General features: G+C 46.0%; 59 protein-coding genes (3 of these 59 running past the window's edge). 40 read left to right on the plus strand and 19 right to left on the minus strand.

Annotated elements, in window-relative coordinates:
- Positions 1-18, minus strand: the 5' portion of a protein-coding gene (locus ACINLD_RS11560; RefSeq protein WP_026589193.1) for a CidB/LrgB family autolysis modulator. 666 nt of this gene lie to the left of the window's left edge; the window shows 18 of its 684 coding nt (coding positions 1-18); its start codon is at positions 16-18; its stop codon lies beyond the left edge, outside the window.
- Positions 1-386 carry the 5' portion of a CidA/LrgA family holin-like protein gene (locus tag ACINLD_RS11565; protein ID WP_026589192.1) on the minus strand. Its footprint begins 1 nt before the window's first position, so only the first 386 of its 387 coding nucleotides appear in the window; its start codon is at positions 384-386; only part of the stop codon is in view: it crosses the left edge, with 2 bases visible at positions 1-2. The genes ACINLD_RS11560 and ACINLD_RS11565 overlap by 19 nt, the downstream gene beginning before the upstream one ends.
- A gap of 468 nt (positions 387-854) precedes the next feature.
- On the opposite strand from ACINLD_RS11565, the gene ACINLD_RS11570 reads away from it, so the two are divergent.
- The 5 genes from ACINLD_RS11570 to thiE all read left to right on the plus strand — a co-directional run bounded on the left by ACINLD_RS11570 (position 855) and on the right by thiE (position 4,084).
- Entirely contained in the window at positions 855-1,283 is a 429-nt protein-coding gene (locus tag ACINLD_RS11570) for a DUF5082 family protein (protein WP_026589191.1), read from the plus strand.
- Positions 1,280-1,549 carry a YwqI/YxiC family protein gene (locus ACINLD_RS11575; protein WP_410206997.1) on the plus strand — a complete coding sequence of 90 codons (270 nt, stop codon included), beginning with the start codon at positions 1,280-1,282 and terminating at the stop codon, positions 1,547-1,549. The genes ACINLD_RS11570 and ACINLD_RS11575 overlap by 4 nt, the downstream gene beginning before the upstream one ends.
- Positions 1,550-1,686: 137 nt before the next feature.
- A complete protein-coding gene (cidR, locus tag ACINLD_RS11580; protein ID WP_409444377.1) occupies positions 1,687-2,601 on the plus strand; it encodes a cidABC operon transcriptional activator CidR in 915 nt (304 codons plus the stop codon).
- On the plus strand, positions 2,598-3,410 hold the full coding sequence (gene thiM / locus ACINLD_RS11585; RefSeq protein ID WP_409444376.1) for a hydroxyethylthiazole kinase: 813 nt from the start codon (positions 2,598-2,600) through the stop codon (positions 3,408-3,410). The genes cidR and thiM overlap by 4 nt, the downstream gene beginning before the upstream one ends.
- Positions 3,410-4,084: a thiamine phosphate synthase gene (gene thiE, locus ACINLD_RS11590; protein WP_410206998.1), complete on the plus strand. Its 675-nt coding sequence runs from the start codon at positions 3,410-3,412 to the stop codon at positions 4,082-4,084. Before thiM ends, thiE begins: the two co-directional genes overlap by 1 nt.
- Before the next feature lie 43 nt (positions 4,085-4,127).
- On the opposite strand, the gene ACINLD_RS11595 is transcribed toward thiE, so the two are convergent.
- Positions 4,128-5,282 carry an ROK family transcriptional regulator gene (locus ACINLD_RS11595; RefSeq protein ID WP_026589186.1) on the minus strand — a complete coding sequence of 385 codons (1,155 nt, stop codon included), beginning with the start codon at positions 5,280-5,282 and terminating at the stop codon, positions 4,128-4,130.
- Between the two features lie 183 nt (positions 5,283-5,465).
- On the opposite strand from ACINLD_RS11595, the gene xylA reads away from it, so the two are divergent.
- Positions 5,466-6,812, plus strand: coding sequence for a xylose isomerase (gene xylA / locus ACINLD_RS11600; RefSeq protein ID WP_026589185.1), 1,347 nt, complete (start codon positions 5,466-5,468; stop codon positions 6,810-6,812).
- On the plus strand, positions 6,812-8,311 hold the full coding sequence (xylB, locus tag ACINLD_RS11605; protein WP_409444375.1) for a xylulokinase: 1,500 nt from the start codon (positions 6,812-6,814) through the stop codon (positions 8,309-8,311). Before xylA ends, xylB begins: the two co-directional genes overlap by 1 nt.
- 31 nt (positions 8,312-8,342) lie before the next feature.
- On the opposite strand, the gene ACINLD_RS11610 is transcribed toward xylB, so the two are convergent.
- The 4 genes from ACINLD_RS11610 to ACINLD_RS11625 all read right to left on the minus strand — a co-directional run bounded on the left by ACINLD_RS11610 (position 8,343) and on the right by ACINLD_RS11625 (position 11,582).
- Positions 8,343-9,881 (minus strand): cation acetate symporter, encoded by a 1,539-nt coding sequence (locus ACINLD_RS11610; protein WP_026589183.1) that lies wholly within the window; start codon positions 9,879-9,881, stop codon positions 8,343-8,345.
- Positions 9,878-10,192, minus strand: coding sequence for a DUF485 domain-containing protein (locus ACINLD_RS11615; RefSeq protein WP_026589182.1), 315 nt, complete (start codon positions 10,190-10,192; stop codon positions 9,878-9,880). The genes ACINLD_RS11610 and ACINLD_RS11615 overlap by 4 nt, the downstream gene beginning before the upstream one ends.
- 171 nt (positions 10,193-10,363) lie before the next feature.
- Positions 10,364-10,927, minus strand: coding sequence for a flavodoxin family protein (locus ACINLD_RS11620; protein ID WP_026589181.1), 564 nt, complete (start codon positions 10,925-10,927; stop codon positions 10,364-10,366).
- Between the two features lie 505 nt (positions 10,928-11,432).
- Positions 11,433-11,582 (minus strand): anti-repressor SinI family protein, encoded by a 150-nt coding sequence (locus ACINLD_RS11625; RefSeq protein WP_035428549.1) that lies wholly within the window; start codon positions 11,580-11,582, stop codon positions 11,433-11,435.
- An 829-nt stretch (positions 11,583-12,411) separates the two neighbouring features.
- On the opposite strand from ACINLD_RS11625, the gene galE reads away from it, so the two are divergent.
- From galE to qoxD, 5 genes are all read left to right on the plus strand, one after another.
- Positions 12,412-13,428 (plus strand): UDP-glucose 4-epimerase GalE, encoded by a 1,017-nt coding sequence (gene galE / locus ACINLD_RS11630; protein WP_410206999.1) that lies wholly within the window; start codon positions 12,412-12,414, stop codon positions 13,426-13,428.
- A 486-nt stretch (positions 13,429-13,914) separates the two neighbouring features.
- On the plus strand, positions 13,915-14,886 hold the full coding sequence (qoxA, locus tag ACINLD_RS11635; protein ID WP_142246070.1) for a cytochrome aa3 quinol oxidase subunit II: 972 nt from the start codon (positions 13,915-13,917) through the stop codon (positions 14,884-14,886).
- Between the two features lie 17 nt (positions 14,887-14,903).
- The gene (gene qoxB, locus ACINLD_RS11640) at positions 14,904-16,853 is read left to right on the plus strand and encodes a cytochrome aa3 quinol oxidase subunit I (RefSeq protein ID WP_026589178.1); all 1,950 of its coding nucleotides are present in this window, start codon (positions 14,904-14,906) and stop codon (positions 16,851-16,853) included.
- A gap of 14 nt (positions 16,854-16,867) precedes the next feature.
- Complete coding sequence (gene qoxC / locus ACINLD_RS11645; RefSeq protein WP_410207000.1) at positions 16,868-17,482, plus strand: cytochrome aa3 quinol oxidase subunit III; 615 nt, start codon at positions 16,868-16,870, stop codon at positions 17,480-17,482.
- Positions 17,482-17,847 (plus strand): cytochrome aa3 quinol oxidase subunit IV, encoded by a 366-nt coding sequence (gene qoxD / locus ACINLD_RS11650; RefSeq protein WP_077736010.1) that lies wholly within the window; start codon positions 17,482-17,484, stop codon positions 17,845-17,847. The genes qoxC and qoxD overlap by 1 nt, the downstream gene beginning before the upstream one ends.
- Positions 17,848-17,892: 45 nt before the next feature.
- Here qoxD and ywcE read toward each other — a convergent pair whose 3' ends face one another.
- On the minus strand, positions 17,893-18,153 hold the full coding sequence (gene ywcE, locus ACINLD_RS11655; RefSeq protein ID WP_026589175.1) for a spore morphogenesis/germination protein YwcE: 261 nt from the start codon (positions 18,151-18,153) through the stop codon (positions 17,893-17,895).
- A gap of 250 nt (positions 18,154-18,403) precedes the next feature.
- On the opposite strand from ywcE, the gene eis reads away from it, so the two are divergent.
- Entirely contained in the window at positions 18,404-19,567 is a 1,164-nt protein-coding gene (gene eis / locus ACINLD_RS11660; RefSeq protein WP_077736011.1) for an enhanced intracellular survival protein Eis, read from the plus strand.
- A 40-nt stretch (positions 19,568-19,607) separates the two neighbouring features.
- Here the strand turns inward: eis and ACINLD_RS11665 are convergent, their stop codons facing one another.
- Entirely contained in the window at positions 19,608-20,963 is a 1,356-nt protein-coding gene (locus tag ACINLD_RS11665; RefSeq protein ID WP_077736012.1) for a YjiH family protein, read from the minus strand.
- 281 nt (positions 20,964-21,244) lie between these two features.
- Between ACINLD_RS11665 and ACINLD_RS11670 the strand changes: the two genes are divergently transcribed.
- The 3 genes from ACINLD_RS11670 to nfsA all read left to right on the plus strand — a co-directional run bounded on the left by ACINLD_RS11670 (position 21,245) and on the right by nfsA (position 24,709).
- Positions 21,245-22,429, plus strand: coding sequence for an FtsW/RodA/SpoVE family cell cycle protein (locus tag ACINLD_RS11670; RefSeq protein WP_026589172.1), 1,185 nt, complete (start codon positions 21,245-21,247; stop codon positions 22,427-22,429).
- 118 nt (positions 22,430-22,547) lie between these two features.
- Positions 22,548-23,717 (plus strand): FtsW/RodA/SpoVE family cell cycle protein, encoded by a 1,170-nt coding sequence (locus tag ACINLD_RS11675; RefSeq protein WP_026589171.1) that lies wholly within the window; start codon positions 22,548-22,550, stop codon positions 23,715-23,717.
- Positions 23,718-23,959: 242 nt separating this feature from the next.
- Positions 23,960-24,709 (plus strand): oxygen-insensitive NADPH nitroreductase, encoded by a 750-nt coding sequence (gene nfsA / locus ACINLD_RS11680; RefSeq protein ID WP_026589170.1) that lies wholly within the window; start codon positions 23,960-23,962, stop codon positions 24,707-24,709.
- A gap of 35 nt (positions 24,710-24,744) precedes the next feature.
- On the opposite strand, the gene ACINLD_RS11685 is transcribed toward nfsA, so the two are convergent.
- A complete protein-coding gene (locus ACINLD_RS11685; RefSeq protein ID WP_201278488.1) occupies positions 24,745-24,888 on the minus strand; it encodes a hypothetical protein in 144 nt (47 codons plus the stop codon).
- An 86-nt stretch (positions 24,889-24,974) separates the two neighbouring features.
- Between ACINLD_RS11685 and ACINLD_RS11690 the strand changes: the two genes are divergently transcribed.
- The gene (locus ACINLD_RS11690; protein WP_026589169.1) at positions 24,975-25,991 is read left to right on the plus strand and encodes an LLM class flavin-dependent oxidoreductase; all 1,017 of its coding nucleotides are present in this window, start codon (positions 24,975-24,977) and stop codon (positions 25,989-25,991) included.
- Here the strand turns inward: ACINLD_RS11690 and ACINLD_RS11695 are convergent.
- The gene (locus tag ACINLD_RS11695) at positions 25,976-26,224 is read right to left on the minus strand and encodes a hypothetical protein (protein ID WP_026589168.1); all 249 of its coding nucleotides are present in this window, start codon (positions 26,222-26,224) and stop codon (positions 25,976-25,978) included. The two genes, ACINLD_RS11690 and ACINLD_RS11695, sit on opposite strands and share 16 nt — an antisense overlap.
- A gap of 133 nt (positions 26,225-26,357) precedes the next feature.
- On the minus strand, positions 26,358-28,763 hold the full coding sequence (locus ACINLD_RS11700; RefSeq protein ID WP_409444454.1) for a S8 family peptidase: 2,406 nt from the start codon (positions 28,761-28,763) through the stop codon (positions 26,358-26,360).
- A gap of 485 nt (positions 28,764-29,248) precedes the next feature.
- On the opposite strand from ACINLD_RS11700, the gene ACINLD_RS11705 reads away from it, so the two are divergent.
- The 5 genes from ACINLD_RS11705 (at position 29,249) to ACINLD_RS11725 (ending at position 33,834) form a co-directional block, all read left to right on the plus strand.
- Positions 29,249-29,536, plus strand: coding sequence for a hypothetical protein (locus tag ACINLD_RS11705; protein WP_026589166.1), 288 nt, complete (start codon positions 29,249-29,251; stop codon positions 29,534-29,536).
- Positions 29,537-29,578: 42 nt separating this feature from the next.
- Positions 29,579-30,409, plus strand: a complete 831-nt coding sequence (locus ACINLD_RS11710; protein ID WP_026589165.1) for a PRD domain-containing protein — start codon at positions 29,579-29,581, stop codon at positions 30,407-30,409.
- 245 nt (positions 30,410-30,654) lie between these two features.
- A complete protein-coding gene (locus ACINLD_RS11715; protein ID WP_026589164.1) occupies positions 30,655-32,037 on the plus strand; it encodes a sucrose-specific PTS transporter subunit IIBC in 1,383 nt (460 codons plus the stop codon).
- A 12-nt stretch (positions 32,038-32,049) separates the two neighbouring features.
- Positions 32,050-33,489: a sucrose-6-phosphate hydrolase gene (locus ACINLD_RS11720; RefSeq protein ID WP_277691878.1), complete on the plus strand. Its 1,440-nt coding sequence runs from the start codon at positions 32,050-32,052 to the stop codon at positions 33,487-33,489.
- A 72-nt stretch (positions 33,490-33,561) separates the two neighbouring features.
- A complete protein-coding gene (locus ACINLD_RS11725; protein ID WP_077736015.1) occupies positions 33,562-33,834 on the plus strand; it encodes a hypothetical protein in 273 nt (90 codons plus the stop codon).
- A gap of 46 nt (positions 33,835-33,880) precedes the next feature.
- Here ACINLD_RS11725 and ACINLD_RS11730 read toward each other — a convergent pair whose 3' ends face one another.
- Both ACINLD_RS11730 and ACINLD_RS11735 read right to left on the minus strand, forming a co-directional pair.
- Positions 33,881-34,693 (minus strand): bifunctional hydroxymethylpyrimidine kinase/phosphomethylpyrimidine kinase, encoded by an 813-nt coding sequence (locus ACINLD_RS11730; protein WP_077736016.1) that lies wholly within the window; start codon positions 34,691-34,693, stop codon positions 33,881-33,883.
- Positions 34,694-34,839: 146 nt separating this feature from the next.
- Entirely contained in the window at positions 34,840-35,520 is a 681-nt protein-coding gene (locus tag ACINLD_RS11735; RefSeq protein ID WP_026589160.1) for a DUF421 domain-containing protein, read from the minus strand.
- A 235-nt stretch (positions 35,521-35,755) separates the two neighbouring features.
- Here ACINLD_RS11735 and ACINLD_RS11740 point away from each other — a divergent pair, with 235 nt between their 5' ends.
- From ACINLD_RS11740 to ACINLD_RS11785, 10 genes are all read left to right on the plus strand, one after another.
- Positions 35,756-36,574 carry a glycosyltransferase family 2 protein gene (locus tag ACINLD_RS11740; RefSeq protein ID WP_077736017.1) on the plus strand — a complete coding sequence of 273 codons (819 nt, stop codon included), beginning with the start codon at positions 35,756-35,758 and terminating at the stop codon, positions 36,572-36,574.
- A gap of 14 nt (positions 36,575-36,588) precedes the next feature.
- Positions 36,589-37,284: a uracil-DNA glycosylase gene (locus ACINLD_RS11745; protein WP_026589158.1), complete on the plus strand. Its 696-nt coding sequence runs from the start codon at positions 36,589-36,591 to the stop codon at positions 37,282-37,284.
- A gap of 260 nt (positions 37,285-37,544) precedes the next feature.
- Complete coding sequence (locus tag ACINLD_RS11750) at positions 37,545-37,850, plus strand: YwdI family protein (RefSeq protein WP_026589157.1); 306 nt, start codon at positions 37,545-37,547, stop codon at positions 37,848-37,850.
- A 38-nt stretch (positions 37,851-37,888) separates the two neighbouring features.
- Entirely contained in the window at positions 37,889-39,190 is a 1,302-nt protein-coding gene (locus ACINLD_RS11755) for a purine/pyrimidine permease (RefSeq protein WP_409444374.1), read from the plus strand.
- Between the two features lie 66 nt (positions 39,191-39,256).
- Entirely contained in the window at positions 39,257-39,628 is a 372-nt protein-coding gene (locus ACINLD_RS11760) for a DUF423 domain-containing protein (RefSeq protein WP_026589155.1), read from the plus strand.
- A 153-nt stretch (positions 39,629-39,781) separates the two neighbouring features.
- Entirely contained in the window at positions 39,782-40,426 is a 645-nt protein-coding gene (locus tag ACINLD_RS11765; RefSeq protein ID WP_026589154.1) for a response regulator transcription factor, read from the plus strand.
- 9 nt (positions 40,427-40,435) lie between these two features.
- On the plus strand, positions 40,436-41,539 hold the full coding sequence (locus ACINLD_RS11770) for a sensor histidine kinase (protein WP_026589153.1): 1,104 nt from the start codon (positions 40,436-40,438) through the stop codon (positions 41,537-41,539).
- A 110-nt stretch (positions 41,540-41,649) separates the two neighbouring features.
- A complete protein-coding gene (locus ACINLD_RS11775) occupies positions 41,650-42,588 on the plus strand; it encodes an ATP-binding cassette domain-containing protein (protein ID WP_026589152.1) in 939 nt (312 codons plus the stop codon).
- A gap of 13 nt (positions 42,589-42,601) precedes the next feature.
- Complete coding sequence (locus ACINLD_RS11780; RefSeq protein ID WP_026589151.1) at positions 42,602-43,723, plus strand: ABC transporter permease; 1,122 nt, start codon at positions 42,602-42,604, stop codon at positions 43,721-43,723.
- Entirely contained in the window at positions 43,724-44,863 is a 1,140-nt protein-coding gene (locus ACINLD_RS11785) for an ABC transporter permease (protein WP_026589150.1), read from the plus strand.
- Positions 44,864-44,908: 45 nt separating this feature from the next.
- Here ACINLD_RS11785 and gerQ read toward each other — a convergent pair whose 3' ends face one another.
- Complete coding sequence (gene gerQ, locus ACINLD_RS11790) at positions 44,909-45,436, minus strand: spore coat protein GerQ (protein WP_026589149.1); 528 nt, start codon at positions 45,434-45,436, stop codon at positions 44,909-44,911.
- A 179-nt stretch (positions 45,437-45,615) separates the two neighbouring features.
- Positions 45,616-46,965, minus strand: coding sequence for a TrkH family potassium uptake protein (locus ACINLD_RS11795; protein ID WP_035428545.1), 1,350 nt, complete (start codon positions 46,963-46,965; stop codon positions 45,616-45,618).
- Positions 46,966-47,350: 385 nt separating this feature from the next.
- Here ACINLD_RS11795 and bslA point away from each other — a divergent pair, with 385 nt between their 5' ends.
- Positions 47,351-47,893, plus strand: coding sequence for a biofilm surface layer hydrophobin BslA (bslA, locus tag ACINLD_RS11800; protein WP_026589147.1), 543 nt, complete (start codon positions 47,351-47,353; stop codon positions 47,891-47,893).
- Positions 47,894-47,933: 40 nt separating this feature from the next.
- Here bslA and hemQ read toward each other — a convergent pair whose 3' ends face one another.
- Positions 47,934-48,698, minus strand: coding sequence for a hydrogen peroxide-dependent heme synthase (hemQ, locus tag ACINLD_RS11805; RefSeq protein ID WP_026589146.1), 765 nt, complete (start codon positions 48,696-48,698; stop codon positions 47,934-47,936).
- 336 nt (positions 48,699-49,034) lie between these two features.
- Here hemQ and pta point away from each other — a divergent pair, with 336 nt between their 5' ends.
- A complete protein-coding gene (gene pta, locus ACINLD_RS11810) occupies positions 49,035-50,006 on the plus strand; it encodes a phosphate acetyltransferase (protein WP_026589145.1) in 972 nt (323 codons plus the stop codon).
- Between the two features lie 40 nt (positions 50,007-50,046).
- Here pta and ACINLD_RS11815 read toward each other — a convergent pair whose 3' ends face one another.
- Together ACINLD_RS11815 and ACINLD_RS11820 are read right to left on the minus strand one after the other, a co-directional pair.
- Positions 50,047-50,997 (minus strand): amidohydrolase family protein, encoded by a 951-nt coding sequence (locus ACINLD_RS11815; protein WP_026589144.1) that lies wholly within the window; start codon positions 50,995-50,997, stop codon positions 50,047-50,049.
- A gap of 25 nt (positions 50,998-51,022) precedes the next feature.
- The gene (locus ACINLD_RS11820) at positions 51,023-51,796 is read right to left on the minus strand and encodes an IclR family transcriptional regulator (RefSeq protein ID WP_410207014.1); all 774 of its coding nucleotides are present in this window, start codon (positions 51,794-51,796) and stop codon (positions 51,023-51,025) included.
- A 198-nt stretch (positions 51,797-51,994) separates the two neighbouring features.
- Between ACINLD_RS11820 and ACINLD_RS11825 the strand changes: the two genes are divergently transcribed.
- The 6 genes in view from ACINLD_RS11825 to ACINLD_RS11850 are tightly spaced (at most 29 nt apart) and all read left to right on the plus strand, a layout consistent with a single transcriptional unit that may run on beyond the window.
- Positions 51,995-53,470: an aldehyde dehydrogenase gene (locus ACINLD_RS11825; protein WP_026589142.1), complete on the plus strand. Its 1,476-nt coding sequence runs from the start codon at positions 51,995-51,997 to the stop codon at positions 53,468-53,470.
- 15 nt (positions 53,471-53,485) lie between these two features.
- Complete coding sequence (locus ACINLD_RS11830) at positions 53,486-54,268, plus strand: 2-keto-4-pentenoate hydratase (RefSeq protein WP_026589141.1); 783 nt, start codon at positions 53,486-53,488, stop codon at positions 54,266-54,268.
- A gap of 17 nt (positions 54,269-54,285) precedes the next feature.
- Entirely contained in the window at positions 54,286-54,477 is a 192-nt protein-coding gene (locus ACINLD_RS11835; protein WP_026589140.1) for a 4-oxalocrotonate tautomerase, read from the plus strand.
- Positions 54,478-54,501: 24 nt separating this feature from the next.
- On the plus strand, positions 54,502-55,353 hold the full coding sequence (locus tag ACINLD_RS11840; RefSeq protein WP_410207001.1) for an extradiol ring-cleavage dioxygenase: 852 nt from the start codon (positions 54,502-54,504) through the stop codon (positions 55,351-55,353).
- Between the two features lie 29 nt (positions 55,354-55,382).
- The gene (locus ACINLD_RS11845) at positions 55,383-56,753 is read left to right on the plus strand and encodes an MFS transporter (RefSeq protein ID WP_026589138.1); all 1,371 of its coding nucleotides are present in this window, start codon (positions 55,383-55,385) and stop codon (positions 56,751-56,753) included.
- Between the two features lie 20 nt (positions 56,754-56,773).
- A protein-coding gene (locus ACINLD_RS11850; RefSeq protein WP_026589137.1) for a 4-hydroxybenzoate 3-monooxygenase crosses the window boundary here: on the plus strand, positions 56,774-57,671 show its 5' portion. The gene runs 314 nt beyond the window's last position; only the first 898 of its 1,212 coding nucleotides appear in the window; it begins with the start codon at positions 56,774-56,776; its stop codon lies beyond the right edge, outside the window.

A 57,671-nucleotide genomic window follows, 5' to 3' on the forward strand; every position in this document is an offset into this window, starting at 1 on the left:
TATGCATCCGATGAGCATGTTTTTTTCCTTTCCTTTCTTTTAGCAATCATTTGGGTCAGCATTCCTGTCGATACCATGACGACAAAAGTGCTGAGAAGAACGACGAGCATAATGCTTGTTCCAAATTCCTTGAGAATATCTCCGTAATTTATGATCCCCACAGCGGAAGGGACAAAGAACAGAAGAAGCTCCGCAAGAAGCCACAATGCGCCGATTTCAATCCATTCGAGCTTAATAACCTTGAAATGGAGAAGCGCAAAGATCACGACGATACCAATTATACTTCCGGGTATTTTTATATGAAGAACCTCGACAATCAGATTCATCAAACGCGCAAATAAAAATAAAAGAGCGACCTGACCTAATCCTTTAATGAATGTTTTCATGTCATTATCCCCCTTTCTAAACAAGAGTGTACAGGAGAATAAGATATAGGTAAAATACATATACAGAATAGTCATTATTCATTTTGTCTATGTGAAAAAAGCAAAAACCAGGGCGAAAGAAACAGTTTATTTACTAAAATTAGAAAACGGCTGTCTGAATGGACCGGGATGATTTCTGTGACAATCAAACCTCTCAGTCCCCATGCCATTGGACTTGTCCCGACAAGCGGAGCCCTCTGATTGACTCAGGAAAGAACGGTCATAATCCATTGAATCCTCAAAAGGGTGGGCGAGATGCTGTGTACAAATCCCTAAAAACAGTATTTAAAGCCTATTCAACATCCATGCTTTTCGACTTAAACTATAAATATTGGAAATGTGCGCAAAGTCAAGTAAAAGATGTGAATCTATGTAAAAGATGGTTTAACAGCCCGAAAATCAATACTGCAATTTCAGAGGTGACAAACAATGGACTACTCAGGCACGCTGGAAAAAATACACGGTGTCCTCTCGCATAAAGCGGCCGAGCTGGAAGAACAAATTTCCCGGCTTAAGAAGGCAAAGCGGGAAGTTGAAAAGGAACAAAACCTCGGCATTGAAGAAATCAGACAGATTTTGCGTCCGAGCCTTGACAAATCGTGGACCGGAAGCCGGGCAGCCGATTTCGATGAAGCACGTCATGAAGCGCACACGGTGATGTACAGAATATTTAACGATGATTATGAACGGTATATTCATAAAATCGATTTAAAGATATTTGCTTTGGACGCTGAAAAAGGAGCGGTTGATGCCGCGAGCTGGTCGGCGGACCGGGCGGACTTTCTGCTTGAAAAGGGAGAGGAAGCCGTCGATGCGCTGCACAGTACAATCAATGGTTTAAAAGGGTGGTTGAAATGAGTAAGACAATTAAACTGAATCATGCAGCGGTCATGAAACAGCTGGATCAAGTGAAAAGCGCGCTTGACTCCGTTTCTCTAAAAGGCCCGTCAGCCGGGGATCTCGGCCAAAACAACCTTGACTTTACAAAAAAATGGCTTGAACGGGAAGGCACCATACACGACATGATCAAGCAATACAAAGAGGCTGTCGATAAAAATATTGAAGACACCCGCTCAAATGTGGATAGCTTGAAGAAACAAGATCAAGCGATTGCCAGAAAATAAGCGCTGCCGGTTTGCCGGCGGCGTTTTTTTATATGGCAGTGGCAAGGGGACGGGGGTGCAGAAAATATGAAATTTGGTTTAAAATATGAGATAAATGAAAAACAAGCATCGAAAAGCTCTGAAAGGATGTCAAACGAATGGACATACGCCACCTAACCTACTTTTTAGAGGTCGCCCGTCTGAAAAGCTTTACAAAAGCCGCTCAGTCCTTATACATCTCACAGCCGACGATTTCAAAAATGATCAAAAATCTTGAAGAAGAGCTCGGAATTGAGCTGTTTTACAGGCGCGGACGGCAGATCGAACTGACGGATGCCGGCCAAAGCATGTATGTGCAGGCCCAGGAGATCACCAAGTCGTTTCAAAATTTAACTTCAGAGCTGAATGATTTAATGGATGTCAAAAAAGGACATGTGCGAATCGGGTTGCCGCCGATGATCGGCTCCGGTTTTTTCCCGAAAGTCATCGGGGATTTCAGAGACAAATATCCGAATGTCACCTTTCAGCTTGTCGAGCACGGGTCTGTGAAAGTGCAGGAAGGTGTGGAAGATGGCTCGCTTGACATCGGCGTCGTTGTCCTGCCGGCAAAGGAAGAAATTTTTCATTCATTTACAATTGTAAAAGAAAACCTGATGCTGATCGTTCATCCTTCACACCGTTTTGCTGATGCAAAAGAAATCGAGCTTCAACAATTGAGCGAAGAACCGTTTATTTTTTTTCGGGAAGACTTTGTCCTTCATGAACGGATCATTACAGCATGTTTGAAAGCGGGCTTTCAGCCGAATGTGATTTATGAAACATCACAATGGGATTTTATCAGTGAAATGGTCTCGGCGAATCTTGGAATCGGGCTTCTGCCTGAAAGAATCTGCCGGGATCTTGATCCGGAAAGGGTGAAGATCATTCCCCTGATCAGGCCTTCCATTCCGTGGCACGTCGCTGTCATCTGGAGAAAGGACCGCTACCTTTCATTCGCGGCCAGGGCTTGGATTGACCATACAAAATCGTATATATGGAGTCATTCAGAAGCAGAAAGGGATGAAGTAAAATGAATCAACAAGATGCCTCAAAAGGAATAGAACGAGTCAGAAAACAAAAGCCGCTCGTTCACAACATGACCAACAATGTCGTCACAAACTTTACAGCAAACGGCCTGCTGTCTCTCGGCGCCTCACCGGTGATGGCTTATGCGAGGGAAGAGGCGGCGGACATGGCGAAGATCGCCGGCGCTCTTGTGCTGAATATCGGTACGCTCAGCCTGGAGTCTGTCGAATCGATGATCATTGCGGGCCAATCTGCAAATGAACATGGGGTTCCCGTCATTCTTGATCCTGTCGGAGCGGGGGCGACGCCGTTCCGAACGTCATCTGCTCAGCGGATCATGCGCAAGGTAAACGTTTCTCTCATCAGGGGCAACGCTGCGGAAATCGCCAATACACTTGGTGAAGACTGGGCGATAAAAGGGGTGGACGCCGGAGAAGATGGCGGCGACAGGATCGGCCTGGCAAAAAAGGCGGCTAAAGCCTGGAACACGGTCGTAGTCATGACCGGTGCGGAGGATGTCGTGACCGACGGGACAAGGGTCTATACAGTGGGCAATGGCCATGAGCTTCTGACAAAGGTAACAGGAACAGGGTGTCTGTTCACCTCTGTCATTGGTGCCTTTTGCGCGGTTGAAAAGGATCATTGCAAGGCCGCTGTAGCAGCTGCCGCTTTCTATGGCCTGGCCGCGGAGTTGGCGGCGGAAAAAACCGCTCATCAAGGGCCGGGAAGCTTCCAGATTGAATTTTTAAACCAGCTTGCTGCTGTAGTCTCGAAAGACATCGAGCAGCGGGCGATCATCAGAGAGGTGAAATCGTGATGGCACAAGTGGCAAGGCAAACGATGAAAGATCTTCTTTCTGTCTATTTTATAATGGGCTCCAATAATACGGAGAAGGACCCTTTAACAGTGATCGAATCTGCTTTAAAAGGCGGGGCCACTCTTTTTCAATTTCGAGAAAAAGGAAAAGGAGCGCTGCAAGGCGAAGATCGAAAGGCTTTTGCCCGACAAGTCCAGGCGATTTGCCGCAAGGGCGGCGTCCCGTTTATCATCAACGATGATGTCGATCTCGCCCTTGAGCTTGGTGCCGATGGTGTGCACATCGGCCAGGATGACGAAAAGGCCGCCGACGTCCGCGCCCGCATCGGGGACAAAATTCTCGGCGTGTCCGCTCATACCATCGAAGAAGTCATCAAAGCCGAACAAGACGGCGCCGATTACATCGGTGCAGGGCCGGTTTATCAGACGGAAACGAAGCTTGACGCCAAAGCCGTTCAGGGCGTCAAGCTGATCAGCGAAATCCAGAGACAAGGCATTGAAATTCCTGTGGTCGCTATCGGCGGCATCACGATAGAAAACTGTGCACCAGTTATAGAAGCCGGCGCCGACGGCATCAGCATCATCAGCGCCATCAGCAAGGCCGCCGATCCAAAAGCGGCTGCCGAAGCGTTGCATGCAAAAGTGAAATCCGTCAAAAAAAGCGCAAATTCCTAGCCGGGGATTTGCGCTTTTTGCATGAAGCCGCCGTCAAAAGCTTTCATTCATAAACCGTTTCCAGAAAGCGTTCGATGACAATCGATGATACGCCCAGGGAGGAGGCGATGCGGCCGAGTGAGGAGATTTGTAAGCGATAGCCGGTCAGCGCCTCTTTTTTGCTTCGAGATGAAATGGTTTTCTTAATCGAGTCGACAATCTCCGGATGGGATTCAACAATCGTATTTCGCAAAATAATGGTGTCGGGATTCAGCGTTTTGATGATATTGAGCAGTCCCACACCGATATAGAACCCGAAGGTTTCGAACGTCTTCAGGATGTTCGGGTCCCGGCGCCCGGCGAGCTCTTTGACCGTTTGATAGAGCGGTGTCTCTCCATTTTTGAGGTAGGGTGAAAAAACGGCTTTTTCTGACGCGTATAACTCCCAGCAGCCTTTGTTTCCACATCGGCACGCCGGACCATTAAAGTCGATCGACATGTGCCCCGCTTCTCCGGAAAACCCTTCAACACCTCGAAAGAGCCTGCCGTTCATCAAAATCCCCAGCCCGATGCCGGCATTGATACTCACAAAAATCGCATGTTTCAAATCTCCTGCTTCACCATACTCTTTTTCACCAACGGCTCCCGCGTTTGCTTCATTTTCGATCAAAACAGGAACATCGAAATGTTCTTCCAGCAGCCTCTTCAATTCAATCAGATGTATCGGTTTATTTGGCGTGAACACCACACGCTCGTCATTGTCAACCAAGCCGGGAACACAGACGCCGATCCCCGTCAGGCCGTATGGGGAGGGCGGCATCTTGTCAATGGCCAAACCGATCAGTTCGATCAGCGCCTGTTCTGTCGCCGTTATGTCTTCTTCATCGAGAACCCGTTCATACTGTTCGATAATGTTACCTTCAAGGTCAGTTAATACGACGATGATGTAGTCCGTGCCGATATCGACGCCGACCGCAAACCCCGCTTTGCGGTTGAATTTCAGCATCACAGGCCGTCTGCCGCCGCTCGATTCTCCGCGGCCGGTTTCAAAAATGATGTCCTTTTGCAGCAGGGAAGATACCTGGGAGGAAACGGTTGCCTTATTTAACCCCGTTATTTCCGAAAGCTTTGCCCTTGAGATGGGGGCATTGGCGATGATCTGTTCAAGAATCAGCGCTTTATTCATTTTTTTGACAAGGGCTTGGTCCGCGGTATTCAATGACGATCACTCTCTTTTGCAATGGTATGTATCTTTTTTATTATAGTATAACAAATTTTAAAAACTCAATTTTTTCTAACATTACCAATTGAAAGCGTTTAATTTATCTTGTAAGATAAAAGTATAAAAGTTAGTTTAATGGGTAAACAAACTTCCAGAGGAAAAATAAGGGGGAGATCGGACATGTTTTTTAAAGAGGTAGGCAAGGTCAAATATGAAGGCGCAGATTCGGAGCATCCATACGCGTATAAGTATTACAATCCTGAAGAACGTGTCGGCGGCAAAACGATGGAAGAACATCTCCGTTTTGCTGTTGCCTATTGGCATACGTTTGCTGCGGACGGGAAGGACCCTTTCGGCGATGCGACAATGAGCCGTTCGTGGAACCGGCTGACACATCCTTTAGATAAAGCAAAGGCCCGGGCTGAAGCGGCTTTTGAATTTTTTGAGAAGCTCGGCGTTCCCTATTTCTGTTTTCATGATGTGGATGTCGTTGATGAAGGCGATTCCTTGCGGGAAACGTTTATATACTTGGATAAAATGACCTCCTTTTTAAAAGAAATGATGGAGTCAACCGGTGTTAAATTGTTGTGGAATACAGCCAATATGTTTACACATCCAAGGTATGTCCATGGCGCGGCAACCTCCTGCAATGCGGATGTTTATGCACGCGCCGCGGCAATGGTGAAAAAAGGGCTGGAGATCGCCAAAGAGCTCGGCGCGGAAAATTATGTGTTCTGGGGCGGCAGGGAAGGCTATGAAACATTGCTCAATACAGATATGAAGCGTGAGCTGGATCATTTGGCGCACTTTTACAGAATGGCGGTTGATTATGCTGAAGAAATCGGTTTTAACGGCCAATTTTTGATTGAGCCAAAGCCGAAAGAGCCGACAAAGCATCAATACGATTTTGACGCGGCAACATCGATTGCTTTTCTGGAAACGTATGATTTAAAAGACCATTTCAAATTGAATTTGGAAGCGAATCACGCCACATTGGCAGGACATACGTTTGAGCATGAGCTCAGAGTGGCTGCGCTTCACGACATGCTCGGCTCGATTGATGCGAATCAGGGGGATCTGCTTTTGGGCTGGGATACTGATGAATTCCCGACGGATTTGTACTCTGCTGTTTTGGCGATGTATGAAATACTGAAAGCGGGAGGCTTCAAAACAGGGGGCATCAATTTTGACGCCAAGGTAAGGCGGGCCTCATTTGCGGATGAAGATCTATTTCTCGGCCACATTGCCGGGATGGATACGTATGCGATCGGACTGAAAGTCGCTCACCGGCTTTTGGAGGACAAAGTTCTCGAACGGATGGTCGAAAAGCGCTACAACAGTTATACGGATGGCATCGGTCTGGACATTGCAGAAGGACGGGCCGATCTAAAAAAGCTTGCCGCATATGCGCTTGAGAATGATCGGATTGAAAACCTATCCGGCCGCCAGGAACATTTGAAAGCGACAGTTAACCGCTATTTATTAAACGTTTTGCGCGAAACGCCGGCAGGAAAGGAGAAACAGTAGTGGAATATGTCATCGGGGCCGATCTTGGCACAAGCGCGGTAAAAGTCATACTTGTCAATCAAATCGGAGTATTGTGTGGAGAGGCCTCAAGGCCGTTTTCAATCATACAGCCGCATTCAGGCTGCTCTGAACAGGACCCAAACGAATGGACGGAAAAAACGAAGGAAGCCATTAAGGAATTGGTCGAAAAGTCCAGCGTTGAAGCAGAGCAGATTAAAGGCATCAGCTTTTCCGGACAGATGCACGGTTTGGTCCTTTTAAACCGGGAAGGAAAAGTATTGCGAAACGCGATTTTATGGAATGACACCCGGACGACAGAGCAGTGCCGGCAGATTGAAGATGTGATCGGAAAAGAGCGGCTGCTGAAGCTTGTCAAAAATCCGGCCCTTGAAGGATTCACCCTTCCGAAGCTCTTGTGGGTAAAGGAACACGAAAAGGAACTGTTTGAAAAGGCAGCCGTCTTTTTGTTGCCGAAGGATTATGTCAGATTCAGAATGACGGGCCGCATTCACAGCGAATATTCAGATGCTGCCGGGACGCTTCTGCTTGATGTAAAGCATAAAACATGGAGCAAAGAGATTTGCAGCGGGCTTGGAATACCCGAATCCATTTGTCCCGAGCTGGTGGAATCGGGCGCCTTCGTCGGCTGTCTCACTCCTGAATTTGCAGCGGAGACCGGGCTTTCAAGCCATACTAAAGTGTTCGCCGGCGGGGCGGACAATGCCTGCGGAGCCGTTGGCGCCGGAATTTTAAAGGAAGGTGATGCTTTGTGCAGCATCGGCACATCAGGGGTCGTCCTCACCTATGAAAGTGACCCGGTGCAAGAGTTTAACGGGAATATACACTTTTTTAATCACGCTGCTCCCAAGGCGTATTATTCAATGGGAGTGACGCTTTCAGCCGGTCAGAGCCTCAGCTGGTTCAAGGATGTATTCGCTGAACACCTGTCATTTGATTCCTTAATCAGCGAACTGGATGACTCACAACCGGGAGCAGGGGGACTGTTGTTTACGCCATATCTTTCCGGAGAAAGAACTCCTCATGCAGACGCTGATATTCGCGCCAGCTTCATCGGGATGGACAGTTCTCATAAGAGGGCAGATTTTGTCAGGGCCGTCATTGAAGGGATTACATTTTCCCTCCATGAGAGCATTGAGCAATTTCGTGCAGGCGGTAAAGAAATCAGCCGCATCATTTCCATCGGCGGAGGCGCGAAAAGCGAAAAATGGCTGCAAATTCAAGCCGACATTTTTAATGCCGAGATCATCAGACTGACAAGCGAACAAGGACCGGCTTTTGGGGCGGCGATGCTCGCCGCGGTCGGGTGCGGCTGGTTTCCGACACTTGAATCATGCGCCGGACAATTTGTTCATGTCAAAGAGACGTTTACCCCCCGCAGAGCATTCAGCGGGCGGTATCAGGAGCTGTTTCAAATTTACCGGGATGTCTATCGAAAGACAAAATCATTGAATGAGCGGCTGGCGCGCTTTCGGATGTAGCCGAAAACCTGCGGCCGGGCCGCTCAAATGTTTACGACCGGTCCATATGGATACCAGTATGCGCTTTAACCTTGATCTCTTCAAATGCATCCTGATCAGAGGCTTTGGAAGATAAAACGGTTCCGAGATAAGCTCCTAAAAAGCCGAGCGGAATCGAGATAATTCCCGGATTTGAAATCGGGATCAGCGGGTCGCCGATAAAGATGGCATTTCCGGCCGGATCCCAAACACTCGGGCTGATGGAGACGAGAATCAGCGCGCTCAGAAGACCGGTCAAACTTCCAGTTAAAGCACCGGCCGTATTGAATCGCTTCCAGAAAACAGTGAAAACAATCAGCGGGAGGTTGGCGCTTGCCGCCACCGCGAACGCCAGTGATACAAGAAACGCGACATTCAGCGACTGAGCAAAGACAGCCAGCAGGATCGAAAGCACAGATACACCGATGGAGGCCCACCTTGCGGCGATCATTTGCTCTTTTTCCGTCGCTGCCCCTTTTCTAATAATCTGGCTGTAGATATCATGGGCAAAGGCGGACGCCGCCGAAAGCACCAATCCTGTGACAACCGCTAAAATCGTGGCGAAGGCGATCGCTGAGATAAAGGCGAACAAGAAATCTCCTCCAAGCGCCTGAGCCAAGAGCGGCGCAGCCATATTCCCCGCTTTATCCGCAGCTAAAATGTTTTCAAAACCGACAAATGCGGCAGCACCAAAACCGAGAAACACCGTCATAATATAAAATATACCGATAATCCATGTAGCGGAAATAACCGATTTTCTTGCCGTTTTGGCATCTTTCACCGTATAAAACCGGATGAGGATGTGGGGAAGCCCCGCCGTGCCGAGAACGAGCGCCAAGTTGAGAGAAAGCGTTTCAAGAGGAACCTTGTATTTATTCCCCGGATTTAAGAAATCCGCACCGAGCGGCGTGGCCGTTTTCATGTGCTCAAACATGTTTGTGAGGCTGAATCCGAATTTTGAGAAAACGAGTATCGATATGATGAGTGTTCCGGCCATTAAAAGGACCGCTTTAATGATCTGCACCCAGCTTGTCGCGATCATTCCTCCGAATACAACGTATATCGTCATTAAAACGCCGACAATGCAGACGGCCAGCGTATAGTCGATGCCAAGCAGAAGCTTGATGAGTGCTCCGGCGCCGACAAGCTGTGCGATCATATAGAATGTTGAGATGGCAATCGTGTTCAATGCTGCGACACCCCGGATTTTCTTTTGCTTGAACCGGGAGGCGATCATATCAGCCATCGTAAATTTCCCGAGGTTTCTAAGCGGCTCGGCCACGATATAAAGAACAACTAGATAAGCGACAAGAAATCCGATGCTGTAAAAAAATCCGTCAAAGCCGTTCAGCGCAATCATTCCCGCGATTCCAAGAAAAGAAGCCGCCGACATATAATCTCCAGCAATGGCCAGTCCGTTTTGAAGACCGGTCAGTCCCCCTCCTGCTGTATAAAACTCATTTGCCGTTTTGGTCCGCTTCGCCGCAAAATATGTGATGACAAGGGTGAGGCCTACAATCGCAAGAAACAAAATAAAGGCCGTGCTGCTCATGATTCAACTCCTCCAAATTCCTTTTTAAAGTCTTCAGCCATCTTGTCAAACCGATCGGCTTTTTTCATGTAGAGAGTACAGAGCGTCCAGGTCATGGCAAACTGGGCAATCGCAAACACCCACGCCCAGGTAATGGCACCCACCGCAGGACGATTCAAAAATGTAAAATAGGATGTCATGATCGGCAGAAGAAAATAAAAGAGCAGAAAGAAAATCGTCATCGGCACGATAAAAGCCCGCTTTTGCTTTAACAGCTGCTGGAACGCGGGAGAAGCCGCAGCTCTGCTGTAATCTATTTCGGCTTTTTTCATTGTTGCATCCTCCTTCATAATTGTCTGAAAAGATACAACAAAGGTATGTAACAAGCTCTGGTTTTATTCTTCGAATTTCACATGCCCCTTATTTATATAAGATGAAAGACCTGACGATTTCCATGAAATATTTCCTCCATAAAGCGCGGCGGCTCTTCGGTTGTTCTCTTTTCATTCCATCTCCCTCTTTGTTGTTTCCATCAGCTTTTGCCGAAGCTCGTTTGCGGAAAAAAGTGCGGCAGAATCGTTCAAAACGGAGCCGGGGCGATTTCCTTTGCCGATGATATAACCGCCAAATGCCATGCCCACAAAATCAAAGATATATTGAAATTGCTGAATGAGAGGAAGCACTTTGATGTGAGGCTCATCATCACCGACAGCAATGACATATGCCGTTTTCGCCGACATTTGCTGTTTGAACTGATCTCTTCCCATTTCAATTAATGTTTGTGACCAGCGGTCAATGAAATATTTCATCCGCCCTGACATGCCGAACCAGTAGATTGGAGTGGCGAAAACGACGATGTCATTTTCCAAAACTTTGTTGATCAGCTCTCTGTAGTCGTCGTCAGGATAAAACGGCCGCGCTTCAACATGCCTGTAATCCTGTACACTCTCGATATGGTAGTCGTGCAAACAGATCTTGTCGGCATCAAGGCCGTCTATTAACAGATCAACAAGCGCTTCGGTATTTCCGCCTTTACGCGAACTTCCGCAGATGACTGCAATCCCCATATAAACTTACCTCCTGTTGTGAATTCTATTTCAGTTTATAATGAGGACTTACAATCAGTAAAATTGATATTTTAGATTTTTATCATCGAAAAATCCGATTTTAATGTGTGATTAAGGATTTCTCCAAAACTCTGGGTCCGGTTTAGGGAGATTGCTTTTTCGGCAATGTGGAGAATACAATCGGTGAGGTGCAGCAAGAGCGGGCATGCCGCATGTTACAGAGGGCAGTAAGAGCTGCGGCCTCCCGGCATCCCTTTAGAATGTAGAGGGCCAGCATTGACAGTGAGTGCCCTTTGAGGCGTACTATCAATGCTTTAATGAAGTGCAGCTGAAAAAGCCAGCTGTTCTTTTTTATATCAAATACAAACTGATGCACATGCATCAGTTGTGCTTGTAAACATACGTCGTTATCAAATTTTTAAACACTCTTTGAAAACAGCCGGCTGGATCATCTCGAAAATTTCAAGATTCTACAGAACCGCCTGTTTTGTGGATTGGTAAAGCCCTACTGTCTCAGCTTTCTGTCAGCTTCTCCTTGTTTGCGCTGAGCGCGAAGAAAATCTTTAACATCTTCGACATGCAGCCCCAGTTTTTTCGCCTCCTTCATCAAAATCACCCAATCTTTGTCCAGCTTGTGTTTCGTTTGAGTATTCATAGATTCCTCCAATATGATAAGACGTTGTTCATCCCAAGGAAAACCTTATTTTTGCCTTGAGATGTATCAAAGTTATAAAACAACACCCATGTGAAAACAATGACAAATTTCATAAAAAGTTCACAAAGGCAGATCGATTCAACCTACCTATTCCCTAAATAACTGACTAAAAAAACCAAAAAATCTTAGATTCTTACTTATAATAATAAACAATCAATTACTGACTGGATAGTATTCAAATAAAAATGATTACTTTTCCCTATTAAGAATTTCTCAATTGCAGCCGAGTATCCTTTGAATATTCAAAAAATAATAGTGAAAAAAGAGCTGAAAAAGATCAATTTAATAGAGGTAAATCCACAAGCAGCAAGGGATTAAGAGATTCAGGCAGCGATTTGGCGAAAGGGTTCTTTTTGCTTATATGAGAAGTGGGATCAAAAGAGGGTAATCCGATCATACTACTTTAAATGATCATTAAGTGGAAAAAAAGAACTTTGTTTTCAAAACGAGAGAGAAAAGTATAGAATTTGGACAAAAACAAGCTTCTTTTCCAAGGGTGTTACTCGATTTTGGAGGAAAATCCGAACTATTCTAACAGAGTAATAAATTGGAACACGCGAAGACGGGTGTTGTTTTTGTGAAAATATTTTGACAACAAAGGCTGGAAAAGCTGGAAAATGGTAAAATGAAGTCGCCTGGTTTTTAACGATATGTATATGTTTGCTTGGAAATCGAATTCTCTGAAAATGAAGTGTTTGATCTATTGCGGGGAGAATCATAGGCATGCCATATTTAAGACAAAGTTTGAACTGAAAAGGAGAGAGAGAAGTTGGCAATTTTAGTATGCGGAGGTGCGGGCTACATCGGCAGTCATGCTGTGGCAGAGCTGTTGGAGCGCGGTGAGGAAGTCGTCATTATCGATAATCTGCAAACAGGGCATGAGGAGGCGGCGCTTTCCGGAGCCGCTTTTTATAAAGGAGATTTGCGTGATAAAGCGTTTCTGAAAAACGTGTTTCAGGAAAACGAGATCGAAGCGGTCATGCATTTTGCCGCCGACTCATTGGTTGGGGAAAGCGTGACAGAACCGCTCAAATATTACGATAACAATGTTTACGGAGCTGTCTGCCTGCTTGAGGTGATGAGGGCGTTTGATGTGAAGAAAATCGTCTTTTCATCAACTGCCGCTACATACGGGGAGCCTGACCGGGTTCCCATTATGGAGACGGACGTGACAGATCCGACAAATCCGTATGGAGAAACAAAGCTCGCCATTGAAAAAATGCTCAAGTGGTCGGAAAAAGCGTACGGCATCCGTCATGTTGTACTGCGCTATTTCAACGTAGCCGGGGCCCATCTCAAGGGGCTGATTGGAGAAGACCATCAGCCTGAAACACACCTCATCCCGATCATTCTTCAGGTTGCACTGGGCAAACGGGACAAAATCATGATCTTCGGGGACGACTATCCGACGCCGGACGGGACGTGTATCAGGGATTATATCCATGTGATGGATCTGGTCGATGCGCATATCCTTGCGGTGGAAAGGCTCCGTGACGGCGGCAAAAGCGCTGTTTACAACCTGGGAAACGGCACGGGCTTTTCGGTCAAAGAAGTCGTCGAGACGGCCCGCAAAGTAACAGGCTGCCGGATTCCGGCCGAGATTGCCGAACGGCGCGCTGGCGATCCGGCACAGCTTATCGCCTCTTCAGAGAAAGCGATGGACGAACTTGAATGGAAGCCGAAGTACGCCGATTTGGAAACGATTATTGAAAGCGCGTGGAATTGGTTTAAAGAACACCCCGACGGCTACCGGTCCAAAAAAGAAGCGGTGTCGGACGGCAAGTAAGCGGTTTTTAAATCTAGGGCAATAAGCGCTCTGCAATTCTCGCATTTGTTGAAGAGTCAATCAGTTTTAAGAGCTTTCAAACTTGAAAGCTCTTTTTTGTTTGTGGAAATGAACATGCGGGAATGTGAAAGAAGGATGGTCATGAATCCAGAAATGGTTTAACATGATTAAATCAATGATAAACCAAACTTTTTTATTTTGATAAACCTAAATTTGACAGATCGCCCCCGTTGGAAACCAATTACCAATGCTTGCTTTCTATGTAAAAAGAACTAAAAAATTACCAACAAATTTCCTCCGTTATTCATATTATTATGGACAAAATTTGACGATTTTATGACATTTGGGTGAAAAAAAGGTGAACTTTCGAAAAAAATAAGGCTAATTGGTGAAGATTTTGATAGCATAGCAAGGTAGAAGAAAAAGTTTCAGAATCCTTTTATCTAGATATTCTGACCAAATTTTATGCATCATTAAGGAAGGATGGTGATCCTCTTGTTCAGAGCATTCAAGCCACTGATTCTGCTTGCACTGCTTTCATCTGTATTTTTATTGGGTGGCTGCAGTCAAATTGCGGTATTAGATCCTAAGGGGCCGGTTGCTTCACAGCAAAGAGATCTTATTTTATTATCGATTGGATTTATGCTGTTTATCGTAGCGGTCGTTTTTGTCCTTTTTACGGTCATGATCGTCAAATACCGTGAACGCAAAGACCGAAAGTCACCATACAGTCCGGAAGTGGAAGGCAATACGTTTTTAGAAATTGTCTGGACAGTGGTTCCGATTTTAATTGTCATTGCGCTGTCTGTGCCGACAGTTCAAACAATTTATTCTCTAGAAGAGGCTCCAAAAGCATCAAAGGATAAAGAACCTTTGGTTGTTTATGCTACATCTGTCGATTGGAAATGGGTATTCAGCTATCCTGAACAGGATATTGAAACGGTCAACTACTTGAATATCCCGACAGACCGACCGATTTTGTTTAAAATTTCATCTGCCGATTCTATGGCATCACTATGGATTCCGCAGCTTGGCGGACAGAAATATGCGATGTCCGGAATGGAAATGGAGCAATACCTGCAGGCAGATCATGAAGGAACATATAAAGGCCGCAACGCAAACTTCACAGGCGAAGGGTTTGCGGAACAGACATTTGACGTCAAAGCGGTATCTCAAAGCGACTTCAATGAGTGGGTGCAGAAAACGCAAAAAGAAGCTCCAAAGCTGACGAAGAGCAAGTATGATGAACTGATGCTTCCTCAGAATGTGGATGAGATGACGTTTTCATCTACGCATCTGAAATACGTCAATCATGGAAATGATGCGGAATACGCCGTAAAAGCACGCGAAAGATTAGGCTGGGAGCCGAAATCTCCGCACTCCAAATCAGATCCGTTTGAAAATGTGAAGACAGAAGACAATCAAAAACAATCTGAGCACTCTAATGATTCTCACTAGGAAAGGAGGAAGCTTGCATGCATTTGAAATGGGACGAATTCATAATTACAGGTGACCCATTAATTCTCGGCGCGCAGATTTCCATTTTGCTAACATCTCTTGCAATCGTATTTGTGCTGACATATTTTAAAAAGTGGAAATGGCTTTGGAGAGAATGGATTACCACCGTCGACCATAAACGACTAGGGATTATGTACATTCTTGCCGCAGTGATTATGTTTTTCCGCGGCGGTGTCGATGGATTAATGATGCGTGCCCAGCTCACGCTTCCTAATAACAGCTTTTTAGATTCAAATCACTACAATGAAGTATTTACGACTCACGGTACGATCATGATCATCTTCATGGCGATGCCGTTTCTTATTGGATTAATGAACGTTGTCGTACCTCTTCAAATCGGTGCACGCGATGTTGCATTTCCGTATTTGAACAACTTAAGCTTCTGGACCTTCATGGTCGGAGCGATGCTGTTTAATATTTCGTTCGTGATCGGCGGATCACCGAATGCAGGATGGACCGCATACATGCCTCTTGCAGGCAATGAGCTGAGTCCTGGACCTGGGCAGAACTATTACTTGCTCGGTCTTCAGATCGCCGGTATCGGTACGCTGCTCACCGGGATCAACTTTATGGTCACCATCCTGAAAATGCGCACAAAAGGCATGACCCTCTGGCGGATGCCGATGTTCACTTGGACAACGCTGATCACTTGTGTAATTATCATTTTCGCCTTCCCTGTCTTGACAGTGGCTTTGGCGCTGATGACATTTGACCGCTTGTTCGGAACAGCCTTTTTCACGTTGGCAAACGGCGGTATGCCGATGCTTTGGGCGAACCTTTTCTGGATTTGGGGACACCCTGAGGTTTATATCGTTATTTTGCCCGCTTTCGGTATTTTTTCAGAAATTATTGCGACATTTGCAAGAAAGCAGCTGTTCGGCTATAAAGCAATGGTTTATTCGATTGTTGCCATTTCGGTTCTCAGCTTCGTCGTTTGGCTGCACCACTTTTTCACAATGGGCAACAGCGCGGCGGTCAACTCGTTCTTCTCGATTACGACGATGGCGATATCCGTACCGACCGGTGTTAAAATCTTTAACTGGCTGTTGACGCTGCATCGAGGCAGAATCAAAATCACAACTCCGATGCTGTGGTCGCTCGCATTTATTCCTAACTTCGTCATCGGCGGGGTTACGGGCGTTATGCTGGCGATGGCTGCTGCGGATTATCAATATCACAACACATACTTCCTCGTATCGCACTTTCACTATGTGCTGATTGCGGGTACTGTGTTTGCTTGTTTTGCCGGATTTATCTTCTGGTATCCGAAAATGTTCGGCCACAAACTGAACGAACGCATCGGAAAATGGTTCTTCTGGCTGTTTATGACCGGCTTTAACATCTGTTTCTTCCCGATGTATTTCCTGGGATTGCAGGGAATGCCGCGCCGTATTTACACATACGGAGCAGAAGACGGCTGGACTGCATTGAACATGATTGCGACATTTGGCGCATTGCTGATGGCCGCAGGGTTCATCGTTCTCTGCTACAACATTTTCTACAGCTTCCGTCATGCAAAACGCGAGGAATCAGGAGATGCTTGGGGAATGGGTCGTACGCTTGAATGGGCTACGTCATCTGCGATCCCGCCGCACTACAACTTTGCGGTTCTGCCTGAAGTTACATCACCTGATGCTTTTGCGCAAATGAAGGAAGACAAAGTCGATATTCATCCTGAAAGCAAGTTTAAAAAGATTCATATGCCGAGCAATTCAGGACGTCCGTTTATCATGTCGCTATGCTTCGGTTTTGCAGGATTCGGACTTGTCTTTGAATGGTATTGGATGGGAATCGTCGGTCTGATCGGTGTATTCCTCTGTATGATTCTTCGTTCATTTGAATATGACGACGGCTACTATGTAAGTGTTGAGGAAATAAAAGAGACTGAACGAAAGAATGCCAAGTAAAGGAGGCGTGACTGATGGAACATGCAGAACATAGCAATTCAAACGCTCCTATGGAATATCGGTCTGAGATAGGAAGATTGAACATCCTTGGCTTTTGGATCTTTCTTGGAGCGGAAATTGCGTTATTCTCTACGCTGTTTTCGACCTATGCTGTTCTTCATAACCGGACAGCAGGAGGCGTATTGCCGGCAGAGCTGTTTGACGCCAAGCTTGTCTTAATCATGACGTTCCTGCTGTTAACGAGCAGTTTTACATGCGGTACTGCCGTTCATGAAATGAGACGCGGAAGCTTAAAAGGTGTGATGATTTGGATGATCATTACACTCCTGCTTGGTGCAGGCTTTGTATTCTATGAGATTACGGAGTTCACACATTATGTGCATGAAGGTGCCACTTTATCAACAAGTGCTTTCTGGTCGGCGTTCTTCGTCCTGCTTGGAACGCACGGACTGCACGTGTCGATCGGTATCTTCTGGATCATCGGTATTTTACTGCAGACGAAAAAGCGCGGTCTGACGCCGCAAACTTCTGCTAAATTGTTTATTTCAAGCTTATATTGGCACTTTTTAGACGTGGTATGGATCTTCATCTTTACCGGAGTCTATTTGATAGGGTTGGTGAATGTATAATGGCGGCAAAACAATCGGCTGAACACAGCCACTTTCCTTGGAAGCATATTGTCGGGTTCGTAATGTCCATTGTGCTCACCTTATTGGCCCTATGGGTGATCTATACCGATTTAAGCATGACTGCAAAGCTGTGGATTATTTTTGGCTTTGCTATCATCCAGGCTGCACTTCAGCTCTTGATGTTTATGCATATGACTGAAAGTGACAGCGGAAATATCCAAGTCGGAAACACGCTCTTTGCTGCATTTATTGCAATTGCGATTGTAGTCGGTTCTATTTGGATCTTCGCGGCTCATACTCATCACGGAGACAATCCTGAAGGCGGATCTCCGGGTGAACATCACTCTGAGCATAGCGGACATTAATCAAATCAAGCAAAACCCTCTTGGAAACAAGAGGGTTTTTTCGTATTATCGGCTCATGTGTTTTCGAATCAATGGAAGTCCGTAAATCAAGAAGGCGGCGACATGGGCAATGATGACGTTGAGAATGAAGAGTGCGATCATGAGAGAGTGTCCTGTAGGAGAAAGACTGCTTGTCATGTAGAAAAAGAAGAATACCCACATTAAAATGATTGGCGGTATAGACGAAAGTGCGACCTTTTTGTTATCCAGCCATAAAAACAGTGGAGTGGCGCTTGCGATCAGCAAGTAAGCGAAAAACATATCCATACGTTTTCAGCCCCTTTCAATAATGATAACGCTGTCAAAACAAGCGGGTTAAATATGAATTTGTGTCTAACTGAAGAATATTTTGTGAACATTCTGTTACATTTATTATACCACGTTATTCGAAAAATGATACATAATGGAAAACATTTTCCGCTCCAACTAACGGCTCAATTTTTGCGTCAGCTCAGTAGGAAATAAAGGGCAGAAAAGAGAATATATTGTGGAATAAATATACCTTAGGAGGCTGATGATGCGAAGGTTGGCCGAATTGACGTCAGAGGCGGATATTCTGGAAGCGATCCGCCTTTCAGAATATGCTTTTCAGAGAAAGCTTTCCGAAAAAGAACTGGCAAAAGCAAAACAACTTTATCAAAAGCATGAAGTGATTGGCATCAAAGAGGGCGGAAAACTTCTTTCAAAGCTGAATATCATTCCGTTTAAAGCTCAAATCGAGCATCTCGATATGGATATGGGAGGGATTGCAGGTGTCGCGGCTTGGCCTGAGGAACGCCGAAAGGGAACGGTCAGACAGCTATTGGTGGAGTCTTTGAAAAGAATGAGGGAGAATCAGCAGACCATCAGCTTTTTACACCCTTTTAAAATCGCTTTTTACCGCAAGTTTGGCTGGGAATTGGCGTTTTATCAAAAGGTTTATCGGCTGAAGCGTGAACACCTCACACCTTTTGAACAAACGGACGGCTTTGTCAGAAGGCTGGAAAAAGCCGAAGGACAGGCTGCAGCGGGACTGCTATATGATCAGTTCCGAAGCCGCCATAATGGTTTGTTAAGGCGGGAGGCAGACTATTGGATGACAGATATTTTGGAAGATTCCGTGGTAACTGCTGTATATTATTCAAAGGAAGGCGTCCCGCTCGGCTATATGCTCTACACAATCGAAAATCGCAAAATGACGATTGATGAGCTGATTTGCATTCGGCATGAAGCGCGGATGGGACTATGGAATTTCATTTGCCAGCATGACTCGATGATCGAAGAGCTTGAAATGACAGTCCAGCCTGAAGATGGTCTCGATTATCACCTTGATGAGCCAAAAATCAAGCAGGAAATTCAGCCCTACGCGATGGCGAGAATCACCGATATCGGTTCTTTTCTGGAGCAATACCCGCTCAGACGGCGAATTGAAGAGCCGTTCATTTTTCAGGTCAAGGACAACGCGGCTCCATGGAATAACCGAACATTCAAGGTTGATAAACAGGGTGTTGAAGCCGCAGATGAAAAAAGAGATGCGGGTTGTCTCACCGGCGATATCGCGGCTCTCACGGCGTTTTTCCTTGGTGCGCGAAGCGCCCGGTTTTTATATGAGTCCGGCAGACTGACGGGAAGCGAAAAGGAAGTGATGCGGCTGGATGACACGATCAGGCCGCGGAGTCCTTGGATCAATGACTTTTTCTGAATGAAAAAGCCCTTGGTATGGAAACCAAGGGCCGTTTACTTTAAAAAATAAAGTGGGCGCACAAGACAATGATAGGCAGTGTAATCAGCGTTCGAACGATAAAAATCAAGACCAGGTCGATAAATGTCACCGGGATTTTCGAACCGAGCAGAAGGCCGCCGACTTCAGACATATAGATTAATTGAGTGACGGATACACAGGCGATGATGAAACGCGTCATATCGCTCTCAATGCCGCTTCCAAGCACAGACGGAAGGAACATGTCGGCAAAGCCGACGACAAGCGTCTGTGAGGCTTCTGCGGCTTCAGGGACCTGCAGCAGCTGAAGCAACGGGATAAACGGCAGACCAAGCCACTTGAATACAGGCGTGTACTCGGCGACAATCAGTGCAGCCGTGCCGAGCGCCATGACGACGGGAGCCACGCCCATCCACATATCGAGTACATTTTTGGTCCCATCCTGCAAAAATTCTTTGACGCTTGAATTCTGCTTCGCCTTGGCGACAGCCTGGGCGAGACCCCATTTGAACGGTGTGAACCCTTCCGGAATCTGCTCATGGTCCTGATCTTTCTGATCTGTAATATACGTATCAGCCTTTCTTGATAAAGGCGGAATACGAGGACTGACCACGGCCGCAACGGCTCCGGCCAGCAGTATGGTCAAATAAAATGGAACAAACATATGGCCCAAGCCCACCTGCGAAATAATCACGAGGCAGAATGTGATGGAGACGACGGAGAAAGTCGTGCCGATGATGGCGGCCTCACGCTTTGTATAAAATCCGTCTTCGTATTGTTTGCTTGTGAGGAGAACGCCGATCGTTCCGTCTCCAAGCCATGAGGCCATACAATCAATGGAAGACCGCCCGGGCAGCCTGAAGACAGGCCTCATCAGTTTTTTCATCAGCGCCCCGCACAATTCCAACAGACCGAAATTCAGCAGAAAAGGCAGGAAAAGACCTGCGAAAAAAAAGACGGAAAAGAGAACCGGAAGCAGATCAAACAATAATGTTCCGCCCGTGCTGTCGGCATACACGGCTTCAGGTCCAAACTTAAAATATGTCATCACTGCGAAAATCATCCCGAACAAACGGACGATGTACCAGAATAAAGATACATTCAGCAGCTTATAGAAAAATTCGCTTTTCTTGATGAAAGACGGATGGAAGGTTTTCGTGATAAAGGTTAAGATAAATGTTACGGTGACGATCAACATCATAATGAACGGCAGCTGCCGGTGAAGCAGTTCCTGCAGTGCATTAGAAAAAATCGCAATCGGAATCGTTAAATCTCCTGCAATCTGAACGGGAATCATAAATAAAATAATTCCGATAAGCGAAGGGATCAAAAACTTTATCAGATCAAGCCGTTTACGCTTTTGAAGTGCTTTATCCAAATTAAAAACTCCTTATGGTTATGCTTTCGTCAGCCCATGAATATTTGCCGACAAAAATTTAATTTTATGCAACATTACTCATTTTAATACAAATCAATCAAAAATCAATGACTTTATCAAATTCGACAATAGTTGGAAGAATCCTTTAAAATGAAGAAGGAATTTTTTTGTGTATGTTTCATTCGAAACATTTTGGTTTTTTGTACGTCATATCATTTGTGAGGAAGTTGATACTGTCTTCACTATATTGCATTGTGTCAGAAATAAGGGCGGGATTTTGAATGAGTCAGAGAAAAAACATATCAAATCCCTTTTATCAAGGCGATTTGATCTTCGTATTTATAGTCTTTTTTATCATCAGCATTGTGGCGGTATACGCCGCTCAGCAATTTAACCAATACAATGAGCCGTTTGCGATGAAGCAGTCCCTGTACTATTTGCTGGGAGCGCTCATCGTCATTCTGTTTCTATACTTTGATTTGGAGCAGCTTGAAAAGCTCAGCTTTTATTTTTACATACTCGGCATCCTGATGCTGATTGTGTTAAAATTCAGCCCCTCTTATATAGGGTCTTACAGGTTTGCTCCGGTTATCAATGGCGCAAAAAGCTGGTTTATGCTTCCCGGCTTTACATTGCAGCCGTCTGAGTTTATGAAAATCGGCTTGATCATGTATTTAGCATCGTTTATGTCCAAACATAGTCCAACCGGAAAGCGGACGTTAAAAGAGGATTGGATCTTTTTATTGAAAATCTTCGGCATCGTCATTTTGCCGGCGGGGCTGATTTTAGAACAGGACACAGGTACGGCCGGGATCGTCATGTTTGTGATTCTTGTGATGATCTTCCTTTCAGGTGTCAACTGGAAGCTCATTTCACTGATCTTCTTATCAGGCCTCAGCGTAGCCGTTTTAATATTGTATGTCATCATCAAATTCCCGGATGTTGCGGGTGCGGTCGGAATTGAGAAATACCAGATTAACCGGGTTATGACCTGGGTTAATCCGAGCGAACAAACTGCAGATGACAAAATGCAGGTCGACAGGGCGCAAATGGCGATCGGTTCAGGAAAAGTGTTCGGCAACGGTGTAAACGATCTGCAAGTATATGTCCCCGAAGCCCAAACAGACTTTATTTTTGCCGTCATTGGCGAGAGCTTCGGTTTTACCGGCTGCACCTTTGTCGTCATCATGTTTTTCTTTTTCATTTACCGGCTTGTCGTTTTAATAGACCGAATACATCCGTTCAGCAAATTTGCCTCATTTTTCTGTGCAGGTTTTACGGCGTTGATCGTCATCCATACCTTTCAAAACATCGGCATGAACATTGGAATTATGCCTGTCACAGGTGTTCCCCTGCTGTTGGTCAGCTATGGGGGGAGCTCCATCGTCGCTACTTTAATCGGGTTTGCGATCGTCTATAATGCAAGCTGCCAATTAACGAGATACCAAAGCTATATGTTTAAATAACAGCCTGTACATTCAGGCTGTTATTTTTATGGGAAGCACCCCCTTTTCGTGTATTCTTCGATACTGTTCATGTATAATGAAAGATAGTGTTTTTGATGAAGGAATAAGGCGGGGTATCATGGGTCATAAGAAAAATGAGACAAGTCCCTATTATCAGGGTGATTTGATTTTTATATTAAGTGTGTTCTTTATCATCAGCGTGATTGCTGTTTATGCAGCACAGCCGTCATTCGCTTTAAACGGCTATCCGGCAAAGCAGCTGATCTATTATTTGCTCGGCATTGCCGTGGTCGTCGGTTTTCTTTATTTTGATTTGGAGCAGCTCGAAAAGTTCAGCGTGTATATATTTGTATTTGGCATCCTGTCATTGATCATTTTGAAATTCAGTCCCGAGTCGATTGCACCGGTTAAAAAAGGGGCGAAGAGCTGGTTTCAATTTGGAACGGTGACATTGCAGCCGTCTGAGTTTATGAAAATCGGTTTGATCATGATGCTGGCTTCCGTGATTTCAAAAGCGAGTCCAAAGGGTTCTCGCACCTTGCGGGAGGATGTTCACCTTTTGCTGAAAATCGCGGCTGTATCAGCGGTTCCGATCGGCTTGATTTTGATGCAGGACGCGGGGACGGCTGGAATCTGCATGTTCTTTGTCGCCGTCATGGTGTTTTTGTCGGGAATCAATTGGAAACTGATTTTTATCATCGTCGGCAGCGGCGTTTCGCTTGTTTTGCTCGTTTTATTTCTGGTGATCCATTTTCCCGAGTTTTCGCAGAATACACTGCATATTAAGGAGTACCAGATCAACAGGGTGATGACATGGGTTGATTCTGACCAGCAGACCGCCAATGACACTTATCAGACAGAAAAAGCCGTTATGGCGATTGGATCAGGAGAAATATTCGGCACTGGTATGAACAATATGAAAGTCCATGTTCCTGAAGGCCAAACCGACTTTATCTTCGCCGTCATCGGCGAAAGCTTTGGCTTTATCGGCTGTACTTTTGTCGTGCTGATATTTTTCTTTCTCATTTACCGGCTTGTCGTTCTGATCGATAAAATACATCGGTATAATCGGTTTGCCGCTTTTTTCTGTGTCGGGTATACCGCGCTGATTGTGATTCACACGTTCCAAAACATCGGGATGAACATCGGGCTGATGCCTGTCACAGGTGTTCCTCTGCTGTTGGTCAGCTATGGGGGCAGCTCTATTTTGTCGGCCCTTATCGGCTATGCCATCGTCTATAATGCAAGCTGCCAGCTAAGCAAATATCAAGGCTATATGTTTAAATAAACGCCAAAAAAAGACAGCCGATCCGGCTGTCTTTAATTTGTATTCGGCAGCGGCCGCCACATGGAGGGTGTGAACTTCTTCTCCAAACAAAACTGTCCGGTGTTCCATCAGCACAAAAGCCCGCTGTATGCGCGTCATCTTTCTTTCGATTCAATTTATACCGCTTCCTTTCCCCGGAGAAACCGTTTCGCTTTAGAGATCATCAGATTTTGGATATGATAAAGTCATGAGGAGGTATAGCAATGAATCAAACGATTGAAACCATTTTAAATCACCGTTCGATCCGGTCCTTTACGGACCAGCCGCTGACAAAAGAAGAGGTGCATTTGCTTGTAGAAAGCGCGCAAAGCGCATCAACTTCCAGCTATATTCAAGCTTATTCGATTATCGGAGTAACCGACCAAACGAAGAAGCGCGAGCTTGCTGCTTTGGCTGGCGATCAGCCGTATGTTGAAAAAAACGGCCATTTGTTTGTGTTCTGTGCAGATCTTTACCGGCATCAGAAAATGGCCGGAGAAAAAGGGGAAGACATCCAGGGCTCTCTTGAAAGCACTGAAACGTTTATGGTCAGTGTCATCGATGCCGCTCTTGCCGCACAAAACATGTCGATTGCCGCTGAATCGATGGGGCTGGGCATCTGCTATATCGGCGGCATTCGCAACGCTCTGAACAAGGTGGCAGAGGTACTGGGTACACCTGAATATGTCCTTCCGCTGTTCGGGCTTGTCGTCGGTCATCCGGCCAATCCGTCCGCTCAAAAGCCAAGATTGCCGCTTGAGCATATTTACCACGAAAATACTTATGATATAGATGACGAAAGGTTTCACAAACAATTGCACGCGTATGACGAAACCATTTCAAATTACTATCAAAACAGAACAAACGGCAAAAGGAAAGACAAATGGACAGAGCAGATCGTCCAAAGCCTGAAGGAGCCGAAGCGAACGTATATGCATGATTTCGTAAAAGAAAAAGGGTTTAATAAAAGGTAAAGAAAAGCCCCTTCCAACAGGGGCTTCTTTCATGTTTATATCGACATGACGTGTTTCAGGAAAAAATAAAACAAGATCCAGAATGGAAGGCTGAAAAGGATTCCGAATAAACAGCCTTTGGCAAAGTTTTCTTGTACGGCTGGAGGATGCGGTTTTTGTTTCGGCTTTTGCTCATTCATCAATCCTGGTGCTCCTTTAATGATTACATGATACTATTATTTCTTTTTACGGCTAAAAAGTAAACGAAGAAATTGGAGGGAAGACGATGTTGTCGTTAAGTATACTGGATCAGTCGCCTGTTTCCGAAGGGAGCACTCCTGAAACAGCTCTCAGACAGACGGCCGAGCTTGCTCAAATGGCAGAGAAGCTTGGGTACAGGAGATTTTGGGTGTCTGAGCACCATTTTTCGAGAAATCTGGCGGGGTCAAGCCCTGAGGTTTTGCTTGGGTTTATCGCCGCGAAAACAGCAAAGATTCGTCTGGGGTCAGGAGGGGTTATGCTCCCCCACTACAGCGCTTATAAGGTGGCTGAAAACTTTCGCGTTCTGGAAGGACTTGCACCAGGCAGGATTGACGCGGGGATCGGCCGGGCGCCCGGGGGTATGCCGATCGCTTCAATGGCTCTTCAAAACGGCGGCAGGCGTCAGACGGATCAATATCCGGATCAGATTCATGATCTTGTCACATATCTGTACGATCTGGCCGATGAACACCACCGCTTTCCGCATTTAACCGCATCACCGACTGTCAGTTCCGCTCCGGAGGTGTGGCTGCTTGGTTCCTCTGGGGAAAGCGCCAGACTGGCTGCGCAAATCGGTGCGGCCTATACCTTTGCCCAATTTATCAATGGAGAGGGAGGAGCTGAAGCGGCCAGGCAATATAAGGAACGATTCCAACCTTCGGTGCTGGGCGACAAACCGAAAGTGATTGTCGCTGTATTTGTGATTTGCGCGGACACTGAAGAAGAGGCAGAACACCTCGCCAAGAGCCTTGATTTTTCTTTATTGGCAAATGAACAGGGGCTGGTAACAGACGGCTTCCCATCTTTTGAAACGGCGCAGTCATATGAATATTCATCATATGAAAAGAGAAGAATCAACGATAATCGAAATCGCATGGTGATCGGTACACAACGACAGGTGAAACAACAGCTGCTTGCTTTGGCGGACGCTTATGGAACGGATGAAGTCATGGCGGTCACAATCACACACAATTTCCAGGATAAGCTGAAATCATACCGCCTTTTAGCGGAGGCGTTTGCAGACCATCAGCGTTTTTGCTGAAAAACATTCATTAGACTGCGGATGGGGAGAAGGATGAGCAGGACCCCTATGTATACGGCGGTAAACAGCCAGCTGAGCGGCACGAGAATGATCGTGTCTACCGTATGCTCCGCCGCTTTCTGAAAAGGGTGTCGTTCGTTTGTTTGCAGGTTGAGGGTGAAATACAATACCGTGAAAAAGATAAAGCAGACCGACATGAAGGATAAGCCGAATAATACGAGAAATGAAAGCATATAAGCGAAATCCTCCGATTGGATTTTTTCGCGTTTTAAAGAGAAGGGCTTCTCCTGTGAACGCGAGGGGGTTTGATTATCCGTATTTTAACATAAAAAAGCCTTGTTGAGTGACTCTCAACAAGGCTTCCCATTATTCGACGATAAACGGCTCCTCTGTCAGCACATAGCTTGATTTTCCTTTAGAAGAGGCGTAAGCGAGCATATGATATTTGCCCGGTTTAAGGGCGGTTGTATCATTGATCTTTCCGTTCCATTGATATGTTTGATACCCTTTTCCTTGGTTTTTATAAACCCCTGCCTGTCCGATGAATTCAAGGTTTTCGTCATACACAAGAAATGCCAGTTCTTCTGCCCCTCCTGGAAGATAAGCTTCGACCGTATATGTCCCCTCTTTTGTTCCCGGTTCAACGGTTACGGATGTGACGCGCGGGTAGTCGGGCTCTTTGACAATCAAAAGGGTCGGAATTTCGGCCACTTTTCTGCTGCCGTCGCGGACATACACTGTGCCCTCATATGTTCCGGCTTTTGTTTTCGCAGCGTTGACGGTCACCTTCACATTCGCTTTACCGGTTTTCTTGGCAGGAATGACGACCCGCTGTGTTCCTTTTACAGATATGCCTTGCCCTTTGAAAGAGTACTCAAGCTGATAGGCTTTTCTGTACGATGAAAGGTTTTCGATCGTAAGTGCTTGTTTTTTCGTTTGCTTTCCTTTGTTTTTCATATAGGTGCCGAATGAATGGCTGCCAGGGCTCACAATAGATGAAGCTTTGAGAGCGTCCATGATCCGGATGCTGCCTGCGCCTTGCGTATTGTGCGGATAGGGTTTGCCGTTTTCATCCGTTAGTTTTTCGGCCGTGTTCATAAGGACGGCCTTGATTTGCTCAGGCGCCCAGTCGGGCTTGGCCTGTTTTAAAATGGCAGCGGTTCCTGCAACGTGTGGCGAAGCCATGCTGGTTCCTTGCATAGAGGCATAGCCGTAAGGGTTTTGCGGATCATGTGTAGGAACCGTACTGACAATATTGACGCCTGGTGCTGAAACGTCAGGCTTGATCATCCAAGTATCCATGACAGGGCCCCGGGATGAGAAGGATGCGATGGTTTCACCGAGCTTTTTATCCAACTTAAAAGAAAAGACAGCAGTGTGCTTCCCTTCTTTCATCTGCTGGACAAGCTTTTCTCCCTCTTCTTTCGACAGTTTGACGGTCGGTACGGCCATACCCGTCACGTTGGGCTCGATTTCTCCGGATACATTATTGTAGATCACAGCTCCAATCGCACCGGCTTTTTTCGCATTTTCGGCTTTATCCACAAACGGGAGGACACCTCTTTGGATCACCGCGACTTTTCCTTTCACATCTTTTCCTGCAAAATCGTCAGCTTGCCCAATTCCTGCTTCAACAAGCTCAACCTCTTGATTGTTCAAGGTCTGAATGTCTTTTTCTTCGTCATAGCCCATCACTTTGGCGGTCGAATAAGAGTCAAACGTTACGGAATACTCGTTATAAGGGAGCTGTGAAGCACCGACGGAAATCGCTTCCCTTGAGGTTCCGGGCGATCCGACGGTCCAGTTCTCAGGTCCGCTGTTGCCGTTGGATGTCACCGCGGTTACACCTTCTGACATCGCCCAGTCAAGCGCAATGCTCGTCGCATAGTCAGGGCTGTTGAGTGAATTTCCGAGGGAGAGGTTCATAACGTCCGCTCCGTCGGCGACGGCTTTTTCTATCCCTGCGATGACGTTTTCAGTCGTTCCCGATCCGCCTGGTCCGAGTACACGGTAGGCGAGAAGTGTCGCATCAGGCGCAACCCCTTTGATCTGTCCATTTGCGGCGACTGTGCCTGCAACATGTGTACCATGTTCAGTTGCTTCTCCGCGCGGGTCGCCGGCAGGTGTTTCCTGCGGATCATAGTCGTTGTCCACAAAGTCATATCCTTTGTATGGCCCGAAGTTTTTCTTTAAGTCAGGATGTGTGTAATCAACACCTGTGTCAATGACGGCCACCTTGATGCCTTTACCGGTATAGCCCGATTTCCAGGCCTGGTCCGCTCCGATGTAAGGCGCGCTTTTATCCATCTGTGGATGAAACGCGTCTGCGGCAATTGTCACGTCTTTACCTTTTACACGGTCAGGTTTGTATGTCACATTTGGATAAACCGCTTTAACTTCTTTAACGGAAAGGAGCTTTGGAATTTCACTCGCCGGCAGCTTCATGGAAAATCCCGAAAAAACACGATCATACTCCCGTTTGATTTTCGCCTTTTTGATTGTTTTTTTCGCTTTATTTTTCGCTTTGCTGCGTTCGGCTTTTAATGAAGCTTTTGTTTGTTTTTTTCCTTCCGCTTTTGCCTCTGCCAATGATTCCTCTTTCAATTCAACGATGACTGTTGTCTGTTTATCTGATGTTACATCAATATCTCCGTAAACTTCCGCCTTCTTCAGTTCCGGAGATTGTTTTTCAGCAGCTGTTTTTGCCTGCACTCCGGAAAGGCATGTGGATAATGTGAATAATAAAATAAATACAAAAACGGCAGAACGCATAAGACGTTTTTTCAATATGTCTTCCCCCTTATGGATCAGTATTGTTTAGAGTTTCGAACTTTTAAAATATTCTCTCATTTAAAAAGAAATCCTTCTAAATATAGAAATAATTTTCAAAGATTCAATGTATTGGCCCCATCGATACATACTTATACACAATTTTCTGTGTATAAGTTGATAAAATTGTGTATAGATATAGTAGGGAATATGTGTTCTTATACTAAATATTGAATGATTATGTGGATATGTGGATATACGCTGTGGGTAATATGTGTTTATCCTTAGGATAAGCTGTGAATAAACCTCTGATACTTTATTTTGTCCACATTTGTGGCCTGTTCCAGCAGTATTCAACAAAACTTCTAAAAACTAGAATCATTTTTCACACACATTGTGACAAACATTTTCATTTTGCCGCGATAAGATAGAGCCAGAAAGTTTAATAGAGTTGCTAGGATTCAAAATTGAAATCAGGAGGGATTGTTGTGAAAAGCTTTGTTTCATTTTTGAAATTATGGGCAGTGATGCTGCTGAATGGGCTGATGCCCGTACGGCAGAGCCAGGTCACCGTTTTAACTTCGGCCGGTGCTACATATCAACAAGCTGAACGGTTTTTAGACGGCTTTTCTGACACAGCTGTGGAGAAAAAAGAACGGACTTCAAAAGATCAGAGAGTGATTGCCGGCGCGTGGCGGAAAGAGAGGAACCTGGACGTCTATAAAAAAGCGGTGAAAAGGGTGAGAGCCGGACCTGAACTTTACATGTGCGCATAAACAAGGTAAAATCCCACACATAACGGGAAGTGGGTGACAGCCTTGAAAATATACAAAGTATTAAACAACAATGCGGCAATTATAAAGGAGGATGGTCAAGAGAAAATTGTCATGGGGCCGGGAATCGCTTTTCAAAAAGGTAAAAATGACACCATTTTGAGACAGAAGGTAGAAAAGATTTTTACCATTCATGAAGAAAATGAGAAATTTAAACAAATCCTCGAAACACTTCCGGAAGAACATATTGAAGCTGCCGAAGAGATTATCAGCTATGCGGAAGGGCAGCTGTCCGCACCGCTGAGCGACCATATCCACATCGCCCTTGTGGATCATTTATCATTTGCAATTGAACGAATCCGTAAAGGATTTGTCATTCAAAATAAATTATTAAACGAAATTAAAGCGCTTTATAAAAAAGAATATGAGATCGGTCTCTGGGCAATCGATTTGATCAAAGAGAAATTGGACATCGATTTGCCGGACGATGAAGCGGGTTATATTGCACTGCATATTCACACAGCCAAAATGGATGCGGAGAACATGCAGAAAACCCTTAAATACACGACGATCATCAAAGAGATGATCGAAAAGATCGAATGTTGCTTCAATCGGACGATCGATGAGAACAGCATCTCTTATCAACGTCTTGTCACACATCTGAGGTATGCGATTAATCGGCTGGAATCAGATGAAGCGTTTCACGTGATGGACGATGACATGCTTTATTTCATCCAGCAAAAGTATCCTGAAAGCTACCGGTGTGCGGCAGGGCTGGCGGATTACGTAAAAACCGAATATGATCTTCATCTCCCGGAATCGGAGATTGGCTATATTACGCTGCATGTCCAGCGTTTAAACGATTCCCATATATAAAACCGCCTGATACTCCCGCGATCAGGCTTTTTTAGGTCAAATTTCATATAAATATAAAAAACTAGTTGACGAAAGCGTTATCACATAATAAAATGAAAGCGTGTTAAAAAATAAATACTGGGGATTGTGACTGGTAAAGCAGGCAAGACCTAAAATTTGCTCAGATGAATGGGGAGAATGTGTCCTTTATTCGTTGGCGAATTTTAGGTCTTTTCTGCTTTTTTTTAAAAAAAGGAGGAGTCATCATGAATCACAAAGAAATTGCCGAACGACTCATTCAGCTGCTCGGCGGAGAAGATAATATCATCAGTGCGGCTCATTGCGCTACACGGCTGCGGTTGGTCATTCAAGATGAAGCGAAAATCGACCAGGAAAAGGTTGAAGAGCTTGATGGTGTAAAAGGGGCATTTTCCAGCTCCGGACAGTATCAAATTATTTTTGGTACAGGACTCGTCAACAAAGTGTATGAACAATTTGCTAATACACTTCAGCTTGATCAAAAAGAAACAGTTCAGCACAGTGAGGCAGCGAAGCAAAAAATGAACCCTTTGGCGCGTTTTGCGAAAACGCTGTCAAATATATTTGTGCCGATTATTCCGGCGATTGTTGCAAGCGGTTTACTAATGGGACTCTTGGGAATGATGAAAGCGTTCCAATGGGTCAGTCCTGATACAGCGCTGTTTAAACTTCTTGATATGTTTTCAAGCGCCGCCTTTATCATTCTCCCGATTCTGATCGGTATCAGCGCGGCGAAGGAATTTGGTGGAAACCCGTATCTTGGGGCTGTCATCGGGGGGATTTTGATTCACCCGAGCCTGCTGAATCCTTGGGGACTCACTGAAGCAAAACCTGAGGTTATGGATTTCTTCGGCCTTCCGATTGAACTGCTGGGCTATCAGGGAACAGTCATTCCGATTCTTTTGGCCGTCTATGTGATGAGTAAAATTGAGAAGTGGACGAGAAAATTTGTACCGAATGCGATCGACCTTTTGGTAACACCGTTTTTGACCATTATTTCAACAGGATTTATCGCGTTTATTGCAATCGGGCCATTAGGAAGAGCCCTCGGTTCCGGCATCACGAATGTTTTGACCTTTGTTTACGATCATGCAGGACCGGTTGCGGGATTGATTTTTGGCGGGACATACTCCCTTATCGTGTTAACCGGAGTTCATCACAGCTTTCATGCGATTGAGGCCGGTCTTATCGCCGATATCGGACGCAACTATCTGCTTCCAATCTGGTCGATGGCCAATGTCGCCCAAGGCGGCGCCGGACTCGCCGTATTCTTCCTGTCAAAACGGGCAAAGACAAAAGAGATCGCATTACCGGCGGCTTTCTCAGCGTTTCTCGGCATTACCGAGCCGGTTATTTTCGGAGTCAATCTTCGGTACCGCAAGCCGTTCATCGGTGCGATGGTCGGCGGAGCGCTCGGCGGAGCCTATGTCGTCTTTACCAATGTCGCCGCAAACGCTTACGGCCTGACAGGCATTCCGATGATCGCGATCGCCGCGCCATTCGGAACGGCCAACCTCATCAACTATTTAATCGGAATGGCTATCGCTGTTATTGCGGCATTTATCACAGCCTATTTCTTAGGGATTAAAGAAGATGAAAAGAAGAACTAAGGAGGCTAGCTTATGAATCTGCGGGACAAGGAACTTCGCGAACAAGCCATTGACCGGGTTGAAAAATATCAAACCGTTGTCAATCAGGATCCTTATCGTCTCCATTATCACATCATGCCGCCTGTCGGACTGCTGAACGATCCAAACGGGTTCATTCATTGGAAAGGGACATACCACCTCTTTTATCAATGGATGCCTTTTAAGACGGGGCACGGGGCCAAGTTTTGGGGGCATTATGCTTCCCGTGATCTTGTCCGCTGGCGTCATGAAGAGATCGCCCTTACACCGAGCGATTGGTATGACAAAAATGGATGCTACTCAGGAAGTGCGATTGTTGAGAATGATTTGCTCCATGTTTTCTATACGGGGAATGTCAGGAACGATGAAGGAGACCGCGAAACCTACCAATGCCTCGCCGTCTCAAAAGATGGCATTTCTTTTGAAAAACAGGGGGTTGTCGCAAGGCTTCCGAAAGGTTATACGGCTCATTTCCGCGATCCGAAAGTCTGGAAAAAGAACGGGCGCTGGTACATGGTACTCGGTGCCCAGACTGAGCGTCTTGAAGGAAGGGCTGTGCTCTTTACTTCAGACAATTTGAGGGATTGGTCGTTTCTCGGCGACATAACCGGCTCGAATACGGATCAGCTTGATGAGTTTGGATATATGTGGGAATGTCCGGATATGATATCGCTTGGCGGCAAAGATGTTTTAATCGTCTGCCCGCAAGGCTTAAAAGCAGATGGTTTCCGCTATCAAAACGTTTATCAGTCAGGTTATTTTGTCGGTGAACTAGATGAAGGGAAGCCGGAATTCAAGCATGGAGAATTTACAGAGCTTGATCAGGGCTTTGATTTTTATGCACCGCAGACGACATTAGATGAATCAGGGCGGCGGATTTTAATCGCCTGGATGGGGGTTCCCGACCAGGATGAACAGCAACATCCGACCATCCCGAATCAATGGGTTCACTGCATGACATTGCCAAGGGAATTGACATTAAAAGAAAACAAGCTCATTCAAAAACCGGTTCAAGAACTTAAAACGTTGCGAAGGGAACAAAAAACGGTTGAGGTTTCACTTCGCCAGGCCGCAGAACAATTGGACCTCGACCATCCCGACAGCGCTGAGCTGTACATTGAACCGTCGCATATTGAGGAAGGCTTTGAAATCTCATTCAGGGGAGCGGCTCGTCTTATATACAGCAAAGCGGACGGCGTCCTCACCCTGGAAAGAAACAGCTGTGTTGACGGAAGAGAGGAATCAAGGCATTGCAGTTTAAACGAACTCCGCGATTTAAACGTCTTTTTAGACTCGTCTTCAATCGAAATTTTCGTCAACGGCGGTGAAGAAGTATTTTCAGCGAGATACTTTCCTTACCCGGGAAATAATGATGTATCGATTAGCGGCAGAAAAGAAACCGTCATGAAAGTTACATCATGGACGATGTCCTGATCCTATTTTCTGTACAATCCCTTTATGATATGCTTTTTTTAGATACTGTGCAGTTGTAAAGGAGTTGTTTGCTTGGATCAGAACCAACAAAAGTCGACAGCCATGCGGTTGAAAAAAATAGCAGATCATATTGAGGATACGAGGGAAGAGTATCAACATTTGCTCCTTCAGGTGAAGCAAATGATCAGAGACATCGAAGATAAAACAATTTCGAATGATGAAGAAGCGCAAAAAAAGCTTTCAAGCACTTATGAACAAATGAAGGAATATGCGCTTTTTGTGGAATCGATCGAGTCTTTTTTAAAATCCTCGGCGAGAAATATCAAAACAAAGCGGGAAAGCTGATAAAACCCCTTTTACTTGTTTAAAAGTAAGAGGGGTTCTTTTTGTTTTATTTTCCGTTAAGCCGCCAGGCGGAGTGTTTTGTTGGACCGACGTATTGATTTAATCGGAAAGATCCGCGTATGGCTTCGGTAATGAAATCTTTTGCCGAGTAAATGGCATCCTTCACACCGGCTCCTTTTGCAAGCTCAGCCGTGACCGCCGCTGAGTAGGTGCAGCCCGCTCCGTGGGTGTACGGGGTGTCAATTCTCTCCCCTTCCAAAACTTCTGCTGTCTGACCGTCATATAAAACATCGACTGCTTTTTCGTGGGCCAGTTTGCCGCCTCCTGTAATGAGGACGTATTTGGCGCCAAGGTCATGAATAGCTTTGGCAGCATCCTTCATTTGTTCAACGGTTTTAATTTCTCCGAGACCGCTGAGCTGTCCGGCTTCAAAAAGGTTTGGCGTAATCACCGTTGCAAGGGGAGCAAGAAGTTCCCGCAATGCCTTGGCATGTTCCGGATACAGCACTTCATTCGCTCCTTTGCAGACCATGACGGGGTCGATGACGACGTTTTTCATGTTGTGCTCTTTGATCGTTTTCGCCGTCAGCTCTATAATCTCAACGGTCGGAAGCATGCCGGTTTTCATGGCGTCTACTCCGATCCCGTTTACGATCGTGGACAGCTGGGCGCGAATGACATTGGTCTCAATTGGGAATACCTGGTGATTCCAGCTGTTGTCGGGGTCCATGGCGACGACAACCGTAAGGGCCGTCATGCCGTATACATTCTTTTCCTGGAAGGTTTTTAAATCGGCTTGAATACCAGCTCCTCCGCTTGAATCTGAGCCGGCAATTGTGAGCGCTTTGTGCATTGTCATGTTCAGTCAATCCTCCACCTTAAAAAATTCCATCTATAGATTGGTTTAGTTTTTATTATAGACAGCTTTTCAAATGATCACAAATCATGGAGACCGGCGGTCATGCCCGCCTGGTTCTGGCGATGGAATGACTGATCAGCAAAAAATTATTTGAAAGTCTGCACAAAAAGTCCGTCACCTTCCAGCCACTCAGCTAAAAAAATATTTTTATAGTCAGTCGGAACGCCTTGAGATCTGATTTGCGTTTTTAACCAGGCTTCATTAAAACCCAGATCGTTTAATTCATCCCATAAGACTTTGCCGTCGCGTATGAGCGTGACAGGTACATAAACGGATTTTGCAGGCATATTGAAGTCTTCCTGGGTCGTTTTTTGATATTTTGCTTTTTTTAAGATGCTGATCGAACCGTTCGCCTCTAAATAACAAAAAGCAACTTCCCGAATGGAAAACGTTTCGCTTTGCCGAAGCAGGCTTTGCAGCTGATTGATATTCATGCGGTTTTTCTTCAATTCTTCGCGATCGACCTTCCCATTTTTGATAAGTGCGGACGGTTTTCCTTCAAATAATCCGCGAAAAGACAGGAACTTTTGTGTCAGAAATTCGGCCGCAAAAATCATTAATCCCCATAACGCCATGGAGTAAAGAATATATAAAACTCCTGTTTGCTTGTCATATAAAGCATTTCCCAGCAATTCTCCCAATACGATAGACGCGATAAAAGTGAAGGGTGTAATTTGATCGATGATCTTCTTACCGACAAATTTAACGATGAGAAAAAGAAAGATAAATCCTGTTAGCAGTTCAATCGTAAGATCGATGATGTTCATATGTAGAAATGCCCCTATCTGCTCATCTGTTATGATTAACTTTTATATTTCCAAATGCCCATCCTTTTCATGCATCATCATCTTCTGTGGGTCTGGGAGGAAATCGATCCTAAAGCCCATATGCAGGAAAAAAGAGGGGAATGGAAAAATGTCCGACTTTTGTTCATATCAAATCGTTCGTTTTGTGATTTATAATGGAAAAGTAAATTTGAAAAAGGAGCGCTCATAGCAAATCATGAACATTTCGATCGTTATCGTAACCCACAATCGGATTTCCCCATTGTGTGAGTTGCTTGAATCCATTGCAAAACAGTCCATCAAACCATTTGAAATCATTATTGTCAATGATGCGGGGGAGCCGGTCGACATTGTTCAGCGGCTCTATTCAGACCTGCCGATCAAGGTGCTTCACCTGACTGAGAATGTCAAGCATGTGAAAGCGAGAAACATAGGGGTGAAAGAAGCGTCAGGAGATGTTATCATGCTGTGTGATGACGATGATTTTTTCACTCCATGCCATATGGAAAGAATGGCAAAAGCGCTGGAAACGGCAGATTTTGTGTATTCCGATGCTGAGATTGTGTCTTTTAAAGAGGAAGAAGACACAAGAATCCCAAAAAACCGGCATCTTTTCGCTTATACGTTTGACTTAGAGGAGATGAGGAAATTTTCTACATATGTTCCTTCGGGAAGCATGTATAAACGTTCGCTTCACATTGAAATCGGTTATTTTGATCCCGGTGTTCATAATTATTGGGACTGGGACTTTTTTCTGCGTGCAGCCGAACAGTTTCGCGTGAAAAGAGTTCCTGCCGCAAGCGTGATCTACGCATTTTCAGAACAAGGCGACAATCAGTCCAGCAACCTTGACGGCAAGAGGCAGTACTATTTAGATATCTTGAGTGAAAAGCATCAGCTTGGAAAGCTGCCGACGAAAAACTTTTTTGTGCTTCTTGAAGAACCTGCTATGAAGAAGAGGGAGGCCGAAAGCAAAATTGTATGGGACGGCGAACCTGTCGTTTCCAGGCTTGTTCGCGAAAGGCAATTTAGTTAAAGGAGGCTGAACCATTGAAACAGATTTTGAATGACAGCTGGTGGGAGCAGCTGAAAAATGAATTCGCAAAGCCCTATTATCAAGAGTTGAGAGAAATGCTGAAAAGAGAGTATGTCGAGCATACGGTGTATCCTGAACCCAACGATATTTACAATGCTTTTCACTACACTTCCTATGAAAAAGTCAAGGTCGTCATCCTTGGTCAGGATCCGTACCACGGACCGGGTCAGGCGCACGGCTTAAGCTTTTCCGTAAAGCCGGGGGTGAATCCGCCGCCATCTTTGAAAAATATTTTCATAGAATTGCAAAGTGACATTGGCGCAGACATCCCCAATCACGGTTCACTTGTCAGCTGGGCCAAGCAGGGGGTCCTCCTCTTAAACACCGTTTTGACCGTGCGTCGGGGACAGGCGAATTCACATAAAGGAAAGGGCTGGGAGCAGCTGACGGACAGTGTTATCGATGTTTTGAACAAAAGGGAGAAGCCGGTGGTCTTTATTCTTTGGGGCCGCCATGCCCAAGCGAAGAAAGAAAGGATCGACACTTCAAAGCATTTTATTATTCAGTCGCCTCACCCAAGTCCTTTCTCGGCAAGAAACGGATTTTTTGGAAGCAGGCCGTTTTCCAGAGCAAACCAATGTTTGCAAAAAATCAATGAAGAACCCATCGACTGGTCAATTCCCAATTTGGAAAATCTGGAGAACCGCTAAACTCAGGATGGCGGTTCTCGGTTTGTTTTTTCTTGCATTATGCGTGAACTCACGTTCGCCCGTCAACTCTTAAGGTGAAAGAAAAAAGGATTTTAGGCTGAGTTGATGCTCGCTTTTTGTTTTTTGAATTGGAAAACAAGGACCTGCTGTTTCGAAAAATATCCTTTTGGGATTGAAAAATCGGAAAGTGCTTTCAGCACGAGAGAATGTAATTTGTTAAAATGAAATGGAAAATCGAAACGGTTTGGAGGATCGAATGGATGAACATACATATATCAAGCTTGCTGGAAAAGATGGAGGATGAATTAAAAAAAGCGAAGGACAGCGCCCATGAGAACGAGTTAAAAATGCATGTGGCGGTCATTCGTTCCCTCTGCGACGTCATCGTTGAACAGCAGAGACCGACAGCTCAGCCGTCCCCATATCTTCAGCCGGCAAAAAAATCTTCGAGCGACCAGCTGATGCTGGAAAAAATGATGGGAGCCGCCGGAGCTGAACAGTATCAAAAAAAAGAGAAACAAAAACATGAGGAAGACGCTAACGGGGACTCAATTTTTGATTTCTAGGAGCCGTTTGCTTTTTTGAAAAAGAGAGGTTGATAAACTTGAAACTGCTTTTTGGGGCTTTACAATGGACGGCATTTATTATCGCTTCCGCCATCGTGGTGCCCATCGCGATCGGGCAGTCATTTGAGCTGAATCAGACGGAGACGGCGGGGCTGATTCAAAGCACGTTTTTCGTGTTGGGGACAACGGCATTCATCCAAACATTGCTGGGCCACCGTCTGCCGATTAATGAGAGCCCTGCCGGCCTTTGGTGGGGAGTATACACGATTTATGCGGGACTGACCGGAACCGTGTTCGCCGCTTATGGTGAAACGCTTCAGGCGCTTCAGGGGGCAATGCTTCTAAGTGCGGTCTTCTTTTTTATTTTTAGCCTATTTAAAGTCATCGACAAGCTGGCTGTCATGTTTACGCCTGTTGTGACGGGCGTTTATCTCTTGCTCTTGGTCATTCAGCTTTCCGAGCCGATTGTGAAAGGAGTCATGGGGATCGGCTACCGCCAAAACGATCTTGATGTTCCTGTCTTTTTGCTTGCGGCCGTCATTATGCTGACAACATTTCTGATGAGCAAATCGCATGTTCCGTTTCTTAAACAATACTCGATTTTGATAGCGCTTATTGGCGGCTGGATTCTGTTTGCCGTGTTTGGCGTCGCAAAGCCGCCGGAACATGCGGATAAGCTTTTTCATCTGCCCGATATCTTTCCGTTCGGCGTTCCGCTGTTTGACAGCGGTTTAATCGTCACATCCTTGTTTATTACGGTGTTATTGATTGTCAACATGCTGGCCAGCATCCGGGTGGTTGAAGGGGCCGTTAAACAGTTTGAAAAGCTTGAAGAAAGGAAGCGGGCCCGACCGGCGGGCTTCATCGCCTCAGTCAGCCATTTGCTGAGCGGTTTGCTCGGCGCTGTAGGGACGGTGCCGATTTCCGGAGCGGCCGGGTTTATTCAAACGACGCGGGTCTCTTCGAAGAAACCTTTTTTACTCGGAAGTCTGATTGTGATTTTCATCAGCTTTTTTCCGTATATCATGAACGTATTTGCGAGCCTCCCGTCTCCGGTTGGTTTTGCCGTTAATTTTGTCGTGTTTTCGACGATGGTCGGTATGGCTTTCGCTGAATTTGACGCTTATGGGAAGAACGAGGCCGGCCGCGTCCGCTTTGTTACAGGAATTGCACTTCTGGCGGGCGTCGGTGTGATGTTTGTTCCTGAAAGCGCCTTGGCGGGGATGCACCCTGTTGTTGTCTCCCTTTTAAGCAATGGTCTTGTACTGGGGACGGTCATAGCGATTGTGGTGGAACAGATCCAGCTTAGAAAAAAGAAATTTGACAATCTTGTGTCATGAGGTTCAGTCAGTTGAAATCTTGAGTTTGTACGCTATGATGAGAAGAGAAAGGCGGGCGAAAATATCATGAAATTATTCCTCATTTTAGGTTCGATAAACGCAATGATTGCGGTTGCTCTAGGGGCGTTTGGGGCTCATGGGCTTGAAGGGAAGATCCCTGAAAAATATCTTCAAATCTGGCAGACTGGTGTTCAATATCATATGTACCATGCACTTGGGCTGATCGCCGTCGCCCTGATTGCCGGAAAGCTTACAGGCGCGGGGAGCGTGACGGCTGCGGGCTGGCTGATGTTTGCCGGCATCGTCTTATTTTCCGGCAGCTTATATGTCCTCAGCCTCACGCAAATCAGCGTCCTCGGCGCCATCACTCCGCTCGGCGGCGTGGCTTTCATCGCAGCGTGGATCATGGTTGTTGTATCTGCGGTAAAATACCTCTAATCGTTAAAAATCCAATCCTTTAGAAGGATTGGATTTTTTTATTTTAACAGTCCCGTTTTCATGATAAATTAAATGGTATTAACCGGTTCGGCCTTTTTTATTAAAGAAGGGATGTGCACATGCGGAGAATCCGGTCTCCGTGTAAACAAAGCGATGAAAATAAAAGTGATCATAGCGGATGATAACTCATTTATAAGAGAAGGCATGAAAATTATTTTGAGCACTTACGATGAATTTGAAGTGATGGCAACTGTCGGGGACGGCCGCGAAGCTGTTGATTACTGCATGGCCCATCAAGTGGATGTTGCTTTGCTCGATGTCCGCATGCCGGATATGAACGGGGTTGAGGCTGCCAAGCTGATTTCCACACAAACGCAGGCTGCTCCGTTCATCTTAACGACGTTTGATGATGATGAATATATTTTGGCCTCCATCCAAAACGGAGCGAAGGGCTATTTGCTAAAAAACACTGAACCGGAACGGATCAGAGATGCGATTAAAAGTGTATACCACGGCCATACCGTCATGCAGGATGTTGTGCTTGACAAAATCAAGTCAAATTTAAAAAGCAATCAAGAGCCGGAACTCAAAATCGATAAGAGCCTGTTCACTGAAAGGGAGCTGCAAATTATGGCTTTAATCGCCAGAGGATGTTCAAATAAAGAGATTGCCAAAGAGCTGTTTATATCAGAAGGAACGATTGCCAATTATATATCTTCGATTTTAGGGAAGACGGGGCTTGAGCATCGAACGCAAATCGCCATCTATTATCTAACCGGAAAAACCGATTTGAGCTGAGGAATGATCATGGAACTTTGGGTCATTATCATCAAACTGATTCTGCTTGGATACATTTCGTTCAACTGCATCCTATCACCTGTCAGCAGCTTAAGCTGGGTTGTTTTTTATATCGTCCTTTATTTCTCCATCAATATCCTGGCTGCCATCTTACAGCAAGAAGCGCTTAAAAAGACAACTATCGCCGTATCGATCTTCATGACGCTTGTATTCTGCCGGCATGAGCCTTTATTTATTTTATTATTGCCATTAAACGTGTACGAATTGTTGTTTGATTATCTTCGTAACAAGTGGCTGATTTTGGCCGTTTCGCTTTTACCTGCTCTGTCTCTCGATACGTCATGGCTGCCTGTATACGGTCTCACTGTTTCCTTTACGTTTCTTATGTTTACGGTCGCCAAACAATATTCAGCGCGGATTAGATCGCTGGAAGACAAAATTGATGAAACAAGAAAAGCGATGCAGACATTAACGAAGGCGCTTCATAACAACAAGGAATATATCAGACAATCTGAATATACCTTTAAATTGGAGGAACGCAACAGGCTTTCCCAGGAAATACATGATAAAATCGGCCATTCGATGACTGGCGCGCTCATCCAGCTGGAAGCGGCGAAACGGCTGCTTGATATCGATAAAAACAAGGCGTCCGAGCTGCTGCAAAATGCGATCAATATTTCTAAAGACGGAATCGAAAAAATCAGACTGACATTGAAAAATATAAAACCGCCGAAAGAGCAGATGGGCATCCATAGGTTGAAGCTGTTTATCGATGAATGTTCGACACGTCATCAGATGAATATTTCTTTTCTGTATAAAGGCGATTTAGATGTAATTTCTCATATTCAATGGAAAATCATGTTTGAAAATATAACGGAGGCGCTGACCAATTCTGTGAAGTATGCCGAAGCGACGCACGCTTCGATCGAAATCCACGTCTTGAACAAACTCATTAAAGCCGAAGTGAAAGACAATGGAAAAGGACAGGAGAAGATCAAAAAAGGCATGGGAATCATCGGAATGGAAGAGCGGGCTGCTTCTGTCAACGGCAAGGTCATTGTCGACGGTTCAAATGGATTTTCGGTGACAACGCTGTTGCCGAAGCATGAATGAGTTCATCGTTAAAACGTGAATAATCTCATGTGAAAAAGGTGAATTGCTGCACTGCCGCGGCATTCATCTTTTTTTTATAATGACATCGTAAAGCAAAATGAGGTGAAAACATGAATGTATTGGAAATCAAAAATCTGACCAAAAAGTTTGGGGATTTTGTTGCTGTTGATCATATATCACTATCGATAGCCGAGGGTGAAATATTCGGACTTCTCGGGGCAAACGGCGCCGGCAAAAGCACAACCATCAATATGATCTCAAGTTTATTGAGAAGCAATGAGGGCGAGATTTTCATTCTTGGAAAAAACATCGCGAAAAACCGGAAAAACGCTAAAATGAACATCGGCATCGTTCCTCAGGATCTGGCGATTTATGAGGATTTAACCGCATATGAAAACGTGAAATTTTTTGCGGGACTCTACGGACTGCGAGGGGCCCATCTGCATGAGCGCGTTGAAGAGGCATTGCGCTTTGTCGGATTGAGCGATAAGCACAAAAGCTTTCCGAAAAACTTTTCCGGCGGGATGAAAAGAAGGCTCAACATCGCCTGTGCGATCGCACACAGGCCAAAGCTGATCATCATGGACGAACCGACGGTGGGAATTGATCCGCACTCCAGAAATTATATATTGGAGTCAGTCAAAAAGCTGAATGAGATGGGCTGTACGATTATTTATACGAGCCATTATATGGAGGAAGTGGAGGAAATCTGTTCGCGGATTGCCATCGTCGACCACGGAAAAATCATTGCGGAAGGGACAAAGGAGCAGCTAAAGGCGATCATCACGGATACGAAAGATATTTGGATTCATGTCAAATCAGCTGACAATATCGATATTGACGGGCTAAAAACGATCAGCGGAGTCGAGACGGTTTCGCTGGAAGAAAATATGATGAAAATCAACTCGGATGCGGGCGTCAATAATTTAAACCAGATCATTGAACGACTGCTGGCAGAAGGTGTTGAAATCCGTTCATTGGAAGAAAAAGCGCCGAACTTGGAGACCGTGTTTCTGACCTTGACCGGAAGAAATTTACGGGATTCGTAAGGGGGACATCAGCTTGAATACATTCATCATAGCAAAAAAAGAAATCATATCAGCTTTTCGGGATAAACGAACACTTGCCTTCATGCTGGCGTTTCCAATTGTGCTGATCATGATTTTGGGAACCGCGCTGACAAATGCTTTTGATCATGAAGTTTCCGTCGGTAAAATCCATGTTTTATACAAAGACAAGTCTGATGGGGAGTTCTCGCAAGGGTTTAAAACATTTGCGAAAGAAGCGAAAACGTCCGGTGTCTATTTTGAAAAAGTGTTAAGTGATATGGACGCAAAAACAGAAGTCAAAAAAGGACATTATGATGCTTATCTTGAGGTCACCGGCAGCGGAATGAAGTTTTATAAAATGGAGAAAAACAGTGTGAAAAACAGCATCATTCAAGGGATGCTGACAGCGTTTGCCAACCGGTATCATGCGGTGGCGGAGATTGTAAAAGTCAGCCCGAAGCAAGCAGGCGAGGCGTTTGTAAACAGCTCTCATGACGATTATATTAAAGAAACGTCTCTCAACTCTGATAAAAAACCGGGTTCCATGGACTATTACGCGGTGACGATGACCACGCTGATCGCGCTTTACTCGGCAATACACGCCAGTTATTTAATCCGCGGGGAAAGGCTTAGAAAGACGGCGGACCGGCTGGTTGCCGCCCCCGTTCATAAGGCTGAGATTTTTGCCGGAAAATTGATTGGCGGCCTTGGGGCAAATCTGCTTTGCATCTTGATCGTCATCGCCGTCAGCATGTTTTTATTCAAAGCCAACTGGGGAGAGCACCTTTGGCTTGTGCTTGTTGTGGTGCTCACCGTTGTGTTGTTTGCCGTCAGCTTTGGCCTTGGGATCAGCTATTTGACGAACACAGGAGAAGCTGGGGTTGCCATCATCAATGTGCTGATCCCGCTGGTCGCTTTTTTTGGCGGCGCTTATTTTCCCGTTGAGGATGTGCAAGGTGCTTTAGTTGTCATCAAAGATCTTTCCCCGCTCACTTGGACGAACGAAGCCATTATCAAAATCATATATACAAATGATTTAGCGGCGGGATGGCCCGCGATCTCTCTGAACGTAGGCTTATCTGTATTATTCCTGCTGATCGCCGTTGTCTCAATGAGAAGAAGGGAAGGGCTGTAAATGAAAGAAATGCTTTGGTTAGTCAAAAATACATTGAATGTCACGTTTCGAAAAAAGATCAATATTTTCTTGTTTATGATTCTTCCGCTGATTGGAATCTTTGTCTCGCTGTTAACCGGTACTGATGAACAGGGGGATTTGCGCATTGGGGTGGTCGATCATGACAAAGGGGAAATCGCGGCGGATACGGCCCGCTTTTTGAAAGGTATTGACGATATTAAGGTTGTGAATGTCAGCAAGTCAAAAGCGGACAGCCAAATCGCCTCGGGAGAGCTTGACGGCGCCATTACGTTTGATCAAGGATTTTCCCAAAGCGTGCGCGGCGGAAAACCCGGCCATATCGAAATCGCCTCTGTCAAAGGTGCTGAAATCACAGGCTTTGTGAAGTCATATTTATATCATTACATTGACAATATTGCGGCGCTCGGTCAATCTGCCAATGGAGATCAGCAATTTCAGACGATGTATAAAAACTACCAGAACTCAAAAGTTCCCCTTACGGCTCACAAGCTTGAAGATTCGGCGCAAAGCAAAAACATGACGGACCGGACGGTTGGTTTTCTGCTGATGGCCATGCTCTTTTCGGCGGGAAGTTTAACCGAACTTTTGGTGAAAGAAAAGGAGAACAGAACCTATTTCAGGCTTTTGACAACACCGATTACCGCAAAGCAGTACGTCTTGGCAAATATTGTGGTAAGCATGCTTGTCATCACATTCCAAGTCTTTTTTACACTCGTGATGGCAACATATGTTTTTCATATTGAAACAGGCATTTCCTTTTGGGAAATGGCGGCGGTGTTGCTGATATTTGCGTTAAGCGCCGTCGGACTGGCGTTAATCACGGTTGTCTTTGCGAACAGTTCCAAAGCTGCGGGAGCATTGAAGAATTTAATCTTCATGCCGACGATTATGCTCTCCGGATGTTTTTGGCCGATTGAAATTATGCCGTCATTCGTGCAGAAAATCGCTGATTTTCTTCCGCAAACATGGGTTTTGGAAACATTGGCGAAACTTCAGGAAGGCCAGCATCTTCACAATCTGTATTTGAATATCTTGATATTGTTTGCTTTTGCGGCAGCCTTTTTCTTAATCGTCATTTATAAATTCAGCCGCAACAATGAGGCGAGAAATTTCGCCTAATTCTTTAGGAACAAAAAAAGGGTTCGGTTTCGCAAACCGAACCTTTTATCTTGGGGTATAGGAGGCCATTGAATACGGATAATCGTAAGCAATCGGTTCATCAAAGGTAATGTAATCAAGGTAGACCATCAAAAGCAAATAGCGGGTGCCCGTTTTTCTGTCGCTTAAAATGATATGATCGCGCCCGGCAGCTTCAATTTCTCCCCGAAAGACTTTTGCATTCCACTCCGGATTGTTTTCAAATGTCATGTAGACGGTCGCAACCTTTCCGCGGTTGAGACGCAAAATATTTTCAATATACGATTGCTCAAGCGGCAGCATGCCGGGAATGCTCGGGGAAGGCACCTGCGCTGTAGGCATTTGCGGAACCTGAACTCCCGCCGGCTGCGGCTGGGTCAGCTGTACGGAAGGCTGCTGATAGGTTTGCTGCCCGCCCATTTGCGTTTGTGTATACGGCTGCATTTGCTGCTGATACATGTGCCCGCCCATCTGTGGATAAGGGTTGGCGCTTGCCCGAAAATCCGGCATTTCAAGCTCTTGGAGCGGCTGAAATTGATTTTTTTTAGGTTTCATTTCGTTCCTCCTCATTTCTTAACGTCAAGAAATTATACTCCAATACATGTATGGCATTGAAAACACGATTGCTGGAAGATCTACATATACCTTATCCCTTTAACAGTATGTGGATGCCATGTTTAATATGACGAGAAAGAAAAAAACAGACCGCTCTATGGGAGCGGTCTTTCAGCCGTTTATCCTGTTATGACTTCATCTTCCGGATGACGGATCGGCGCTTTTTTAGGTTTTGCCAAGGTGAATGCCATGGTCAGCGGACCGACCCGGCCGATGAACATCATCACCATGATGACGGCTTTGCCGACGGTTGTTAAATCAGGCGTCAGTCCCATTGACAAGCCGACAGTCCCAAATGCGGAAACCACTTCAAAGACGATGTCCAAAAATGGAGCATTTTTTTCTGTAATGGTTAAAATAAACATTGTGACAAGCACAAATAAAAAGCTGATGACGATGATGGCCAACGCTCGCAAAATGGTTTTCATTTTAATGGCCCGATGAAACACGACCGTCTCGCTTTTTCCTCTTAAAAAGGTAATCGTTGCTAAAATCATCACAATAAAGGTTGTCAGTTTAATTCCGCTTCCCGTTGATGCACTGCCTGCGCCAATAAACATCAGTACGATGATGATGAGCAGGGAAGGGGTTGTCATATGTGCGATATCCAGTGTGTTAAAGCCGGCAGTTCTAGGTGTGACACCTTGAAAATAAGCGCCCCATATTTTGTCTGCCAAAGGCAGTCCTCCCAAGGTATCGGGGTTGGCATACTCCAATATAAAAATCATCAGTGCGGACACTATGTTGATGATCAATGTTCCGACAATCATTAATTTGGAGTGGAGCGACAATTTGTGAAAGTTTCGTTTGGTCCATAAATCCAAAAGAACGGTAAACCCGATTCCTCCGGTGATAAACAGACCTGTAATGACTAAATTGACGATCGGATCGCCCACATATTGCGACAAGCTGTCCGACCAAAGGGAAAAGCCTGCGTTATTGAAGGCTGAAATCGTGTTAAACAAACTATGAAACAAGCCTTTCTGCAAGCCGTATTCAGGCACCCATCTGATCGAGAGAATCAAAAAGGCGACAAACTCAATAACGATCGTGAAAATAAACAAGTGCTTGACTAAACGGACAAGCCCGCCCAAAGATGTCTGGTTAAAAGCCTCCTGAACGAGAATCCGCTGCTGCAGGCCGATTTTTTTGCCGATCATCATAACGACGAGAACGGCAAACGTCATCAAGCCCAATCCCCCGATCTGAATCAGGCACATGATGACGGTTTGTCCAAAAACCGTATAATCCGTTCCGGTATCGACGACAACCAATCCTGTTACAGTTGTTGCCGAGGTTGCTGTGAACAGAGCGTCCACCCACGAGATATAGGTGGTGGAGGCGATCGGCAGCTTTAATAAACAAGCGCCGGCCGCGATGATGATTAAAAAGCTGAGCGCCAGTGTCTGCGGCGGATTGATGTTGAGCATCTTTCCTTTTACAAGATTTGTAGAACCCAATTTAGGCATGTTTTCTATATCCTTTCTTCACATATGCAAAGCTATAGATTTCACCAGATTCTGATAGATGAAATAATGTCAATAATGTACTGTCATATGCCTGGTTTGTCAACATCAAAACATACGTTTTTCCGGGTGTTGGAAACCCGAAAGTAGGGCATTAGGCCTTTATTGGCTCTGATCGGAAAAAATCAAGAGGAACGGCGCATAGTTAAATTCTATTATTTTGAATTAAATTTAAAAATATCCCATGGAAAACATTTACTATCATTTTGAAAAATGGTAGTTTTTAAGAGAAATGATGTTGGAAGGAGGCGTTGCCTTTCTATTGCGTCTAATGTTGTCCGCTGCCGTGCTGTTTACAATTTGAAAATGATGAGTAGGGGGAATTGCTATGTTAAAAAGTGTGTTTCGTTTTAAATTCTCGGTCTTGACGGCCGCTCTCGTGATCATGGCTTCGGTTTTTCTGCCGTCGCTTCATGCCGATGCCCAAACGGTTAAAACGGAATCTGTGAACCGTCCGGCTGCAAAGGCCTCATTGTATTCGATCATCACAGGGGACAGCAAACAGGAGTGGTCATACTCCGATATTGAGCTTACATACAGACCAAATTCCATTTTGGCGCTGGGAACGGTTGAATTCACATTGCCGTCCGGGTTTTCCGCGACAACGACAGACACGGTTAATGGAAGGGCGTTGACAACCGGTCAAATCTTGAACAACGGAAGAACGGTCAGACTTCCGCTGACGATCGATTTATTGGGGATCGCGGAGTTCAAGCTGAAGTTGAATCATAAAACCTTGCCGGCCGCCGGAAAATATACATTCAGAGCGGAAAACAGAGTGCTGGGCCTTGGATCCACATTCTATGCCGAGTCCTCCATTGAGGTGCTGAAAAGACCGACTCCGCCTACACCGCCATGCGGCTGTAATTAAAAGCAGAAGCTCCAAAGATCGTCTTTGGAGCCTCTTTCTTTTATACGTATAAAAATGCGGGCAGCTGTTCATTGGAGAGACGGTTGCCGACAAAGAACGAACCGAATTCTCCGTAACGTGCGCTGACTTCGTCAAAGCGCATTTCATAGACAAGCTTTTTGAACTGGAGCACATCATCGGAGAAAAGTGTTACACCCCATTCGTAATCGTCAAAGCCGATGGAACCCGTAATGATCTGCTTGACTTTGCCTGCATAGCCGCGTCCGATCATGCCGTGGCTGCGCATTAAGTTTCGCCGCTCTTCCATGGACAGCATGTACCAGTTATCATTGCCCGATCTTCTTTTATCCATCGGATAGAAGCAGACATACTTGGCATCAGGCAGTTCCGGATAGAGGCGGGCGCGCACCTGCGGATTTTCATAAGGATCTCCGTCACCGCTTCCCATATAGTTGCTGAGCTCGACGACAGATACGTATGAATAAGCAGGAATGGTAAATTCCGCCAGCTTTGATTTATTGAATTCAAGTTCGATCTCGTTTAATTCCTCCATCGTCGGACGCAAAATCATCAGCATGAAATCGGCTTTCTGGCCGACGATGCTGTGCAATGTGTGGCTTCCGTTTCCTTCTTTTTGCACCGCGCCCCATTTTTCAAGGAGACCGGTAAATTCGCTGATGATGATCTGGCGTTCGTCGCTTGAAAGCAGCTTCCATGCAGACCAGTCCATCGTTCGGAAATCGTGAAGGGCATACCAGCCGTCAAGCGTTTGTGCGGCTTCATTCGTTTTCTGCTGTTCGCTCATTTTGCATTCACTCCCAATTTATATGTAATTGATTTCATCATATCATAGTTTGCCCTATTTCATCTGTTTCAAGGTCCTCGAATAAAAACTGCGGCACCCTGAGGCAGCCCCGTATAAGCGGAGAAGGCTGTTGCATAATAATAACGAATACGTACTAAGGCAAGGTACTGAATCTCCATTTTCCATTGACTACATGAAAATATTTCCGCTTAATTTAATTAAAAAAAAGCGTTTTTAATATGTAAGCGTTATAATTGAGGCTGAAGGATTGAATTTATATCTCAAAAGAGTATGCTAAATAGAGAAGTTTTTTGCAATCTTCAAGGAGGGTATATAGTGGCAGATTTATTTACAACAGTGCAGGAAAAAGTAGCAGGAAAAGGAGTTAAAATTGTATTTCCGGAAGGCTTGGATGAACGCATCCTGACAGCGGTCAACAATTTGGCCGGAAATAACGTCTTAAAGCCGATCCTCGTCGGAAACAAAGAGGACATTACGGAGAAAGCAAAAGGATTGAACTTAACACTTGATGGTGTTGATATATATGATCCTCATACATATGAAGGAATGGAAGAGCTTGTGCAGGCTTTCGTTGAGCGCCGTAAAGGAAAAGCGACGGAAGAGCAGGCGCGCCAAATTCTTTTAGATGAAAACTATTTTGGAACGATGCTTGTTTATAAAGGACTTGCCGACGGTCTTGTCAGCGGTGCGGCTCATTCAACAGCGGATACGGTCCGCCCGGCGCTGCAGATTATTAAAACAAAAGAAGGCGTCAAAAAAACATCCGGAGTTTTCATCATGGCTCGCGGCGAAGAGCAGTATGTGTTCGCAGACTGCGCGATCAACATTGCGCCTGACAGCGAGGATCTTGCCGAAATTGCAATCGAAAGCGCCAATACAGCGAAAATGTTCGACATTGAGCCGCGCGTGGCGATGCTCAGCTTCTCAACAAAAGGATCGGCTAAATCTGATGAGACTGAAAAGGTGGCCAACGCTGTAGCCATTGCCAAAGAAAAAGCGCCTGAGCTTACGCTTGACGGTGAATTCCAATTTGATGCGGCATTTGTTCCGTCTGTCGCTGAGAAAAAAGCGCCGGACTCCGTTATTAAAGGCGATGCAAATGTGTTTGTATTCCCAAGCCTGGAAGCAGGAAACATCGGCTACAAAATCGCGCAGCGCCTCGGCAATTTTGAGGCGGTCGGACCGATCTTGCAAGGTCTGAACATGCCTGTGAACGATCTGTCCAGAGGCTGCAACGCAGAAGATGTTTACAACCTTGCCCTTATTACGGCAGCACAAGCGCTATAATATTGCCAGAAAGGTGGACCTTATCCAAGGTCCACTTTTTTTATGCTTTCACTTTTACATTCAGCAAAGCTTCAGCACCTTTTTGCCCGATGTCGGCAGGCGGCCATTCGCAAAGGTCAAAAGGAAAGTCGGAACCTGGTACGATCCGTTCTTCTCCGACAAGCTTTATTAAATATGCCGCACTCTCTTTGTTCCATAGCACACTGTCAAACCAAAAGCTGGGCAAATATTCCTCCGGCGCGGCCGAGATCGAAGCGGAAACATCTGTCCACTTTTCATACCCTTTGTTCAGGCGGCCGATTTGATATGGCAGATAGCCCCCTCCATGAGCCAAAAGGATTTTTACATTTGGAAATCGGTCTGTAACACCGCTGAGCAGCAAGTCAGCCGCACAGACAGTCGTTTCCCAAGGAACACCGATTAAATTTGGCATCATTTTCCGGCGCAGCCGCGGATCTTCAGAAAGAAGGGGATGGATAAATATGATCGCTTTTCGTCTGTTGGCTTCTTCCCAAAGCGGTGTAAAAACTTCATCTGAGAGAAGCCTGCCGGATGCGCCCGGTCCGATGATCGCGCCTTTGAGCCCAAGATCCATCGCCTCACCTAAACGCTGGCAAGCCTTCAGCGGACTGTTGAGCGGAATGGTCCCGAGACCTGAAAGACGATGACTGTTGTGTTTTGTCCATATGGACAGCGCATTGTTATAGACAGAAGATAATTCATCTGTTATCTCCTCGGGAAGATCGTAAAGAAAAAGCTGGGGGACAGGAGATGCGAGCGAATGGGAGACACCGGCTTTTTTTTGCGCCTCCAAATATAAGGTTTCTTTAAAAAACAACTCTTTTAATTCAAATCCCCATTTGCGGTTGACTGTCAAAAACGCTGCTTGATCAGGCGATCTTTTTTCCCAGACGGCGCCGACCGCGTTTTGATTGTCTTTCAGCCATTGCAGGACATCGTCCGGGATGAAGTGTGTATGAAGATCAAACAAAGCGGATTCCCCCATTTCTTTGGCATCATTTCCAATATCCGAGTTTTTCTGAAATGTCGCGGGCAGCTTCTTTCACTTTATGTATGATTTTAGCTTGTGAGGCCTTCATGCGTTTGGTTGGGCCGACGACGCTGACGGCATACATGACATGACCGAGATAGTTTCTGACAGGAGCGGAAACCGATGTTACGCCATCGATGAATTCTCCGTGGCTGACGTCAAATCCGTCCGCTTTTACAGCTTCAAGCTTGCCCTTCAGCTTTTTTTCATCTGTAATCGTTTGCTTTGTCACGCTTTTCAAGCCATGTTTGAGATAGCATTCCAACAGCCCGTCCCTGTCATAAGCGAGCAACACCTTTCCGGAGCTCGTACAGTGCATGGGATTTTGCCGGCCGATGTAAGACAGGATTTCAACAGGACGCGGGGATTCCGTCCGATTGATGTAGACGACGCTGAATCCCCTGCGCATGGCGATGTGGGATGTTTCACCGGTATCATCTGTCAGCCTTTTGAGTACCGGCTGGGATTCCTTGTTGATTTCAAGGGTGGAGTTGACAATGGTGTTTAACTGTAAGACGGACAATCCTAGCTTATATCTTTTCGATTCCGGATCCTTCATGACAAATCCTTCGCTCTCCAGTGTGTTCAGGAGCCTCCAGACCGTGCTTTTTCCAAGGCCGAGCGATAAGGCGAGCTCGGTTACCTTCTTTTCCGGTGAATCCAAGGTAAACGATTGAAGCAGCCGAAGCGCATTTTTAACCGAATTGAGCAGATCTGGCTGCTTTGTCTCAACAGTCATTGATTCCTCAACTCTTTCCATTGGATTTGTTTCCTTTTATTACATAATATAACACGAATTTGAATTAAAGAACGAAAAATATCAAATTTTCGGAAAAAATATCCGGTTTGTTCCGCATAGAGGAACAATGCTGTTTTCAAGTGATTGAAAATCCTTTAATTTAATGGAAAGGATTTGAAAAGGAGGCTGTTTATTGATATGAGTGTTCACACCCCGTCGGCTAAAATTGTAAAACCGTTTGACTGCCGTCATTTTATCAACGGCAGATCTTTCTCCTCGGAAAACGGGAGAACGTTTGACAACATCAATCCAGCTACACAGGAAGTGATCGGAAAAGTAGCCGAGGGAGGGCAAAAAGAGGTGGATCTGGCTGTCGCGGCTGCAAGGCGCGCATTAAATGGACGCTGGAAAAACATGACCGCTGATGAAAGAATTCATATCATCCGCAAGGTCGGCGACATCATTCTTCAGCGAAAGGATGAACTGGCAAGGCTTGAGACATTGGATACCGGAAAGCCGCTTTCACTCTCAAGCACTTTGGATATTCCCCGGTCTGCTTTCAACTTTCATTTCTTTGCCGATTTTATGAGGGGAGTCGGGACGGAAGCCTATCAGACGGATGATGCTGCAATCAATTATGCGATCCGCCGCCCGGTCGGTGTCGTCGGATTGATCAATCCCTGGAATTTGCCGCTTCTTTTACTGACGTGGAAATTAGCGCCATGCTTGGCAGCGGGGAATACCGCCGTCATCAAACCGGCCGAACTGACGCCGATGACGGCCACGCTTCTCGGGGAAATCTGCCGTGATGCAGGTGTTCCTGATGGTGTCGTCAATATCGTCCACGGATTTGGACCTGATTCCGCCGGTGCGGCACTATCTGCACATCCGGATGTTGATGCGATTTCCTTCACTGGAGAAACGGCAACCGGAAAAGTCATTATGGAAGCCGCCTCCAAAACATTAAAAAAGCTCTCATTTGAATTGGGAGGGAAAAACCCAAATATCATTTTTGCCGATGCCGACATGGATGAAGCGGTCAATACCACATTGAAATCAAGCTTTATCAACCAAGGCGAAGTATGTATGTGCGGTTCCCGCATCTATATTGAACGGGAAGCGTATGATGAGTTTTTGGACAAGTTTATTCATAAGACAAAGGAACTTAAGGTCGGCGACCCTTTTGATCCGAATACGAATATCGGAGCCTTGATTTCGGCGGAACATACTGAGCGGGTGCTGAACTACATCGCATTGGCGAAAACCGAAGGCGGCGATATTTTAACAGGAGGTAAGCGTTCTGAAGGCCAGGCTTCCGGATGTTATCTTGAACCAACAATCATCACGGGGATCTCCCGGAGCTCGAGGGTTGTCAAAGAAGAAATCTTCGGGCCGGTTGTGACGGTGATTCCATTTGATGATGAAGATGAAGTCATCGCACAAGCAAATGACACCCATTACGGGTTAAGTGCAACCGTATGGACGAACGACCTGCGCCGGGCACACCGTGTTGCCGGACAAATTGAATCGGGAATGGTTTGGGTCAACACCTGGTTTCTCCGCGATTTGCGGACGCCGTTCGGCGGCATGAAGCAAAGCGGGCTTGGCCGTGAAGGAGGCATTCACAGTTTCGAGTTTTTCAGTGAATTATCAAATATTTGCATCAAGCTGTAAGGGGGAAGAATTGCGATGAACGCGACAGCACTCAAGGAAACGGCTCATCTGCTTTATCTCGCTGAAGTAGAAAAGCGGGAAATCGAAAGAATCACAAAAGATCATCCGGAGCTGACGGTTGAAGATGCCTATGAAATACAAAAAGAGTTGATTTTGCTGAAAGCAAAGCAGGGCAGCGGGATTATCGGTCCGAAAATGGGCTTGACGAGCCGGGCGAAAATGCAGCAAATGAATGTGGAAGAACCGATCTACGGATATATTTTTGAAGATATGCTCGTGCCCAATGGCGGGGCGCTCCAAATGGAACAGCTGATCCACCCAAAAGTCGAAGCTGAGATTGCCTTTTTGCTGGGGGAGGATATAGAAGGTCCAGGTGTTACAGGTGAGCAAATCCTCGCCGCGACCGATTTTTTTCTTCCCGCTCTTGAAGTGATTGACAGCCGCTATGAAAATTTTTCTTTTACCCTGCCAGATGTTATAGCGGATAATGCGTCATCTTCCAGAGTCGTGTTTGGTGAAAAAATCAGAAAACCGGACGGTCTAAGGCTCGATTCGGTAAAAGTCTCATTAATGATCAACGGCGAGGTCAAAGAGCAGGGGACAGGCGCTGCAGTCGTGGGACACCCCGCCAATTCGGCAGCGATGCTCGCCGATATGCTCGCCCGGAAAAACGAAAAGCTGAAAGCGGGAAGCATCATTTTGACCGGCGGTGTTACGGGAGCTGTCATGCTGCATCGCGGGGACCGTGTTTCAGCACATGTTGAAGGTCTTGGCGATGTTTCGTTTACAGCCTGTTGAAAATGGAGGAGATAGGTTTGCCGATTATTCACATTCAAATATTAGAAGGCCGGCCGCCGGAAAAAGTGGAGGAAGTCATTCAGCATGTGACAGATGCGGTCAGCACCACGTTGGATGCGCCTAAAGAAAATGTCCGTGTTCTTGTTACAGAGATTCCGAAAACACACTGGGGCATAGGCGGCAAGCCGGCTTCAAAAGCGAAGCCGTAAAAATTAGGGTTGGGAGGAATATACATGTCGATTGAATTGGCGGCACTTGTTCCGCATACACCGAGAATGTGCTTTGAAGAAAGAACGCCTGAGTTTCAAAAGGAGCTTGTCAAAGGCATGAAGCGGCTTTCCGGAATGATTGAACAAATTCAGCCTGACGCGATTGTCATCATTTCCTGCCACTGGACGTCAAGCTTTGACCATCTTGTCGATGCGGCCCCGGAACATCGAGGTGTGTTGACGGCGCTGGAATGCCCGAATTTAATATCAGATGTTCCGTATTCCTATCCAGGAGATACCGAGTTGGCAATTGAATTGGCGGAAGCGGGCATCAATGGAGGGCTGCCCGTTATTCCCGTCAATGACCCGGTATATTGCTGGGATTACGGTACAGTCGTTCCACTTCGTTATCTCGTGCCAAACGGCGATATTCCGGTGATCGATTTATCGGTTACATTAGCCGCCAATTTAGAGGAAACGTATTTGTGGGGCCAGCTGGCCGGAAGAGTGCTGAAAGAAAGCGGGAAAAAAACCGTATTTATCGCCAGCGGGGCTCTCAGCCATCATTTGGTGAGGGGGCCGGAATGCATGCCAACCCTTGCAGAGCAGGCGCTTGACGGGCAGTTCTTAACGTATCTGACAGACAATGATTTGGTATCCGCAAAGCTCATGCTTCCTCAATACGCGAAAAACGCCGGTCTTGAAGCAGGCGGCCGGCATATTGCCATGCTGCTGGGCGTGCTGGAGGATGGCTGTAAAAGCACGTATTACGGATATGGCCAATCATCAGGCAGCTCCAATGTTGTCATGGCTTTTGAACCGATGTGTTCAGCGACCCGGTCCGCCAGGCTCACTGAAAAAAACACTGTGCGTTAATATCAATCGATCTGGAGGCGGAGGAATAAATGATAAATCGTTCAGTTGATCCCGGAGAAGTCATGGCGAGAAGCAAATGGAATAAAGTGCATATGACCGTTTTCTTCTGGTGTTTTTTCGCCGTCGCCTTTGATGGCTATGATATTGCCATGTACGGTGTCAGCCTTCCGTGGCTGATGGAGGAATGGAACTTAACAGCGATTCAGGCCGGAGCGATCGGCAGCTACACATTGGTCGGCATGATGCTGGGCGCGCTGATCTTGTCACCTTTCGCCGATAAGTTTGGCCGCAAAAAAATGCTTGGCCTTTGCATCCTTCTGTTCAGTCTGTTTACCGGCGCATCCGGAATGGTTGATGACCCCCTGCCGTTTGCAGTCATGCGTTTCATTGCGGCGCTCGGCATGGGGGGATTGATGCCCAATGCCATATCGCTGATGACCGAGTATTCACCGAAAAAAAACAGAGCGATGATTGTCGCAGCCATGTATTGCGGCTATTCCGCCGGCGGAGTGCTGGCTTCCCTCGTCGGCATGCTTGCGGTTCCGGGAGCGGGCTGGAGAGTGCTGTATTGGCTCGGCGCCATTCCTTTGATTGCGCTGCCTTTCTTTTTCAGGCAATGTCCCGAATCGCTATCATTTTACATGTTAAAAAAACAACCGAAAAAACTGGCCGGGATTCTCAACAAGGTGCATCCCGACGGACAATACAACGAACATGACGATTATCAGTTATCCGCTGCCGCAGAACAAACAAAGGGCTTTCCGGTCAAAAAATTGTTTGAACAAAAACGCGCCGCCAGCACATTTGCTTTTTGGCTGTCTGTATTCAGCTGTCTTTTAATGGTGTACGGGTTGAACACATGGCTGCCGAAAATGATGCAGGCTTCAGGTTACGGGTTGAAATCCAGCCTGTCCTTCAATCTCGCGCTGTGCATCGGACAAGCCGCCGGCGCTTTGATCGGCGGCAGCCTGGCCGATAGAGCCGGACATAAAAAAGTGCTCACCGGTATGTATGTCCTTGGAGCTGTCTGTTTTGCCGCCTTTGGACTAACAGTGAATCCGTATGTTTTGTACTTGCTGATTGCTTTGGGAGGGGCGTGCACCGTCGGTACGCAAAATATTGCGAACCCGTACATTTCCGAGTTTTATCCGAAAGAAATCAGAGCAACCGGCATCGGCTGGGCGCTTGGGATCGGCAGGATCGGCGCCATCATCGCTCCTTCCTTGTTCGGATTGATTCTCGCGGCCGGCATTGATCCGAAGCAGTCGTTTATCATCTTTGCCGTCCCAAGCCTTTTTGCCGCACTCGGCATCGTGCTCGTTCAGGAACACCATGCAAAATTTGACCTTGGATCGGCCGAAAAGCAACGGAATCAAGTGAGAAGCGAAATCAAAATCTAAACCAATGGGAGGAAAACGCATTGCGGACACAAGTGGGAATTATCGGTGCAGGTCCCGCGGGGCTTATGCTGGCACATCTGCTTCACCGCCAAGGGATCGAAGCGGCAGTCATCGAATGCCGTTCCCAGGAGGAGATCGAAAAGACCATCCGGGCTGGCGTCCTTGAACAGATGACCGTAGATTTGCTGAATGAAACAGGTGTCGGAGAAAGAATGATGAAAACGGGCATGTTTCATAAAGGAATTGAAATCCGCTTTCATGGCAAACGGCACAGAATTGATCTGCATCGCTTGACAGGCGGGAAATATATTACGATCTATCCCCAGCATGAAGTGATAAAAGATTTAATCACCGCCGGCATGAAAGCGGGCGGTGACATCCATTTTAATGTGTCTGATGTACGCCTATCCGATCTTGAGACATCCGCACCTGTCATTTCATATCGAAATGAAAACGGGGAGAGAAAAAAGCTGACCTGTGATTTTATTGCCGGATGCGACGGCTTTCACGGTCCAAGCAGACAAAGCATTCCGAAAGAGATCCGCAAAGAATATCAAAAAACATACCCTTACGGCTGGCTTGGCATTTTGGCTGAAGCGCCGCCGTCCGCTCCCGAGCTTGTCTATGCCCATCATGAAGATGGTTTTGCCCTTCTCAGCACCAGAACGCCGGATATACAGCGTCTTTATTTGCAGGTCGATCCGTCTGATTCGATCCGCGGCTGGACGGATGAGCGAATCTGGGAGAAGCTTCGTCTCAGGCTGTCGGCCGATGATGGCTGGCAGTTGATTGAAGGTAAGATTATTCAAAAAAACATTGTGTCGATGAGAAGCTTTATATGTGATCCGATGCAATACGGGCGGCTGTTTTTGGCGGGAGATGCCGCACATATCGTCCCGCCGACCGGAGCAAAGGGAC

This window comes from Bacillus sp. z60-11 (assembly GCF_046464135.1).
Lineage (GTDB): Bacteria > Bacillota > Bacilli > Bacillales > Bacillaceae > Bacillus > Bacillus sonorensis_A.

What these genes read in the sequence shown, in the direction of transcription:
- ACINLD_RS11570 (WP_026589191.1), top strand. Translation starts at nt 855, where the DNA reads ATGGACTACTCAGGCACGCTGGAAAAAATACACGGTGTCCTCTCGCAT.
- ACINLD_RS11575 (WP_410206997.1), top strand. Translation starts at nt 1,280, where the DNA reads ATGAGTAAGACAATTAAACTGAATCATGCAGCGGTCATGAAACAGCTG.
- cidR (WP_409444377.1), top strand. Translation starts at nt 1,687, where the DNA reads ATGGACATACGCCACCTAACCTACTTTTTAGAGGTCGCCCGTCTGAAA.
- thiM (WP_409444376.1), top strand. Translation starts at nt 2,598, where the DNA reads ATGAATCAACAAGATGCCTCAAAAGGAATAGAACGAGTCAGAAAACAA.
- thiE (WP_410206998.1), top strand. Translation starts at nt 3,410, where the DNA reads ATGGCACAAGTGGCAAGGCAAACGATGAAAGATCTTCTTTCTGTCTAT.
- xylA (WP_026589185.1), top strand. Translation starts at nt 5,466, where the DNA reads ATGTTTTTTAAAGAGGTAGGCAAGGTCAAATATGAAGGCGCAGATTCG.
- ACINLD_RS11610 (WP_026589183.1), bottom strand. Translation starts at nt 9,881, where the DNA reads ATGAGCAGCACGGCCTTTATTTTGTTTCTTGCGATTGTAGGCCTCACC.
- ACINLD_RS11615 (WP_026589182.1), bottom strand. Translation starts at nt 10,192, where the DNA reads ATGAAAAAAGCCGAAATAGATTACAGCAGAGCTGCGGCTTCTCCCGCG.
- ACINLD_RS11620 (WP_026589181.1), bottom strand. Translation starts at nt 10,927, where the DNA reads ATGGGGATTGCAGTCATCTGCGGAAGTTCGCGTAAAGGCGGAAATACC.
- ACINLD_RS11625 (WP_035428549.1), bottom strand. Translation starts at nt 11,582, where the DNA reads ATGAATACTCAAACGAAACACAAGCTGGACAAAGATTGGGTGATTTTG.
- qoxB (WP_026589178.1), top strand. Translation starts at nt 14,904, where the DNA reads ATGCATTTGAAATGGGACGAATTCATAATTACAGGTGACCCATTAATT.
- qoxC (WP_410207000.1), top strand. Translation starts at nt 16,868, where the DNA reads ATGGAACATGCAGAACATAGCAATTCAAACGCTCCTATGGAATATCGG.
- qoxD (WP_077736010.1), top strand. Translation starts at nt 17,482, where the DNA reads ATGGCGGCAAAACAATCGGCTGAACACAGCCACTTTCCTTGGAAGCAT.
- ywcE (WP_026589175.1), bottom strand. Translation starts at nt 18,153, where the DNA reads ATGGATATGTTTTTCGCTTACTTGCTGATCGCAAGCGCCACTCCACTG.
- eis (WP_077736011.1), top strand. Translation starts at nt 18,404, where the DNA reads ATGCGAAGGTTGGCCGAATTGACGTCAGAGGCGGATATTCTGGAAGCG.
- ACINLD_RS11670 (WP_026589172.1), top strand. Translation starts at nt 21,245, where the DNA reads ATGAGTCAGAGAAAAAACATATCAAATCCCTTTTATCAAGGCGATTTG.
- ACINLD_RS11675 (WP_026589171.1), top strand. Translation starts at nt 22,548, where the DNA reads ATGGGTCATAAGAAAAATGAGACAAGTCCCTATTATCAGGGTGATTTG.
- nfsA (WP_026589170.1), top strand. Translation starts at nt 23,960, where the DNA reads ATGAATCAAACGATTGAAACCATTTTAAATCACCGTTCGATCCGGTCC.
- ACINLD_RS11685 (WP_201278488.1), bottom strand. Translation starts at nt 24,888, where the DNA reads ATGAATGAGCAAAAGCCGAAACAAAAACCGCATCCTCCAGCCGTACAA.
- ACINLD_RS11690 (WP_026589169.1), top strand. Translation starts at nt 24,975, where the DNA reads ATGTTGTCGTTAAGTATACTGGATCAGTCGCCTGTTTCCGAAGGGAGC.
- ACINLD_RS11695 (WP_026589168.1), bottom strand. Translation starts at nt 26,224, where the DNA reads ATGCTTTCATTTCTCGTATTATTCGGCTTATCCTTCATGTCGGTCTGC.
- ACINLD_RS11700 (WP_409444454.1), bottom strand. Translation starts at nt 28,763, where the DNA reads ATGCGTTCTGCCGTTTTTGTATTTATTTTATTATTCACATTATCCACA.
- ACINLD_RS11715 (WP_026589164.1), top strand. Translation starts at nt 30,655, where the DNA reads ATGAATCACAAAGAAATTGCCGAACGACTCATTCAGCTGCTCGGCGGA.
- ACINLD_RS11720 (WP_277691878.1), top strand. Translation starts at nt 32,050, where the DNA reads ATGAATCTGCGGGACAAGGAACTTCGCGAACAAGCCATTGACCGGGTT.
- ACINLD_RS11730 (WP_077736016.1), bottom strand. Translation starts at nt 34,693, where the DNA reads ATGACAATGCACAAAGCGCTCACAATTGCCGGCTCAGATTCAAGCGGA.
- ACINLD_RS11735 (WP_026589160.1), bottom strand. Translation starts at nt 35,520, where the DNA reads ATGAACATCATCGATCTTACGATTGAACTGCTAACAGGATTTATCTTT.
- ACINLD_RS11740 (WP_077736017.1), top strand. Translation starts at nt 35,756, where the DNA reads ATGAACATTTCGATCGTTATCGTAACCCACAATCGGATTTCCCCATTG.
- ACINLD_RS11750 (WP_026589157.1), top strand. Translation starts at nt 37,545, where the DNA reads ATGAACATACATATATCAAGCTTGCTGGAAAAGATGGAGGATGAATTA.
- ACINLD_RS11760 (WP_026589155.1), top strand. Translation starts at nt 39,257, where the DNA reads ATGAAATTATTCCTCATTTTAGGTTCGATAAACGCAATGATTGCGGTT.
- ACINLD_RS11765 (WP_026589154.1), top strand. Translation starts at nt 39,782, where the DNA reads ATGAAAATAAAAGTGATCATAGCGGATGATAACTCATTTATAAGAGAA.
- ACINLD_RS11770 (WP_026589153.1), top strand. Translation starts at nt 40,436, where the DNA reads ATGGAACTTTGGGTCATTATCATCAAACTGATTCTGCTTGGATACATT.
- ACINLD_RS11775 (WP_026589152.1), top strand. Translation starts at nt 41,650, where the DNA reads ATGAATGTATTGGAAATCAAAAATCTGACCAAAAAGTTTGGGGATTTT.
- ACINLD_RS11785 (WP_026589150.1), top strand. Translation starts at nt 43,724, where the DNA reads ATGAAAGAAATGCTTTGGTTAGTCAAAAATACATTGAATGTCACGTTT.
- gerQ (WP_026589149.1), bottom strand. Translation starts at nt 45,436, where the DNA reads ATGAAACCTAAAAAAAATCAATTTCAGCCGCTCCAAGAGCTTGAAATG.
- ACINLD_RS11795 (WP_035428545.1), bottom strand. Translation starts at nt 46,965, where the DNA reads ATGCCTAAATTGGGTTCTACAAATCTTGTAAAAGGAAAGATGCTCAAC.
- bslA (WP_026589147.1), top strand. Translation starts at nt 47,351, where the DNA reads ATGTTAAAAAGTGTGTTTCGTTTTAAATTCTCGGTCTTGACGGCCGCT.
- hemQ (WP_026589146.1), bottom strand. Translation starts at nt 48,698, where the DNA reads ATGAGCGAACAGCAGAAAACGAATGAAGCCGCACAAACGCTTGACGGC.
- ACINLD_RS11820 (WP_410207014.1), bottom strand. Translation starts at nt 51,796, where the DNA reads ATGACTGTTGAGACAAAGCAGCCAGATCTGCTCAATTCGGTTAAAAAT.
- ACINLD_RS11825 (WP_026589142.1), top strand. Translation starts at nt 51,995, where the DNA reads ATGAGTGTTCACACCCCGTCGGCTAAAATTGTAAAACCGTTTGACTGC.
- ACINLD_RS11830 (WP_026589141.1), top strand. Translation starts at nt 53,486, where the DNA reads ATGAACGCGACAGCACTCAAGGAAACGGCTCATCTGCTTTATCTCGCT.
- ACINLD_RS11840 (WP_410207001.1), top strand. Translation starts at nt 54,502, where the DNA reads ATGTCGATTGAATTGGCGGCACTTGTTCCGCATACACCGAGAATGTGC.
- ACINLD_RS11845 (WP_026589138.1), top strand. Translation starts at nt 55,383, where the DNA reads ATGATAAATCGTTCAGTTGATCCCGGAGAAGTCATGGCGAGAAGCAAA.